Source organism: Paraprevotella sp. (genome assembly GCF_986071375.1).
In genome coordinates this window covers 1-43203 of the sequence record NZ_CFQRNQ010000026.1, presented here as the reverse complement: position 1 = coordinate 43203, position 43203 = coordinate 1, and the positions used below count along the sequence as shown (strand labels likewise).

Annotated in this window: 35 protein-coding genes and 2 tRNA genes; 17 read left to right on the top strand and 20 right to left on the bottom strand. The window is 49.2% G+C overall.

Annotated features, from left to right (window positions below; genetic code table 11):
• Positions 1 to 635 precede the first annotated feature (635 nt).
• Entirely contained in the window at positions 636 to 1013 is a 378-nt protein-coding gene (locus tag AC5RDV_RS12165) for a reverse transcriptase domain-containing protein (protein ID WP_482595679.1), read from the bottom strand.
• A 666-nt stretch (positions 1014 to 1679) separates the two neighbouring features.
• On the opposite strand from AC5RDV_RS12165, the gene AC5RDV_RS12160 reads away from it, so the two are divergent.
• Both AC5RDV_RS12160 and AC5RDV_RS12155 read left to right on the top strand, forming a co-directional pair.
• Complete coding sequence (locus tag AC5RDV_RS12160) at positions 1680 to 3383, top strand: glutamine--tRNA ligase/YqeY domain fusion protein (RefSeq protein ID WP_008625241.1); 1704 nt, start codon at positions 1680 to 1682, stop codon at positions 3381 to 3383.
• A 1-nt stretch (position 3384) separates the two neighbouring features.
• A complete protein-coding gene (locus AC5RDV_RS12155; protein WP_282747324.1) occupies positions 3385 to 4860 on the top strand; it encodes a tetratricopeptide repeat protein in 1476 nt (491 codons plus the stop codon).
• Positions 4861 to 4903: 43 nt separating this feature from the next.
• On the opposite strand, the gene AC5RDV_RS12150 is transcribed toward AC5RDV_RS12155, so the two are convergent.
• A complete protein-coding gene (locus tag AC5RDV_RS12150; protein ID WP_008625244.1) occupies positions 4904 to 5965 on the bottom strand; it encodes a mannose-1-phosphate guanylyltransferase in 1062 nt (353 codons plus the stop codon).
• A gap of 145 nt (positions 5966 to 6110) precedes the next feature.
• Here AC5RDV_RS12150 and thiD point away from each other — a divergent pair, with 145 nt between their 5' ends.
• The 4 genes from thiD to fldA all read left to right on the top strand — a co-directional run bounded on the left by thiD (position 6111) and on the right by fldA (position 10341).
• A complete protein-coding gene (thiD, locus tag AC5RDV_RS12145; protein WP_282747323.1) occupies positions 6111 to 6929 on the top strand; it encodes a bifunctional hydroxymethylpyrimidine kinase/phosphomethylpyrimidine kinase in 819 nt (272 codons plus the stop codon).
• Positions 6930 to 6992: 63 nt separating this feature from the next.
• Positions 6993 to 7892: an ACP S-malonyltransferase gene (fabD, locus tag AC5RDV_RS12140; RefSeq protein ID WP_130892922.1), complete on the top strand. Its 900-nt coding sequence runs from the start codon at positions 6993 to 6995 to the stop codon at positions 7890 to 7892.
• Between the two features lie 77 nt (positions 7893 to 7969).
• Positions 7970 to 9661, top strand: coding sequence for an alpha-amylase family protein (locus tag AC5RDV_RS12135; RefSeq protein WP_276788082.1), 1692 nt, complete (start codon positions 7970 to 7972; stop codon positions 9659 to 9661).
• A 173-nt stretch (positions 9662 to 9834) separates the two neighbouring features.
• Positions 9835 to 10341 (top strand): flavodoxin FldA, encoded by a 507-nt coding sequence (gene fldA / locus AC5RDV_RS12130; RefSeq protein ID WP_282747322.1) that lies wholly within the window; start codon positions 9835 to 9837, stop codon positions 10339 to 10341.
• A gap of 262 nt (positions 10342 to 10603) precedes the next feature.
• On the opposite strand, the gene AC5RDV_RS12125 is transcribed toward fldA, so the two are convergent.
• Genes AC5RDV_RS12125 through serB form a run of 3 tightly spaced genes read right to left on the bottom strand, consistent with a single transcriptional unit; the run spans position 10604 to position 13166 of the window.
• The gene (locus AC5RDV_RS12125) at positions 10604 to 11086 is read right to left on the bottom strand and encodes an alanyl-tRNA editing protein (RefSeq protein WP_282747321.1); all 483 of its coding nucleotides are present in this window, start codon (positions 11084 to 11086) and stop codon (positions 10604 to 10606) included.
• Positions 11083 to 11931 carry a hypothetical protein gene (locus AC5RDV_RS12120; RefSeq protein WP_282747320.1) on the bottom strand — a complete coding sequence of 283 codons (849 nt, stop codon included), beginning with the start codon at positions 11929 to 11931 and terminating at the stop codon, positions 11083 to 11085. Before AC5RDV_RS12120 ends, AC5RDV_RS12125 begins: the two co-directional genes overlap by 4 nt.
• Complete coding sequence (serB, locus tag AC5RDV_RS12115) at positions 11931 to 13166, bottom strand: phosphoserine phosphatase SerB (RefSeq protein ID WP_040602567.1); 1236 nt, start codon at positions 13164 to 13166, stop codon at positions 11931 to 11933. Before serB ends, AC5RDV_RS12120 begins: the two co-directional genes overlap by 1 nt.
• Positions 13167 to 13465: 299 nt before the next feature.
• Between serB and AC5RDV_RS12110 the strand changes: the two genes are divergently transcribed.
• Positions 13466 to 15082 carry an RluA family pseudouridine synthase gene (locus AC5RDV_RS12110; protein WP_428387822.1) on the top strand — a complete coding sequence of 539 codons (1617 nt, stop codon included), beginning with the start codon at positions 13466 to 13468 and terminating at the stop codon, positions 15080 to 15082.
• 25 nt (positions 15083 to 15107) lie between these two features.
• Here AC5RDV_RS12110 and AC5RDV_RS12105 read toward each other — a convergent pair whose 3' ends face one another.
• Positions 15108 to 16127, bottom strand: coding sequence for an aldo/keto reductase (locus tag AC5RDV_RS12105; protein WP_282747317.1), 1020 nt, complete (start codon positions 16125 to 16127; stop codon positions 15108 to 15110).
• A 124-nt stretch (positions 16128 to 16251) separates the two neighbouring features.
• On the opposite strand from AC5RDV_RS12105, the gene AC5RDV_RS12100 reads away from it, so the two are divergent.
• The gene (locus AC5RDV_RS12100; protein ID WP_282747316.1) at positions 16252 to 17823 is read left to right on the top strand and encodes a glycoside hydrolase family 30 protein; all 1572 of its coding nucleotides are present in this window, start codon (positions 16252 to 16254) and stop codon (positions 17821 to 17823) included.
• A gap of 506 nt (positions 17824 to 18329) precedes the next feature.
• Here the strand turns inward: AC5RDV_RS12100 and AC5RDV_RS12095 are convergent.
• A complete protein-coding gene (locus AC5RDV_RS12095) occupies positions 18330 to 19952 on the bottom strand; it encodes an oligosaccharide flippase family protein (RefSeq protein WP_282747315.1) in 1623 nt (540 codons plus the stop codon).
• On the opposite strand from AC5RDV_RS12095, the gene AC5RDV_RS12090 reads away from it, so the two are divergent.
• The 3 genes from AC5RDV_RS12090 to AC5RDV_RS12080 are packed head-to-tail and all read left to right on the top strand — an operon-like array spanning position 19951 to position 23010.
• Positions 19951 to 21054 (top strand): glycosyltransferase family protein, encoded by a 1104-nt coding sequence (locus AC5RDV_RS12090; protein ID WP_282747314.1) that lies wholly within the window; start codon positions 19951 to 19953, stop codon positions 21052 to 21054. The genes AC5RDV_RS12095 and AC5RDV_RS12090 overlap by 2 nt on opposite strands.
• A 25-nt stretch (positions 21055 to 21079) precedes the next feature.
• A complete protein-coding gene (locus tag AC5RDV_RS12085; RefSeq protein ID WP_282747312.1) occupies positions 21080 to 22018 on the top strand; it encodes a glycosyltransferase family 2 protein in 939 nt (312 codons plus the stop codon).
• Positions 22015 to 23010, top strand: a complete 996-nt coding sequence (locus AC5RDV_RS12080; protein ID WP_282747311.1) for a glycosyltransferase family 2 protein — start codon at positions 22015 to 22017, stop codon at positions 23008 to 23010. The genes AC5RDV_RS12085 and AC5RDV_RS12080 overlap by 4 nt, the downstream gene beginning before the upstream one ends.
• 271 nt (positions 23011 to 23281) lie before the next feature.
• Here AC5RDV_RS12080 and AC5RDV_RS12075 read toward each other — a convergent pair.
• The 4 genes from AC5RDV_RS12075 to AC5RDV_RS12060 all read right to left on the bottom strand — a co-directional run bounded on the left by AC5RDV_RS12075 (position 23282) and on the right by AC5RDV_RS12060 (position 25237).
• A tRNA-Glu gene (locus tag AC5RDV_RS12075) sits at positions 23282 to 23353 on the bottom strand.
• Positions 23354 to 23359: 6 nt separating this feature from the next.
• Positions 23360 to 23446, bottom strand: a tRNA-Ser gene (locus AC5RDV_RS12070).
• A gap of 135 nt (positions 23447 to 23581) precedes the next feature.
• Positions 23582 to 24550: a calcium/sodium antiporter gene (locus AC5RDV_RS12065; RefSeq protein ID WP_282747310.1), complete on the bottom strand. Its 969-nt coding sequence runs from the start codon at positions 24548 to 24550 to the stop codon at positions 23582 to 23584.
• Positions 24551 to 24562: 12 nt separating this feature from the next.
• Positions 24563 to 25237 (bottom strand): zinc metallopeptidase, encoded by a 675-nt coding sequence (locus AC5RDV_RS12060; RefSeq protein ID WP_008625280.1) that lies wholly within the window; start codon positions 25235 to 25237, stop codon positions 24563 to 24565.
• A 168-nt stretch (positions 25238 to 25405) separates the two neighbouring features.
• On the opposite strand from AC5RDV_RS12060, the gene AC5RDV_RS12055 reads away from it, so the two are divergent.
• Complete coding sequence (locus tag AC5RDV_RS12055; RefSeq protein ID WP_008625282.1) at positions 25406 to 26023, top strand: lipocalin family protein; 618 nt, start codon at positions 25406 to 25408, stop codon at positions 26021 to 26023.
• 10 nt (positions 26024 to 26033) lie between these two features.
• Complete coding sequence (locus AC5RDV_RS12050) at positions 26034 to 26234, top strand: hypothetical protein (RefSeq protein WP_008625283.1); 201 nt, start codon at positions 26034 to 26036, stop codon at positions 26232 to 26234.
• Between the two features lie 31 nt (positions 26235 to 26265).
• Here the strand turns inward: AC5RDV_RS12050 and AC5RDV_RS12045 are convergent, their stop codons facing one another.
• The gene (locus AC5RDV_RS12045; protein ID WP_008625286.1) at positions 26266 to 26640 is read right to left on the bottom strand and encodes a RidA family protein; all 375 of its coding nucleotides are present in this window, start codon (positions 26638 to 26640) and stop codon (positions 26266 to 26268) included.
• A 15-nt stretch (positions 26641 to 26655) separates the two neighbouring features.
• Positions 26656 to 27849 (bottom strand): threonine ammonia-lyase, encoded by a 1194-nt coding sequence (gene ilvA, locus AC5RDV_RS12040; protein ID WP_008625288.1) that lies wholly within the window; start codon positions 27847 to 27849, stop codon positions 26656 to 26658.
• A gap of 247 nt (positions 27850 to 28096) precedes the next feature.
• Between ilvA and AC5RDV_RS12035 the strand changes: the two genes are divergently transcribed.
• From AC5RDV_RS12035 to xylE, 3 genes are all read left to right on the top strand, one after another.
• Complete coding sequence (locus AC5RDV_RS12035) at positions 28097 to 29491, top strand: tetratricopeptide repeat protein (protein WP_040602563.1); 1395 nt, start codon at positions 28097 to 28099, stop codon at positions 29489 to 29491.
• A gap of 732 nt (positions 29492 to 30223) precedes the next feature.
• On the top strand, positions 30224 to 31003 hold the full coding sequence (locus AC5RDV_RS12030) for an NUDIX hydrolase (RefSeq protein ID WP_276788112.1): 780 nt from the start codon (positions 30224 to 30226) through the stop codon (positions 31001 to 31003).
• A 21-nt stretch (positions 31004 to 31024) separates the two neighbouring features.
• Positions 31025 to 32491 (top strand): D-xylose transporter XylE, encoded by a 1467-nt coding sequence (gene xylE, locus AC5RDV_RS12025; RefSeq protein ID WP_008625299.1) that lies wholly within the window; start codon positions 31025 to 31027, stop codon positions 32489 to 32491.
• Between the two features lie 122 nt (positions 32492 to 32613).
• On the opposite strand, the gene AC5RDV_RS12020 is transcribed toward xylE, so the two are convergent.
• The 6 genes from AC5RDV_RS12020 to AC5RDV_RS11995 all read right to left on the bottom strand — a co-directional run bounded on the left by AC5RDV_RS12020 (position 32614) and on the right by AC5RDV_RS11995 (position 40687).
• A complete protein-coding gene (locus AC5RDV_RS12020) occupies positions 32614 to 33564 on the bottom strand; it encodes a ketopantoate reductase family protein (protein WP_282747306.1) in 951 nt (316 codons plus the stop codon).
• A 10-nt stretch (positions 33565 to 33574) separates the two neighbouring features.
• Positions 33575 to 34120 (bottom strand): TlpA family protein disulfide reductase, encoded by a 546-nt coding sequence (locus AC5RDV_RS12015; RefSeq protein WP_130892934.1) that lies wholly within the window; start codon positions 34118 to 34120, stop codon positions 33575 to 33577.
• Positions 34121 to 34256: 136 nt separating this feature from the next.
• Positions 34257 to 37046: a T9SS type A sorting domain-containing protein gene (locus AC5RDV_RS12010; RefSeq protein WP_282747302.1), complete on the bottom strand. Its 2790-nt coding sequence runs from the start codon at positions 37044 to 37046 to the stop codon at positions 34257 to 34259.
• Positions 37047 to 37248: 202 nt separating this feature from the next.
• On the bottom strand, positions 37249 to 38142 hold the full coding sequence (gene dapA / locus AC5RDV_RS12005; RefSeq protein WP_276788121.1) for a 4-hydroxy-tetrahydrodipicolinate synthase: 894 nt from the start codon (positions 38140 to 38142) through the stop codon (positions 37249 to 37251).
• Between the two features lie 66 nt (positions 38143 to 38208).
• Positions 38209 to 40212, bottom strand: coding sequence for an NAD-dependent DNA ligase LigA (gene ligA / locus AC5RDV_RS12000; protein WP_282747299.1), 2004 nt, complete (start codon positions 40210 to 40212; stop codon positions 38209 to 38211).
• 154 nt (positions 40213 to 40366) lie between these two features.
• Positions 40367 to 40687, bottom strand: coding sequence for a hypothetical protein (locus AC5RDV_RS11995; protein ID WP_282747298.1), 321 nt, complete (start codon positions 40685 to 40687; stop codon positions 40367 to 40369).
• 279 nt (positions 40688 to 40966) lie between these two features.
• Here AC5RDV_RS11995 and AC5RDV_RS11990 point away from each other — a divergent pair, with 279 nt between their 5' ends.
• Positions 40967 to 42202: a BaiN/RdsA family NAD(P)/FAD-dependent oxidoreductase gene (locus AC5RDV_RS11990; protein ID WP_130892937.1), complete on the top strand. Its 1236-nt coding sequence runs from the start codon at positions 40967 to 40969 to the stop codon at positions 42200 to 42202.
• Between the two features lie 70 nt (positions 42203 to 42272).
• Here AC5RDV_RS11990 and AC5RDV_RS11985 read toward each other — a convergent pair.
• On the bottom strand, positions 42273 to 43203 hold a 931-nt coding region (locus AC5RDV_RS11985), incomplete at its 5' end, for an energy transducer TonB (protein ID WP_494222160.1).

The window sequence follows — 43203 nt, the reverse complement described above, 5'->3', positions numbered from 1 at the left end:
GACGAAAAGCCATAAACCCGGGAGGGAACGCGAACAGCACGTTTATATCCCGTATACCACGCAGCCTCTCCCAACCGAACAGAAAAGCACACCCGGCTGAAAGCGGTTTCACAACCGGCGCACAAAATGGAGACCGACGGAAAAGGCAAAAGACAAGCACGCAGGGAAAGGGCCAACACACTCGGAACCGCAGCCAGGAATTATCCGGAAGAAAAACGGGGCACATCCCGAAAGGCAACAAATATGCTGAAAATAATGTTTAACTCGTCCAATTTTTGGAGGCACTTCATTCTGACAAATGGGATAGGATAAAAGGCCACCGGTCCCAACGAGAGAAACAACACAACATAAAGCGAAAAACACAAAATGCCCCGCAACATTCATTAAAAACAGAATACGAAAGCTCAAACTGCCCTCTACTCGCCATACAAAAAGCACCGACATATACATCGGGTAGGAGGAACGGGATTAATTCCCACTACGACCTCTCACACCACCGACGTGCCGTCCGAAATACGGTGGTTCCTTAATTAACCTTTAAACCCAGATGGCAGTACATCTTAAAAGTAGGATAACCGGCTCGGAGCAAACGTTCATCCGACAAAACCTTATGTACAGTGAGATGACTTGCCAACTTAAAATAGTGGATACCAAATCAAACGTTGTTTACGATATTCGTAGCCCCAACCGTTATTACGGCTAGTGAGCCCACGTATCTTACTTTTCATCTTCTTGATACTATCGCCATGAATGTAGAATTGGCATTTGCCATTACTACGACCAAAGATATAGGAAAGGAATTTGATGTCACGTATATAAGCTACATGGGGCTTCTCCTTATTCACCTTTAAAAAAAGCTTCGTTTCAATAAAGGGAAGCAGATTATCCAATGTACGCTGCGCGGAACGACGGCTTTCACAAAAGATGACCAAGTCATCAGCATACCGAACGAACAAATGCCCGCGTTTTTCGGGTTCCTTGCCTAACTCATTAAGAATTATATTGCTTAACAAGGGACTCAATGAACCACCCTGAGGGTCCCCGACTGAACTCTACTCTTTCTTGCATCCTATAAATACACCGGAGTTCAGATATTTATGAATAAGAGATATAGCACGACCGTCTTTGATAGTACGCGACAAAATTTCTATCAATTTACTATGACAGACTGTATCAAAGAATTTCTCCAAATCCATATCGACCGTGAACACATAACTAGCAGAGACATATTCGCCACACTTTAATAGCGCATCATGAGCACTACGATGAGAACGAAAACCATAGTTGGTTGGTGAAAATTGGGGGTCATAAAGAGGTTGGAGCACTGATTCCCACTATCAGGACTCATTCGGGACTTCGCCCTATAGCGTACGCCCATGCTAAGTATACCAATAAGAGGACGTGTCATCGCGACACATCCTCTTTCCATAATCTCATATAGGTATTAGTTTTTTTTAAGGTAAAAAGATTGTTTTCAGAATAACTTTTGCAAATATCGGGTTTTCTAGCCAACTACACAAATAAAAAAGGATGTTTCTTAGCATAAAAAAGAGCATTTACTTTATTCTCTTTAAAAAACTCTTCTTATACCTTATTATTATAGGAAATACGAAAGTGATTTCCATTTTTTAATAGTATCTTTGCAAGCATTATTGATAATTACGCAAAACAGATTGGTTATGACTGAAACAACTCATGCTGAATCATCAGAAAAGAAAGGACTTAATTTCGTAGAAGAAATAGTGGTGGAAGACCTGAAGGCAGGCAAGAACAACGGACGACTGCAAACCCGCTTTCCACCGGAACCTAACGGGTATCTACATATCGGACATGCAAAAGCGATTTGTATGGACTTCGGCATCGCGGAAAAATACGGCGGTGTGTGTAACCTAAGATTGGATGACACAAACCCTATCAAGGAAGACACGGAATACGTAGAGGCCATCAAGGAAGACATACAGTGGTTGGGATTCAAATGGGGAAAAATCTATCATGCTTCAGACTATTTCCAACAACTGTGGGACTTTGCCGTCAGATTGATTAAAGAAGGCAAAGCCTACATCGACGAACAAAGCAGCGAACAGATTGCCGAACAAAAGGGGACACCGACGCAACCCGGTACGCCGAGTCCCTATCGTGACCGTCCCATAGAAGAAAATCTAGAGCTGTTTAACAAGATGAACAGCGGCGAGGCTGAAGAAGGTTCCATGGTGCTGCGTGCCAAGTTGGACATGGCCAACCCGAACATGCACTTCCGCGATCCCATCATTTACCGTATCATCAACAAAGAGCACCATCGCACGGGCAGCAAGTGGAAAGCCTACCCGATGTATGACTTCGCGCACGGGCAAAGCGATTATTTCGAAGGAGTGACCCACTCCATCTGTACGTTGGAGTTTGTCCCCCACCGTCCGCTCTATGACCACTTCATCGACGAATTGAAAGAAGGAAACGACTTGGCAGACCACCGTCCCCGTCAGATAGAATTCAACCGTCTGAACCTGACCTATACCGTCATGAGCAAACGCAAATTGCTTGCGTTAGTAAAAGAAGGTCTGGTAAACGGATGGGACGACCCACGAATGCCGACCCTCTGTGGGTTCCGCCGCCGTGGCTACTCTCCTGAAGCCATCCGCAAATTTATCGATATGATCGGCTACACCAAGTTCGATGCCCTGAACGACTTTGCCATGTTGGAAGCAGCCCTACGTGAGGACCTGAATGCGAGGGCAACCCGTGTCTCGGCCGTACTTAATCCCGTAAAGCTCGTGATTACCAACTATCCGGAAGGGCAAGTGGAAGAACTTGAAACCGTAAATAATCCAGAAAATGAAGCTGACGGAAGCCATATCATCGAGTTTAGCCGAGAACTGTGGATAGAACGCGAAGACTTCATGGAAGATGCTCCCAAGAAATACTTCCGCCTGACTCCCGGCAATGAAGTCCGTCTGAAAAGCGCTTACATCGTAAAGTGTACGGGATGCAAGAAAGACGAAAACGGAAACGTGACGGAGGTCTACTGTGAATACGACCCCATGTCAAAAAGCGGCATGCCCGGTTCGGACAGGAAAGTGAAAGGCACGCTCCATTGGGTGAGTTGCGGACATTGCCAACCGGCCGAAGTGCGCTTATACGACCGACTTTTCAGCATAGAGAACCCAGGAGCCGAAGAACGCGACTTCCGTGAGTTGTTGAACCCAGAGTCACTGAAAGTCCTGCCCCAATGTTATGTGGAAAAATATGCAGCGACCAAAAAGCCGCTTGAATATCTGCAGTTCCAACGCATCGGTTACTTCATGATGGACAAGGACAGTACTGCCGAACATTTGGTATTCAATCGTACCGTAGGCCTGAAAGACACATGGAGTAAGAAAAACAAATAACATGTCGACAGAAGACCTCTCGTATTTTCAAGAAGAAGAATTCAAAAAGAATCTGGCTCTTTACGAGCAGATGTTACAAGGCGGTCAGTCGGTTTATCTGGAAGCAGACGAACTGACTGACATCGCCGAGTATTATCTCGTGCAGAACGACACGGACAAAGCTATGGCGTGTATCCAATACGCCCTGAACATCCACCCCGGTAGCATCGACCCTTTGATTTTTCTGGCCCGGCAAAAGATGTTCAACGGTGACATCGAAGGTGCCAAAACCATACGCGACTGTATTACGGATCCCAATGACCGCGAAGTCATATTCCTTAACGCAGAATTGCTGTTACGCGAAGGAAAAGAACAGGAAGCCACCACATACCTGTCCGAAAAAGCCGAAACAGAAGAAGAAGATGCCGCTTTGTTTGCATACGACACGGCCACACTGTTTTTGGATTACGGCTATTTGGAACAAGCAGCTCAATGGGGACAACGGGCACTCGATATGGAACCGGACAACGAGAAGTTTTTGAAGTTCAAGGCAGACCACCTCATCTCTTCCAACCGTCCGAAAGAAGCCATCGAGATATTAAACAGTTTGTTGGACATCAACCCATACAACCTCAATGCATGGCACTCATTGGGCGAAGCCTATTTCGTATGCGAAGACTTTTCCAAGACCATGGAAACGGCTGATTTTGCATTGGCCATAGACGAGCACGACGCCCAAGCTCTTTTGCTGAAGGCCAACAGCCTGCTTCAACAACAGAATCTCGATGAAGCCCACCAACTTTATCTCCGATATTTCAAGGAACATCCGTCCAATGAAATTCCCTATCTTTTCGACGGGGTGTGCCTCTCCGCACTTGAACGCTACGACGAAGCTTTAAGCCAATTACTTAAAGCAGAAGAATTATCCCAAAGTTACTCTCCGGAGCAGCAACATATATATGCCAACCTTTCGGATGTGTACAGCAAGCTGTATGATACAGACAAAGCCTTTGAATATATCGACAAGATAAAAGAAATAAATCCGGATTACGACACAGACTTATACAAAGGGCATATCCTGATGCAAAATGCGAGAGAAAACGAAGCCCTCGAATGCTACAACACGTTTATCCAAAGCCACGAAGACCCCTCGGAGGCTCATTTCCTCGTCGGCTTGTCTTTAGTGGAAAACAAACTGTACGAAAAGGCAAGGGAACATTTCTTGTATATGCTGAATCGCGATGCTTCACAAGACGAGGAAAGCCAAAAAGCATACGCTTATTTGGCCTATTGCGCGCTGATGCAAAACCGTTATCAGGAATTCATTGCTTTTCTGAAAATTGCTTGTGAAAAAGCCCCCGAAGCATTGGAATACACCGTGGGACGATTCATCCCGGAAGAAGTGGAAGCCAAGGATTTCTATCAGTACGTCTTAACTCACAGCGACGTATTTACACACTTCAACCCGGATTCATCTGCCCCTGTAAAACCCATGTGAAAAGAAGCTTTTGCACCGTCTCTCCACATGGGTATATTTCCTCTCATTCGCTGAACTGCTTGATGCGTTGCTCTTCCGATAATTTGCAGATGAGCAAAGTATCGTTCTTTTCTGCCACAATGAAACCATCCAGACCTTGTATTACGACTTTTTTCTCCTGAGTGGTATGAATCATACAGTTATGCGTGTCATACACCGAAATGTTCTTTCCGATACAGGCATTACCATAAGCATCTTGCGGCGTATGCTCATGCAAAGAGCCCCACGTGCCTAAATCACTCCATCCGAAGTTGGCCGGAAGCACGAATATCTCTTCCACTTTCTCCATGATGGCATAATCCACCGATATATTCTCACATTTCGGGAAATCACGGTTGATGGCTTCCTGTTCCTGCTCGCTGCCATATATGGGCATAAGCTGCTCGAAAACCTGCGCGATAGCGGGCTGATACACACGGAAAGCATTGACAATCGTGCTGACGTTCCACACGAATATTCCGGCATTCCAGAAATAATTATTCTTTTGGATATATCGGCTTGCCGTGGCAAAATCAGGCTTTTCCTTAAAAGAATCCACCCGATAAATCTCCTTGTTACGTGCCGATGCAAAGCCCAAGTCAGCCTGAATATATCCGTATCCGGTTTCCGGACGGTTCGGCTTCATTCCCAAAGTCAAAATAGAGTCCGTCTCCGAGGTAAAGACCAAACCGGAAGTTATCACACGTTCAAATTCAGCCACATCCATGACGATATGATCGCTCGGTGTGACCACCACATTGGCTTTCGGATTCAACTTTTTGATACGCCAACTCACGTAAGCAATGCAAGGCGCCGTATTCCTTCGGCAAGGTTCCTTCAATATGTTAGATTCCGGAATTTCCGGTAACTGTTCACGTACAATATCCGCATAAGCTTCGGACGTCACCACCCAAATGTTTTCCGGAAAACAAATCCTTTTAAAACGATCAGCAGTCAATTGCAACAACGTACGTCCGCATCCCAATACATCGATAAACTGTTTCGGGCACTCCGGAGTACTCATCGGCCAAAAGCGGCTACCTATGCCACCAGCCATAATTACCAAATGATTATTACTTCTTTCCATGGTTCTATATTCACGAGAATAAGTTAAGTCACAAAATTACAACTATTTTTCTAAATCCATGCATAAATATACACGATATTTTCATCTTCTTTTTCTTTGTTTTATTTGCACGCAGCCAAACATTCGCGTACTTTTGCACATACAAATGAAATATACCACCATTTTAAGCATCGCCGGTTCCGATTGTAGCGGAGGAGCCGGCATTCAGGCAGACATCAAGACGATTTCCGCTTTGGGATGCTATGCTGCCAGCATCGTCACAGCCGTTACCGTACAAAATACATGCGGAGTGAAAAACATATATCCTGTTCCGGCTCAAATTGTCAAGGAACAAATACAGGCCATAACCGAGGATATGCAAATAGATGCCTTGAAAATAGGAATGGTGACGGACGAAAGCATCATAGCGGTCATTGCGGATTTCTTATCAGCCAACTGCTTCCCGGTCGTCTTCGATCCAGTCTTAGTCTCAAGTAGCGGCTACTCTTTGGTAGCCCCCGAAGCGTTGCATGCCATGTGTGACCGTTTAATCCCCCATTGCACTTTAATGACCCCCAACCTGCCGGAAGCCGAAATACTGTCCGGTATCCCTATCCGGGACATAGAAGATATGGCAAACGCCGGACGGCATATCCTTACTTACGGTTGTCGGTCCGTATTAATTAAAGGAGGACATTTGGACGGGGGCGATATGACGGATATTCTGGTCTGCGGCAATACTCCGGAAGACATTCACCGCTACCACTCCGCCAAAATAAACTCCGCTAATACCCACGGAACCGGATGCACGCTTTCTTCTGCTATTGCGGCTTACATCGGCCAAGGCGTCTCCTTACCGGAAGCTGTCGGTTTAGGGAAAAAATACCTCACGGATGCCCTGTTTTACGGAAAAGATGTCACCATCGGAAAAGGACACGGCCCGTTAAATCACTTTTTTAATCCCAAAAAGCTGATGATTAAGTAAGTTTTTATTAAATTTGCAACCAGATTGATGAACAAACATACATTTAGATAAGATTTAAATTATATGAAAGCATTTGTATTTCCCGGACAGGGAGCACAATTTGTAGGTATGGGCAAAGACCTGTACGACAACAATCCGTTGGCAAAAGAACTATTTGAAAAGGCAAACGATATTTTAGGATTCCGCATTACGGATATCATGTTCAGCGGCACGGACGAGGAGTTGAAACAGACAAAAGTGACGCAACCCGCCGTATTCCTCCATTCTGTCATTTCAGCTTTGTGTATGGGAGAAAACTTCACTCCGGACATGGTGGCCGGTCATTCATTAGGAGAATTTTCTGCGTTGGTAGCAGCCGGTGCCCTGAACTTTGAGGATGGTCTGAAATTGGTTTACGCCCGTGCCATGGCCATGCAAAAGGCATGCGAGGCTGCCCCTTCTACGATGGCGGCCATTGTAGGCTTGGATGATGCCACGATTGAGAACGTCTGCGCGGAAATCAATACGGAAAACAATGTAGTGGTTCCGGCCAATTATAATTGCCCCGGACAGTTGGTCATCAGCGGCAATGTGGAAGCTGTCAAGGCTGCATGTGAAAAACTGAAAGCAGCCGGTGCCAAGCGTGCACTTTTGTTGCCGGTGGGCGGTGCGTTCCACTCGCCTTTGATGCAACCGGCCAAAGACGAACTGCAAGCAGCCATAGAGGCAACTACGTTCAATACGCCTAAATGTGCCGTATACCAAAACGTAGATGCACAGGCTCATACGGATGCAGAAGAAATCAAAGCCAACTTGATTGCCCAACTCACAGCTTCTGTTCGTTGGACGCAAGAGGTGCAGAACATGATTGCAGCCGGTGCCACGGATTTCACGGAGTGCGGTCCAGGCAAAGTCCTGCAAGGCATGATCGGAAAGATTGCTAAAGGAAATGATGCCGTGACAGCACATGGTATCCAAGCATAAACCAACTTGAACAGCTATCCCCTTGCCTTGGAAAAAACGGCAAGGGGATTTTCATTAACGACTAATCCATTTGATATATGAAAAACAAGATGATTATTTATCAGGTGTTCACCCGCCTTTTCGGAAACGACAAGACGGCATGCACCCCCCACGGCAGCAAGACAGAGAACGGATGCGGGCACTTCGCTGATTTTACCCAAAAAGCATTAACGGAAATCCAAAAGCTTGGAGCAACGCATATTTGGTATACAGGGGTCATTGCACATGCCACACAAACCGACTATACCTCATACGGAATTCCGTCCGATCATCCTGCCATTGTAAAAGGAAAAGCCGGTTCCCCATACGCCATTAAAGACTATTATGACGTAGACCCGGACTTGGCCATAAAACCCGAGAAACGGATGAAGGAGTTTCAAAACCTGATATACCGTACGCATGATGCCGGTTTGAAAGTCATCATCGACTTCGTGCCCAATCATGTGGCACGCCAATATCAATCCGCCAACAGACCTGAAGGCGTGAAAGATCTCGGGGAAGAGGATGACCAAACCCTATCCTTTTCTCCTCAAAACAACTTTTATTATATTCCCGGACACCCGTTTCAACCTGGCTTCGACCTGCAAGGCAGTGCACCGTCCCCATACGAAGAATGTCCGGCCAAAGCTACAGGCAATGATAATTTTTCCCCCTCTCCGGGACGCAACGACTGGTATGAAACGATAAAGCTGAACTATGGAATAGATTATTGCAATGGAGGAGAACGGCACTTCGACCCGATACCTTCCACGTGGTTTAAGATGCGTGACATCCTGCTGTTTTGGGCCGGAAAAGGCATAGACGGCTTCCGTTGCGATATGGCAGAGATGGTTCCTGTAGAATTTTGGGCATGGGCCATTCCGCAAGTCAAGTGCCACTACCCTTCTCTTGTATTCATTGCCGAGGTATATAACCCGAACGAATACCGCAACTACATCTATAAAGGAGGATTTGACTATTTATATGACAAGGTCGGATTATACGACACGCTCCGCGGAGTCGTTTGCGGCTATGCCTCTGCGCGTCAGATTACAGGATGTTGGCAAAACGTAGACGACATCAAAGACCGCATGCTGAACTTCCTCGAAAACCACGATGAGCAACGATTGGCCTCTGATTTCTTTGCAGGAAATGCAGAAAAAGGCCGTCCGGCCCTATTGGTCAGCGCATGTATGGGGAAAAATCCCATGATGATTTACTTCGGACAAGAATTAGGCGAACGGGGTATGGACGCGGAAGGATTCAGCGGCAAAGACGGGCGTACCACGATTTTCGACTATTGGCATGTAGATACCATCAGGCGGTGGCGTAACAAAGGTAAATTTGACACCGGTAAACTCACAGCCCAGGAACTTGCCTTGCAGGCATTCTATACCCAAGTGCTTAGATTATGCAACAGAGAAAGAGCTTTGAGGGAAGGGGATTTCTATGACCTGATGTACGCCAATAACGGCTCGGACCTGTTTAATGCCGACAAATGTTATGCTTTTGTCCGGCGTAAAGACAAAGACCTGCTGATTGTCCTTGCCAACTTCGAGGATTCCGAGAAACATACAGCTGTCAACCTTCCCCACCATTTATTCGAATTTTTCCAAATCCAAGAAAAAGGAGAGGTCATAGCAACTGAACTTCTAAGTGGAGATAAAGAATGTATCACGTTCAATGCTAATCAATGCGTACTAACGGACATACCTGCATATAGTGGCAAAATCTTAAAAATCAAGCTATAGTAGCTAAAAAGTAGCCGACGGGAAGTCCAAGGTCATTATTATAGAGTAAAGCGGGAACCTGCAAAATCACCAAATCCGGCGATTGCAGGTTCCCGCTTTACGTTCTACCTTTGCAGTGACAGAAGAAAACAATATGCCATTAATAAACGATTAAACAAAACTACAACAACGAGATGAAAAAAATGACTATTTATTATGGTTCCACCACAGGAACTTGCGAAACCTTGGCCTCCAGTATCGCACAAGCACTGGGCATGAGTAACGACAACGTGCACAACGTAACAGAAATGACCAAGGAAGATCTGGAGAATAACGATGTGCTGATTCTCGGTTCGTCCACATGGGGATGCGGAGACCTGCAAGATGATTGGTACGGCGGAGTAGAGATTCTGAAGAAAGCCGACTTGACAGGTAAAAAGGTAGCCCTTTTCGCTTGCGGTGACGGAGAGTCATACGGCGACACATTCTGCGAAGCCATGACCCATATCCACGATGCCTTGGCTGATAGTGGCTGTACCTTCATTGGGAAAGTCCTGACTGCAGACTATACGTTTACTTCTTCTACAGCCGTGGACGGCGATGATTTCATCGGTCTGGCACTTGACGACGTGAACGAGAGTGACAAGAGCGAAGCCCGAATTGCAAACTGGGCTAAGCAAATTGAAGCGGAAATGGCTTAAAGCATACTTAAAAACAAGTAAAGGGCTATAAGGTTGCGACCTGGATAATCATAGATTTTAGCTATTGCAAGACTTTAAATTATCACTTAATTTTGCAACCACAAACGAAACATTCACCCATGGACGCATTATCCGAGAGAAACAGACATAAATGTATCATAATAACCACTTTTCATACAATTTCTTTATATCGTTTTGGATTTAAATTTGGGATTAGGCTCTCGTGAGAGAGCCTTTTTCTATACCTGTCCGTTTGCAGGAACTATTCCCAAACCGCATCCAACAGTTTGAACACAATCCGGAATTGTCCGTCCTTGTAGTTCGTGCTGTTGATATGGAACCGGCCAATCTGTGCCGTATGTTCCACATGGGCACCAATACAGGCGCAGACATCATAATCCCCAACCCTGACCAAGCGCAAGGTATCCTCCGCAGCATCGGGTAATTTGTCGAACGGAACGTTGTTGGGAACAGCATCACGCGATACGTAGGCGTATGTCACCGGTAAATCAGCCGCAATGACTTCATTCACTTTCCGGGCTATCTCTGCAATCTGCTCTTCCGTCGGCTCATCCGCCAAATCATAGTTAATCTTACTTTTTTTCCGCTCAATATGTGCATTCCCCGACCGTTCGCAACCGAACATCCTGACCATCGTTTGGTTCAGGATATGCTCACAAGTGTGCATCGGAGGGTATTCCAACTTGTTATGGGCATTTAAAGCCACTTCCTTTTCTGTTGTCATTCGTTTCTTTTAATATATTTGTTGAATAAGTCCATACGCAGTCCACCACATTTCACCTTCACGACATGATGTTCGTCCGTCAAGAAACAAGTAGGCGTACCTTGCGCCCCGTATTTTATTTTCATGGGGCTGTCGTCCAACTTAAAATCTGACACAAAAACAAAATCAAAAGGATATGCTTTTTTAACCTCTTGCAAGTCTTTCAATGAGCTGCATGGCCAATAGACCACAATCTGCAAATCTTCCAAAGATGTCTGCCTCCGTAAAAGTTCCAATTCCTTACGACCGCCTTCTCCCATGCACCCCAATCCACCATAAAGCAGCAACACTTGTCGCCCCTTCAGTCCGCGCCAATCAAAGACATTCCCGTCATCCCGATAGCAAGGAAACTCCCATAGGCTATCCTTTTCCTCAATCTGCCGCATACGGATATGTTCCTGAATGTTCCTTCCATAAAAAGACTCGCGCATACCCGTGCCCAACGTATCCAAGATATGTACAAGCACTTTTTTAGGAATATCCAACCGGCACATGTACAGACGCTGCAAACCACTGGGCGTAGAAGCATATTCCATAGCCAACTCCCGGTTTCTTTTTAACGTAGCATCATAAAAGGAATTAAATGCAGCCTGCAAACTATCCTGCATCTCGGGATATTTGTCCCATAATGCAGCCATCTCCTGATGACGCTGTTCGTACGCTCCCCACAGCATGCTATCCTTTCGCAGATACTCTTTCTCCCTCTCCATGTCCTGCGCAACCGAATTTCCAACCGAGAGACCCAAAAATCCCCAAAGGAACAACAAACTTTTTAACTTTATGATACCACGTTTCTCCATCAGCATTACAGTTTCCCCCGTTCTTCCAAATAAGAATCCTTGAATCCTAAGAAGTACAGCACCCCATCAAGCCCCATTGTGTTGATGGACTGCTTCGCATTCGCCACCACACGAGGCTTGGCATGGAATGCAATTCCCAACCCGGCTTCAGAAAGCATGGGCAAGTCGTTGGCTCCGTCGCCCACGGCAATCGTCTGAGCCAGATGCACATGTTCCACTTGGGCAATAAGCTTCAACAATTCGGCTTTACGGCGACCGTCTACAATTTCGCCCACATAACGTCCCGTCAGTTTACCGTCCTCTATTTCCAACTCATTGGCATACACATAGTCTATGTCATATTTGTTCTTCAGGTAATTGCCGAAATAAGTGAACCCACCCGAGAGAATGGCTATTTTGTAACCATACTGTTTCAATACAAACATCAGACGGTCGACTCCCTCCGTAATGGGCAAATGCTGAGCGATATCTTCCATGACCGACACATCCAACCCTTTCAGCAAAGCCACCCGTTGGGTGAAACTTTCCTTAAAGTCTATCTCCCCACGCATGGCCCGCTCGGTAATGGCCCTTACTTGTTCACCTACTCCGGCACGGTCGGCCAGTTCGTCGATGACTTCCGTCTCAATCAAAGTGGAATCCATATCAAAACAAATCAGGCGGCGCATGCGGCGGTACATGTTGTCCAACTGGAATGAGAAATCCATCTCCAGTTCACTGGACAACTTCAACAGTTCCGATTGCATGGCCGCACGGTCTTTCGGTGTACCCCGTACGGAAAACTCGATGCAAGCCCGTATGTTTTCCCGCTGTTCGTCCAATGGAATACGCCCGGTGAGACGCTTGATGGCATCGATGTTCAGCCCCTGTTCGGCCAACACCGAAGTGACGGCCTGTATTTGCAAAGCCGACAGTTTGCGTCCCAACAGAGTCAGGATATAACGGTTCTTGCCCTGCATGTTCACCCAATCTGCGTATTCTTCTTTCTTCACCGGATAGAAACGGATGTTCACGCCCAATTCCGAAGCCTTGAACAGCAAATCCCGCATCACATGCCCGGAGTATTCCTCTGCCGCACGAACCAACAAGCCCAAAGTCAACGTATTGTGTATGTCGGCCTGGCCGATGTCGAGTACCGTCACGTCATACCGGGCTAAAATCCCCATGATGGAGGAGGTCAGTCCGGGACGGTCTTCACCCGTTATTCTTATCAGTATCAATTCCGTATTCGAAGATTCCATAGCTTTATATCCATTTAATACCTGCAAAACTACACAAAAAAGGAGAAAACACAAAGGATACGGACGGAATGCCGGAAAGATTCTGCCCCATTCACCCATCTAAAAGGTATAAGCCACTTTATCCGGCTACAAGTTGGCATTAAAGTAAAGGAAAACTCCCCACCGCTTCAAAAATCCAATTCTGCCCCTCGCGGTTCTTTATTTTTGGTGTAACTTTGTAAACGAAAACAAGGTTCCGAAAATGACAAACAAAGCCTGATCGGGACACGAACCAAGCCACAATGAAAGAAACAGCCTCCATATTCCATCCCTTTACGCCCCAACCGGAAATATCGGACATTCCAGACATGTTTACCTGTCCGTTCCACTACGAACCGCACCCTTTATCCGTATGCGCGGCCGAAGAAGTGTGCCGCTATCTCACGCTCCGCACCGACTGGAAAACGGAACTGAACAAAGGAAAAATGTTTGGCGTATTAGTCGTGCAGAAAGACGGAAAGACAGGCTTCTTGGCGGCTTATTCCGGCATTCTTTGCGGTCGCAACGACCACGGCTTCTTCGTACCGCCCGTTTTTGATTTGTTGCAGCCGGACGGTTTTTTCAAGACAGAAGAAGCACAAATATCCCAAATAAACCACCGTATCGGAATGTTGGAACATAGCGATATGCGTGTCGCACTGCTCCAACAGGCTGCCGACAGGAAAGCAGCCGGCGAACAGGCATTGAAAGAAGCTCGCGACGCATTGAAAAAAGCCAAACGGCAAAGGGATTTGTTACGGGCATCAGACCGCAACGACTTCACGGAAGAACAGCTCACCCGTGAAAGCCAGTTCCTGAAAGCTGAATACAAACGGTTGGAAAAGCAATGGAAAGCCAAACTCGAAGAGGTTGAAACTGCCCTGAAACGGTCCGATGAAGAAATAGAGGCGCTGAAAACCGAACGGAAACACCGCTCCATCCTGCTGCAAAATTGGCTTTTCGCCCAATTCCGCATGCTGAACGCACGGGGGGAGGAGAAAGACCTGTGGCAAATTTTCCGGGAACACGGGCGGACCGTACCGCCATCGGGTGCCGGAGAGTGTGCCGCCCCCAAATTGCTGCAATATGCCTACCGTCACGGCTACCGTCCTTTGGCCATGGCCGAATTCTGGTGGGGGGCTTCGCCGGAAACGGAAATACGCAAACACGGTTACTACTATCCGGCATGCAAAAGCAAATGCGAGCCGATACTCGGCCACATGTTACAGGGGCTGGATGTGGAACCCAACGCCCATGAAAGCAGCAAGCACCTTGACCACGAACCGGAACTCGTCTACGAAGACGAATGGATGGTTGCAGTCAACAAACCGGCCGGCATGCTTTCCGTACCCGGCAAGGGCGATGCTCCTTCCGTATGGAGTTGGGCGCGTGCGCATTTTCCTGAGGCCACGGGGCCGCTCTTGGTGCACCGTCTGGACATGGACACCTCGGGAGTGCTCCTCATTGCCAAAGACCCGGAAACGCACCGGCAGTTGCAACAACTGTTTGAAACGCGGCACATCAAAAAAAGGTACGTCGCTTTGCTCGACGGTACGGTAACGGACGACGAAGGCTTTATCCGTCTTCCCCTCTGCCCCAACCCGGACGACCGCCCACGGCAAATGGTGAGCACGGCACACGGCAAAGCCGCCGTCACGCGCTTCGAGGTCTTGTCGCGCAGCTGCGGCCAAACCCGCGTGGCTTTCTATCCCCTCACGGGGCGCACCCACCAGTTGCGGGTGCATGCCGCCCATCCGGAAGGATTGGACACCCCTATCGTAGGCGACAACCTGTATGGCCGTCGGGCCTCCCGCCTCTTCCTGCATGCCGAGACCGTGGCCTTCCGCCATTTCAAGACCGGACGTTGGGTCAGCATTACGGCACCTGCCCCGTTCTGACGGGAGGAAAGGCACCAACCGGTGCTCACTGCCCGCCGTCAGGCGTATGGCAAATGGCTTCAATCCGATCCAATTCCTCTTTCGAGAAATCCACTTTCCGCAAGGCCTTCAGGTTGTCTTCGAGTTGTGCCACGGAACTTGCCCCGATAATAACGGATGTAACCAGTTCGTCCTTCAAAACCCAAGCCAAGGACATTTCGGCCAACGTCTGCCTCCGCTCTGCGGCCACCCGATCCAAGGCTTTGATTTTCCCCAAGACCGCTTCTGTCAGTACCTCGCGTTTCAAGAAACGCCCTTGTGCCATGCGCGAATCTTCGGGCACGCCTTGCAGATAGCGGGACGTGAGCAAACCTTGTGCCAACGGTGAAAAAGCAATAAACCCAACCCCGTACGCCCGGGCCTGTCCCAAAATGCCCTCCTCTTCCGGAGCGCGGTCGAACAGGTTGTAACGCCCTTGATACAACAGGCAATGCACGTCGCGCGCTTCCAAATAACGGTAAGCCTCTTCGGCCTTGTCGGCCGGATATTTGGAAAGCCCCACATAAAGCGCCTTGCCTTGTCGCACGATGTCAACCAAAGCCTGCATCGTTTCTTCCAACGGAGTCTCTGGGTCGTAACGATGGGAATAGAACACGTCCACATAATCCAACCCCATACGCACGAGGCTCTGGTCGAGACTGGCCATGAGCGACTTGCGGCTTCCCCAGTTCCCGTAGGGGCCGGGCCACATGTCGTAACCGGCCTTGGTCGACACAAACAGCTCGTCGCGATAAGGCTTGAAGGATTTCTTCATGATGAATCCGAAGGTCTCTTCGGCACTGCCATACGAAGGGCCGTAATTGTTCGCCAAATCGAAATGCGTGATGCCATGGTCGAAAGCATAATGCGCCATCGCCAACGAATGGGACAAAGGATTGACGTCACCGAAATTATGCCACAACCCTAAAGAAACTTCAGGAAGGAGCACGCCGCTACGCCCGCTGCGACGGTAGCGCATACCGTTTTCATACCGGTCGGATGCCGGAGAATAAATGGGATTCAACATAAACCTTATAACTGTTTTAGAAGTGTCTGGCGCAAAAATAATGAAAAAACCATAAATCCGCCTGACTCTCCCGGTAAAACTTCCTATCTTTGTCCATTATTATCACATAATAGATTTATTTCACATGAAACACACTTTCAGCGCATGTTGTTGCGCCATCCTGATTTCAATTTCCGCACAAGCGCAAAAAGGCGCTTCCCATTTCGAAATAGATGCTCGTACGCCACTACAGACGATGGACGGTTTCGGGGCTTCGGATGCCTGGAGCATGCAACACATCGGCCTGTGGCCCGACAGCGTGCGGTTGCAAACGGCCGACTGGCTATTCAGTACCGAGAATGACAGCAAGGGGCAACCCCTCGGCATCGGGCTTTCGATATGGCGTTTCAACATCGGGGCAGGCAGCCATGACCAAGGACGCGAAAGCGGCATCGGCTCACATTGGATGCGCACGGGATGCTTCCTCCGGCCAGACGGCACGTACGACTGGACGCAGCAGCCCGGACAACGCAACTTCCTGCGCATGGCCCAAGAACGGGGCGTAAGGACTTTCATCGGATTTTTCAATTCGCCCCCAGTGTACTTTACCCAAAACGGACTGGCTACCAACACCGGGCGGGGCGGGACGCTGAACCTGAAAACGGAACATTACGGCGATTTTGCCCTATTCGCAGCCAACGTGGTGAAAGGGTTGGAACAGCATGACGGCATCAAGCTCTCCTACGTCTGCCCCGTCAATGAACCGGACGGCCACTGGAATTGGGTAGGCCCGAAACAGGAAGGCACACCGGCCACCAACCGTGAAATCGCCGGACTGGCACGGGCATTCAGCCAAGCGTTTACCCGGAAAGGGTTGGACACGAAAATCCTCATCAACGAATCGTCGGACTACCGTTGCATGTTCGCCACCCACATGACCGACTGGCAGAGAGGGTATGCCATCCAGTCGTTTTTCTGTCCGGACAGCACGGACACTTATCTGGGCGACACCCCGAACGTGCCGCGCCTCATGGCCGGACACAGTTACTGGACCAACACTCCCTTGGAAGCCCTGCGCGGCATCCGCATGCAACTGAAAGACACGTTGGACAAATACAACGTGCAATTCTGGCAAACGGAAACCTGCATCATGGGCAATGATGAAGAAATAGGCGGCGGAGGCGGTTACGACCGTACGATGAAGACAGCCCTATACGTGGCACGTATCATACATCACGACATCGTCTATGCCGGAGCGCGAAGTTGGCAGTGGTGGCGTGCCGTGGGCGGGGACTACAAGGACGGGCTCTTGCGTGAGTTCAGCAACCGCGAGGGGACGGACGGGCGCGTGGTGGACTCCAAACTGCTTTGGGCTTTAGGCAACTACAGCCGTTTTGTCCGTCCGGGCGCCACCCGTATGGGCATTACCGCCACCGACAAGACGGGACGCGCCGTGACGGAAGGCGACACAGACCGCACGGGATTGATGTGCACCGCCTACCGGAACGCAGACGGCTCGTGGGTCATGGTCGTAGTGAATTATGCCACCGAAGAGAAAAGCATGACCTTCCACGTGGATGACCGGAAAGTAAAAAGCTGGCAACCCTACCTGACGGCCGAAGGAGCGGGAAAAAACTTGCTGCCTATCGGCAAGGTAGGCAACGGAAAACAAACCGTCATCCCTGCACGCTCGATTGTAACGTTTGTAAGCCAGTAAGACGAACATTTTGTCAGTTTTTCAAGAATCGCCATCAGGCAAAATCCGGCATTTTAGACGGTAAAAGAACAATATGCCTGAATAAAAATGCACCTGAATTGCATATATGCGCTGCCAATCCGCATATATGCAATTCTTTTGGCTGAAAGCGATTTTTCATTCACAGCCAAACGGAAAAAAGTTCTCCGCAGATTGAAACGCCTATGGCTTCCACCTGCGCCAAAAACAAGAAGAAAACGGAAATAAAACATGCCGAAAACACTCCATTTTCGTCTGGCTGAAACTTTTTTGCCTACAAAAAAGAAAAACAAAAGGACAAAGAAAAACACTTTCCGCTTACAGCCATCTGAAAACACGGGCGGCAAACATGCCGTTCCGCCCCTCTTTGTAAAGTGCCAAGCGGATTTTCCTGTCCATTTGCCCGAAAGCCGATGCACGAGATTCGCGTATTCCGGCGCGACTTCCCTGCCGGCTGTATATAACGGATTCTCACACGGACAGGTTTGTCATTTTGACAGCCGCCGCCTTTTCCCGAACCGTCCGCCGATTTTTCTTTTCAATTCGGAAAACAAAGTAATCTCCTTACGAATCGCCGAAGCCGAAAGCCACACGCTGACACCTAATACGCATCCGCCTGCTGCGACCTTGAGCCATATTTCGGGCTGCATGCCCAAATACAAAGCCGCCGCCACGCAAAGAAACTGCGCCGCGATGAACGAACGTGCCGCCTTGTCAGACTTGAAGCCGTAGCGTCGCCCGTATACGGCATAAATCATCCACCAATCGAACACTCCGGCCAAAGCCAAGGCAATTCCCGTGCCCAAAATACCCGCGTACACAAAACCGACCATCACGCACACGGCCATAAAGATGTCGTAGGCCGCCTCCATGCACAAATACATGACGGCATCGCCTTTGGCCAACGAAGTATAAGCCACGGGGAGCGTCATCGATTTGAAAAACATGTGCATGGAAGCACACACCGCCATGCCTGTCATCGGTAAAAAAGAAGAGGTATACAACAACCTGACAACCAACGGCATGGATATCATGAATAAAACAAGAAAAGGCGACATGAGCAACACGCAGACTTTTATCTGCCGGTTGATGGCCAGATTCATCCGCCCAGCATCGGCATGTACCGACGACAAACGCGGAAAGTAATCGGCCTCTACTGCCGTGAACACCACCCCGGCGTAGGCAAACACCAGATTATAGCCCATGCCGTACAACCCCACGTCGGACAACGAGCCCCAATTGGTAATGAAAAGCGAAATCCCCATCCCTACCGACATGTTCACCACCATGGCCATGATATAAGGCACGCCAACGCGTACCATGCTCCATCCCTTGCGGAAATACTCCCGGCTCAGCAAGTCCACGCACCAAGGAAAAACAGGCAAGGAAAGGCACAGATGGACGACCATTATCCCGAACGTGCTGACAACCAATGCTGGTACAACTCCCGAAATTCCCCAAAAGCAATAAAAAGGAATCGTCAACAACAAAGTGGCCGCAGCCCCCAACACGGAAATCACAGCCACGCGCTTCAACCGCCGGACGGCTTTCAAGATAGAGATTTCACCCACCGTAACGGCCATAAACCCCATAACGGGAGAAAGCAAACAGAGAGAAAGGATATGGGATGCATCGCCAAAAGCCCAATAACTTATGGCAGGCGACAACAGCAGGCACAACAGCAGGCCGGCCCCCCCCGTCCATACGCTCCACGTACGCACCACTTCTACCTGCCGGAGAACTTTTTCCGGATGGTTTCCTCCGTAAAATTCCGCAATCTCCTTAATGGAACTGAACGAAATGCCCAGATTCGACGTGTTGTGCAGGAAACCGATGACGCTCTGGTACAAAGCCGAAAGTCCCACTCCGGCTGTACCGAGCAGAACGGCCGCCAATTTGTTACGCACCACGTTGACCAATATCGTAAGCACCTGTATGCCTCCCAGAAAACCCGTGTATTTTACGATGTGGTCGTAAGTCGCGTCTTCCCGGGCTTCCGTTTCTTCCGAGGCCGTCAAACCGTCTTTTATTTCTTGTGTCTCACTCATAATATAGGAGACAAAGATACGGCATTTCCATTTATTTTCCGTACCTTTGTCTAAAAATATCATGAAAGTCCTATTACTTGGCGAATATAGTAACGTGCATTGGACCTTGGCACAGGGTCTACGTGCCTTGGGGCATTCCGTCACAGTAGTGTCGGACGGTGACGGTTGGAAAAACTATCCTCGCGACATCGACTTGCATCGGAAGTCTACAGGAAAAATGGACACGATGGATTTCCTTTTCCGTGTGGCCCGGGTTCTCCCTTTCATGAGAGGATATGATGTGGTGCAACTCATCAATCCTATTTTTCTCGAACTACGCGCGGAACGCCTGTTACCCATTTACCGTTTCCTGCGCCGGCACAACCGGAAAGTATTTCTCGGGGCATTCGGCATGGACTATTACTGGGTAAAAACAGGGTTGGACCGCCAAGTATTCCGTTACTCCGACTTCAACATCGGAACGGAAATCCGAATGAACCCCGACAACGACCGGTTCATCGCCGAATGGCTGAACGGCCCCAAAGGCAAACTGAACCGTTTCATAGCCGACGATTGCAACGGCATAGTCTGCGGCCTCTATGAATACGACGCTTGTTATCGGCAGCACTTTCCGGAAAAGACGCAATTCATCCCCTTCCCCATCAACTTGTCGGAAACCACGCCACACATCCCCCATCCCGAAACGGAACGGACGCGTTTTTTCATCGGCATACAGCGCAAACGGAATGCTTACAAGGGGACAGACATCATGTACAAAGCATTGGTGGAATTAGCCGCACGTTATCCCGACCGGATAGAAATCGTGAAAGCGGAATCCGTACCGTTTGCACAATATAGCCGGATGATGGACCACAGCGACGTGTTGTTGGACCAACTTTATTCCTACACGCCGGCCATGAACGCCCTGTGCGCCATGGCCAAGGGTCTGGTTGTCGTAGGAGGGGGTGAAGAGGAGAATTATGACATACTGAGGGAAAAAGAACTGCGCCCTATCGTCAACGTACTCCCTTCTTTTGATGACGTGTACGCTAAACTGGAAAGACTTATACAGCATCCTGAGGATATCGCCCGACTGTCTGCGGAAAGCACGCAATACGTCCGTCGCCATCACGACCACCTGAAAGTAGCGGAACAATATGTCGAATTCTGGAAGAGTAGAACTTAAAACATTGAAGCCTTAAAAGCGAAGCATGAAACTCACCATCATAATTCCTGTATACAAGGTGGAAGCCTACCTTGACTTCTGCCTGAAAAGCATCGTCCGGCAAAACGTGGAAGACTATGAAGTCATCCTCGTGGACGATGGTTCGCCGGACGGAAGCGGAGCACTTTGTGACGCATGGTTACGGAAAGACAGACGGTTCCGTGTCATCCATTGCCTTGAAAACCGTGGCCTGAGTGCGGCGCGCAACAAGGGACTGGATGAGGCACAGGGAGAATATGTCACATTCATTGACTCTGACGATTATATCTCCCCGAATACACTGCAAGCCAATATGGAATTGTTGGCCTTACACCCCGAAGCGGATGTCCTGGAATATCCCGTATGCGTTTACCACGGTACGGCAAAAGCCTACCGCTACATGCCCGGAGCATGCGAAATCACGGACTACACCGGATGGGCACGCCGCAAAGGTTACATACATAGTTATGCTTGGAACAAAATTTATAAACGCTCGTTGTGGAAGTCTCTCCGCTTTCCGGAAGGCAAATGGTATGAAGATGTCTTCACCATCCCGGCCGTATTGCGCCAAGCACGATGCATCCTGCGTTCGGACAAAGGGTTATATTATTATTGCAGTCGCCAAGGTTCTATCTCCAACACTTTCTGTGACAAGGGTATCAACGACCTTCTTCAGGCCAACCTCATGTTATATCACACTTTGTCGGACAACACTGACCTAAGCGAACAGGATTTGGACGAGGCTTACTTACACTTGTGCGACCACCAAATCATGCGGATACAATTCGGAGGATACTTGTGTATCCCCGAACGCAAGATACCATTACACCGCGCCTTGTTTACCCCTCGTCCGCTGAACTACCGAATTAAAGCTATACTGAAAGCACTCAGCGGCAACCATTATTGCAGCATTGTGGCACGAACCCGTAAAGTACTAAAGCGATGAACAAACCGTCAATCAGTTTCATTATCCCTTATTACAAGGTAGAGCTTCCGCTGCTTGCCCGCGCCATAACAAGTATCTTGCGCTTGGGACAAAAGGCCGATTGGGAAGTTTGGGTCATAAACGACGGTACGCCCGGACACGAAGCGGAAGACTACCTCGGTTCACTGGACGACCCGCGTATCCATTACTATGCCCAACCCAACTCAGGATTAGGAGGGGCAAGGAATACGGGCATTGAAATGGCTCAAAAGGAATATATTCAATTTTTAGATGCGGATGATTTTCTATTCCAAAAAGCTTTTTCCAAAATCTTGGATGTTTTAGGAGAAAAACATCCGGAGCTTTTGTCATTCGAGTTTAAAAAAGTCTATCATACGGGATTATGGGATACGAATGTCCCGACTTGGCAAACAGTCTTTCAAGGAAGCGGAACTGATTTCATGCTCAAACACAATTTGCACGGTAGCGCTTGTGGCTATATATTCAAAAAGTCTGCACTCGGTGACCTGAGGTTCACATCCGGAATTTACCATGAAGACGAAGAGTTCACCCCACTCCTATTCCTAAAGGCACGGCATGTCATCATAACCAACCTGCCGGCTTATGCCTACTTTCAGCGACAATACTCGATTGTACACCATCCTGACCGAAAAATCATAAAAAAACGTTATTCCGATTTGCAGCATATCATTCTTTGCCTCACAGACAAAGGCCGACAAATGGAAGGCAATGCCGCCATAGCCTTGAACAGACGAATTGACATGTTGCGCATGTCCATGGTGTACATGCTGTTAGGCGACAGTCCAGACACGGCTTTCCTGCTCGAAACACTGGAAAACATGAAACGGGCGGGACTGTACCCCCTTACCCCACGTTTCTACTCTTTCCCTTACACCATCGTACGTTGGTGTACTTTTAAACCATTATGTGCCGTCGTCCTCAGTAAAATGTTTCGTCTTCTTCAATTGCGCCATGCAGGACATGCCTCATAGCTGACCGATTGTTTGCACAACAACAAAATAACATAAAAAGAGTTTATGAAAGAAGTATATCACAAAGTATTTGACTATCTTTGTACTGTTCTAATTATAGAACTTTAGTTTAAAGGTATTAGAAAGGTATTTGGCAAGTCCTCGTACGTGAGTATAGGGACTTGTTTTCTTTTTTATAAATCATACAACCCACACTCATATTCTTAGTTCAGCAGAATAAACAAACAGAAAAGCGGTTACATTGAAATGTAACCGCTTGATTTCCAATTTGTAGCGTCTACGGGAATCGAACCCGTGTTGCATGCGTGAGAGGCATGTGTCCTAGCCGCTAGACGAAGACGCCTTGGAGCGGAAGCTGGGGGATTCGAACCCCCGGTACGGTAACCCGCACGTCAGTTTAGCAAACTGGTGGTTTCAGCCACTCACCCAAACTTCCTTGCTTCCTTGGATTGCCCCTGCCTTTCAGCAGGTGTTTTCCTGAATTGCGATGCAAAGGTAGCTCCTTTTATTTAAACTTGCAAGCCTTTGGAGCACTTTTTTCCAATAAAACTCAAAAAGTTTTCTCTTTCCTCTATGTCTGATGAATCAGATAAGCCAAATAAACCAAATAAACTGCCACCATGACTCCACCTTCCCAACGCTCAATCGTCCGTTTTGTATAAGAGAAACACCAGAGAATCAGGATACTTAAAAGCATAAGCCCTAAATCGAAATATGAAATACTCCCCACGGGCATCGGGGATACGGTCGCACAAAAGCCCATCACAAAGAAAATATTGAAGATATTGCTTCCTACCACATTCCCTATTGCAATGGCAGAACTTCCCTTCTTGGCTGCCACAATAGAAGTGGCAAGTTCCGGAAGCGACGTCCCGGCGGCCACCAAAGTCAACCCCACTACCGTTTCGCTTACTCCCATACTGAGCGCAATCTCTGTAGCCGCATCCACAAATAAGTTTCCCCCGAACACAAGACCGGCCAATCCCAATATGACATAAAGGAATATACGACCGTAAGACATCGGAGCTATTTGCAAGGCCTGCGGCTGCTCGCCTGCACCGTCTTTGTTACGGGCGATGGAAAACGTATAGAACATGAATACGGCAAAGAACCCCAACAGCATCAATCCGTCGGTACGCGAAATCAGGTTCTCAAATTGTCCGCCGTCCAACACCACATCCAATGATACGACGATGAGGGAAGACGTAGCCAAAATAGCAAAGGGAATATCTTTGTGAATAGTAGACTTGCTGATGATAATGGGACTGGCTAAAGCCGAACACCCCACAATCATTAACACATTAAACGTATTGCTTCCCACTATATTACCGATAGAAATCTCACTGCTTCCTTTCAATGCCGACATAAAACTGGTCACAAACTCCGGCAACGACGTCCCAAAGGCCACTACCGTCAAGCCTATCACCATTTCGGTCACGTTGAACCGCCGCGCCAAACCGGTTGCACCGTCCGTCAACTTGTCGGCACCGAGCAATACAAGCGCGATGCCGACTAAAAGTAATACTACTGTTAAAAACATACCCCCGGCTTTTTAGTCCCGACGACCGAGGAAGATCATGACATAATATAATAAGGTGGCCAAAGAACCTAAAGCCGCTACGACATAAGTATACGCGGCAGAACGAAGAGCCGATACGGCAGCCCCATAATTCCGGTTATTCGTCACGCCGGCCTCACTCAACCATTTGACGGCACGACGGCTTGCATCGATTTCTACCGGCAAGGTTATAAAGCTGAACAAGGTCGTGGCAGCAAACAAAATGATTCCGAACAACATGATTTGAGGGAACACATTCAGCGTAAACATCCCGATGAGCAATACCCACATCATCCAATTGGAAGCAAAAGAAATGACCGGCACCAGACTGCTCCTCATCTTCAACGGAGCATAAGCATGGGCGTGCTGCACGGCGTGGCCGCATTCATGTGCCGCCACAGCTGCCGCTGCCACACTGCACGTGCCATATACATCTTCACTCAAATTGACCGTTTTGTTAGCCGGATTGTAGTGGTCGGTCAGCGAGCCCGACGTACTTACCACTTCCACGTCATATATCCCGTTGTCATGCAACATCTTCACAGCGATGTCACGTCCGGTCAATCCTCCGTCGATAGGAATTTTCGAATACTTTTCGAACTTGTTCTTCAAATTAGCCTGTACCAACCAACTGGCCAAGGCAATACCGATAAAAAGAATCCAATACATATTATATTTATTAAATGGTTTTATAAAGTAATAATTCAAACATCATGCCAACGCACGCAAAAATAGCGAAGAAATGTTGAATACGATAAATAAAACAAGAATAAGACCGGTCTTTTTTGAATAATTAGTATATTTGTAAGTCAGTATTCACAAATAAGCATAAAACACATGAGAAAAGGTCTGATATACCCCTTGCTTTCAATGGCGGCCGCAACAAGCCTCTTGACGGGATGTACCGGTGGGCAACAAAGCAAAGACTATATGGAGGAGAATGATTCTGTGACGGTTTATCCGCCCGACACGGCTTTCTACGGTCATTTGGGAGAAGGCACGGGGATGAGCAGCCTTGAGCTTATTACCCACGACGGCGACACATTGGCGTTAAACAAGACCAACGAAAAAACGGGGGAACCGGGACGTATATTGGGCGAAATAGCGAACTACACAGACCAATATGCCATTACGACGTGCGATGACAACCAAAGTGTAAACGTGGCCTTGAACATCAACCAACTCACACAAAGAAACTGGCAATCGGACACTGACAAACAACACGGATTCCAATTGGAAATGAACGGTAAAGCCCGGTCTTTATCTGCCGGCACATACCACTACAACCAATGGAGCCTGTACAACTGCAAATTAATTCTGTTACAGGAAAGCGAAGGCGTACACGGAACAGCAACGAGAAACGACACGTTGGATATTTTAAAACTGACACCGGACTCCTTAATACTACAAAGTAGCCGCAAGAAGATTCCCGAGAAGTTCCATCGCATATCATAAAAGAAATATTATGGCTGGCAATAAAGACAAAATGGTAAAGTGCTACGACTGTAAGCACGGCAAATACATGCAATGGATGAAAAACCCCATTATCTGTGAATGCAACTGGACCGGCGAACGCTACGTGGCCGAAGCCAAACGGCTGTGCAGCCGCTTCGAAGAAAATACAAGTCGGGAAACTCCCGAGGTCACACATTATGACCACTATTAGAAAGTTTCCCGGTTGTAATGAGCAGTCAGGCTTATTTGGCGCCCACGCATTCCACTTCCACCAACGCACCTTTAGGCAATGCCTTCACGGCAACTGCCGAACGTGCGGGAAAAGGTTCCTTAAAGAATGTGGAATATACCTCGTTCATAGCGGCAAAATCTGCCATATCTGCCAAAAAGACCGTAGTCTTGACCACGTGCGACAAGTCGATGCCGGCTTCCGCCATGATATGGGCGGCATTTGTCAATGCCTGACGGGTTTGTTCTTTGATACCGCCTTCGACAAATTCCCCGGTAGCCGGATCAATAGGTATTTGGCCGGAAGCAAAAACAAATCCATTCACTTCAATGGCCTGACTGTAAGGGCCGATGGCAGCTGGTGCCGATTTCGTGTGTAAAGCTTTCATAAAATCCTTTTTTATTTATATTAGTTTTAAACCTGCATTTTTCAATGCAAGCTGGAGTTCCTGTACATGTTCCGCATTACGAGTTTCCACCTGGACCCGCAACCAACAGGCCGTGACGTTAGACGTGTCATCATTCCGCTCGTGATACACGCTTATGATATTCGCTCCCACCGACGCGGCAATCTGGCTGACCACGAACAACTGCCCCGGCTTATCGTCCAGTTCCACGCAAAAGGTGTATATCCGCCCGCTTTTGGAAAGCCCGCGGTTAATCACGCGGCTCAATATCGTCACGTCGATATTGCCGCCGCTCACGACACAAACGGTCTTGCGCCCTTTTACGGGCACCTTGTTGAACATGGCGGCAGCCACACTGACGGCTCCGGCTCCTTCCGCAATCAGTTTATGCTGTTCTATCAATGCCAGGATTGCGGCACATATCTCATCTTCCGTCACCGTCACGACCCCGTCGAGATACTGTTTGCATGTCCGGTAAGTAAGTTCCCCCGGCTCTTTCACCGCTATCCCGTCTGCAATCGTAGACACTGCGTCCAAGCATTCTATTTTCTGGTGTTCGAGGCTCCGCAACATGCCTGGTGCCCCACAGGCCTGTACGCCATACACCTTTATCTTCGGGTTCAAAGTCTTGATGGCAAAGGCGATTCCACTGGCCAATCCTCCGCCTCCTATCGGCACAATCACTGTATCCACGTCCGGCAACTGTTCAATCAGCTCCAAACCAATCGTTCCTTGTCCGGCTATCACCTTCTCGTCGTCGAAAGGATGTATGAAGGTGTACCCGAATTCATCACGCAGTTCCAAAGCCTTGCGGTAGGCGTCATCGTACACGCCGGGTACCAAACAAATGTCGGCCCCCAACCGACGTGTAGCTTCCACCTTACTGATTGGTGCCCCCTCTGGCAAGCATATCAGAGATTTAATGCCATATTTGGCAGCCCCGAGTGCCACCCCCTGGGCGTGATTCCCGGCCGAGCAGGCAATCACGCCCTTAGCCTTCTCCTCATCGCCCAACTGAGATATCTTATAACAAGCTCCCCTCAGCTTGAAAGAGCCGGTCACCTGCAAATTTTCGGGTTTCAGGTAAATCTCACTTTCCTGATTGATTTTGGGCGCATAAATCAAATCCGTCCGGCGCACCACATTACCTAAGACGTATCTTGCCCTGTAAAAGTCATCCAAATTCAACATAGTCGTATTTTTATATGCAAAAATGCAAAAAAGAATTCAAACAACCTCCTTCATACGTGTTTTTATGTACCTTCCCGACAAGTATTCTTCCCGAAAACCCGTAATTAATCAGAAAATCCATTTTCAATCATTGTTTTTTTTCTTTCAAAGCGTTTTCCATGGCACATTTTTTTGTATTTTTGCGCAGGATTATTTTACCCGAATCAAAAGAACGGAATTTGTTGAATCAACTAAAGAAAGGATAAAAATGAAATTTACAAAAATTGCTACCGTCCTGGGAATGGCTGCCGTTTGCACACCTGCACTGGCCCAATACGAGGGGACAAGAGTATACGACCGTATCGGTCACGGGCAAGACAGTATCACGACCTTAGGAAATATCGTAGCCTACAAGGACAGCTACAAAGCTCAAGATTATGCCGGTGCATACGAACCATGGAAAGCCGTGCTCACCAAAGCCCCTTGCGCGGAAGTCAGCACGTATGCCTATGGCGCCATGATTTTGGCCAACGTATTAGTCAAAGAACCGGATTTGACCAAGAAAAAGGCTTACTTCCAAGAACTGATGGACATGTACGATACGCGCCTGAAGAACCTTGACGCACTGAACTCCTTTACCAAACCGGACAAGCGCGCCACTAAAGGCGACATTCTGGCCCGTAAGGCTTTCGACTATGCTTATTATGGCGCGGGCGTGGCCGACGGTTATTCGTTGGACAAAGCCTACACCATGTTCCGCGAGGGCATAGACCTTATTAATAAGGATGGCGCAAAAGAGGTTCCCGGTTTCGTATTGGATAAATTCTTTGAAATCTCATATCAAAGATACATGGCCGACTCCACCGCTTTCCGCGAACAGTTCCTGAAAGATTATATGGAAAGTCGCGAGGCCTGCCAAGGCATGTTGAGCTTGGCCAACGAAGCGACAGATTCCGTGGCAGCCAAAAAGATTGTGGCACAGTACGACCCGACGCTGAACCGCATCGAAACCTTGTTCGCCCAATCCAAAGCAGCCGACCGCGAACAGCTCATTGCCATCTTCGGTCCGAAAATCGAAGAGAACAAAACGAATCTGGCTTATCTGAAGTCTGCGCTTACCTTGCTTTCGGCCAACAACTGCGATGACACCGACATTTATTTCAAGGCAGCCGAATATGCCTATAATATTGAGCCGAGCTACGAATCGGCCATCGGTACGGCACAAAAGTATTACAAGGACGGAAAAGTGGCCGAATCAGTGCAATATTATGATAAAGCCCTTGAATTATGCCCTACCGACCAGACCAAAGCGGCCATTGCATTGAAGATTGCCAATGCCGTGTCTAAAACGGGAGACTCAGCCAAGGCATTTTCATATTTGGACAAAGCCGTGCAATACAATGCCAAAATTGCCGGAAAGGCTCATTTGGTACGCGCACAGATTCTGGCCTCATCCAAAAACTTCTCAGAGGCTATCTCCTATTGTACGAAAGCAGCCCAGGAAGACGTCAGCATCTCCGGATCGGCCAACCGTCTGAAAGAGAAGATTCAGGAAGTACAGCGCAAGAATGCAGAGTACGAGAAGGCCAATGCCGAATATAAGGCCCAGAAAGCAAAAATCGAGAAAGAAGAAAACTTCTGGAAAGCCGGAGGCAAACAATAATCTACGGAACATCCATCAAAAAACTCCGTAAGAAAGGATATGGCAGGCAGAGGGGGCAGCAGGACCTTTCTGCCTGCTTTCGTTTTCGCCCTTAAAGGAAACAAGTACACAGCCGGACATACACTTCGCAAGGGATACGGGACGTAAATATTTCAGACAAAAGAAGTGTATTCCGCATAGTACTGGTTTTCAACGGTTTGAGATTGGAGAAAAAATCTCCTGAGAATGAAAAATCAATCTCAGCCAAACGAAAAATCATTCGGCTGAGATTGATTTTTCGTTTGGCGCAGAAAAGGGAACCATTCTTCGTTGTAAAATAAAACGTAGCCCACTACCCTATTATTCCCCTCACCGTCTACTGCCCACCAAAGAAAACAGCCCCAAGCCTCCTTGTCTTAACTTTTTTTAAAATACAGGCTTATTGTAATTCCCTTCCCGATGGAAATACATGTTGTGTTTCTACCAGAGGAAACTCTGCCCCACGTTCCAAAAGCAAAATGACGAACGATAAAAAACTGATTTCCTGTATACAAGAAAAAAAACTCCCGAATTAAACCGTACGACAGACATACCCCGTATATTTCTCCAAAATAAGGCGAAACCCCGCACCTTATCATACTTAATATGAAAAGTATTCCCGAACAGCCCTGATTACATGTTATATAACATAAAACAGGAAGCTCCCATTCCCCTCCCGCCATACTATCTTTGTATGCAAAATACGACAATACGATGAAAAATCCCCTACGCGTCGACGAAATGATCAATCCTCACGTCTCTGTTGACTGTGTCGTATTAGGTTTTGACGGCGAACATCTTAAAGTGCTTCTCGTAAAGCAAACCGGCCACGAAGAAAACGGCTACTATAATAACATGAAATTGCCGGGCAGTCTGATTTACAATGACGAAGACTTGGACGAGGCGGCACAGCGGGTCCTCTATGAACTGACAGGGCTGAATGAGCTTCACCTCATACAGTTCAGGGCGTTCGGTTCCAAGAACCGGACCAACAACCCGAAGGACATCAAATGGTTGGAACGCTTTCACCAATTAAACCAGAAAGTGGAACGCATCGTCACCATCACCTACCTGACGATGGTAAAAATCGACAAGAAACTTACCCGTTTGTCCGACCGCTACGAAGCTTGTTGGATGGACATTGATGCGCTCTGCCCCTTGGCTTTCGACCACAACCTGATTATCGGTGAAGCACTGTGGTTCGTGCGGCAATACGTGCAGACGCAACCCGCAGCCTTGTTCGACCTTCTCCCTAAAAGATTCACAGCAGCCGAGCTCCGCAGACTTTATGAGACGATATATGACCGGAAATTCGACGTTCGCAATTTCCACAAACGGATTGCCCAAATGAAATATGTGCTTCCTCTGGAGGAATTCCAGACCGGCGTAGCCCACCGGGCCGCGCGGTACTACAAATTCGACCGTAAGCTGTACAACAAGCTGCACGGCATGGGCAAGTCGTTCAACCCGGACGAGCATAATGAAATTTATTAATTTAACATCAAACGAATCATCATGAACTTGACACAAGAAGGAGACAGACTGTATTTGTACTCCATTACCACCGTAGCCATCTTGGGTGGACTGTTGTTCGGCTACGACACGGCAGTGATTTCCGGTGCCGAAAAGGGGCTTGAAGCCTTTTTCCTCACCGCGACGGATTTCCAGTATGACAAGGTGATGCACGGCATCACCTCGTCCAGTGCATTGATCGGTTGCGTCATCGGCGGCGCCATATCCGGTTACCTGGCCTCCCGCCTGGGGCGGCGCGATTCCCTCCGTCTGGCTTCCGTCATGTTTTTCCTCTCCGCATTGGGTTCCTACTATCCGGAGTTTCTTTTCTTCGAATACGGAAAGGCCAACTGGGACTTGCTGATTGCCTTCAACCTCTATCGTGTGTTGGGCGGAATCGGTGTCGGGTTGGCTTCTGCTGTCTGTCCGATGTATATCGCCGAGATTGCCCCTTCCCACATCCGCGGCACACTGGTGTCGTGCAACCAGTTTGCCATTATCTTCGGCATGCTCGTAGTCTATTTCGTCAACTATATGATTATGGGCGACCATCAGAATCCTGTCATCCTGAAAGACACCGTAAGCGGTGTGATGTCTGTCAGCCCCGAATCCGACATGTGGAGCGTGTACGAGGGTTGGCGTTACATGTTCGGATCCGAAGCTTTCCCGGCTGCCTTGTTCGGCCTGTTGCTGTTCTGCGTCCCCAAGACTCCCCGCTATTTAGTGATGTGCGGTGAAGACGACCGTGCGTTTGCCATTTTGGAGAAAATCAATGGCCGCAATGTGGCCGGAAAGGTACTGGAAGAAATCAAACAGACGTCCAAGGAAAAGACTGAAAAGCTGTTCACTTACGGCGTGGCAGTCATCGTCATCGGCATTCTGCTCTCCGTCTTCCAACAAGCCATCGGCATCAATGCGGTGCTTTACTATGCCCCCCGCATATTTGAAAGTGCCGGTGCCGAAGGAGGCGGCATGATGCAGACCGTCATCATGGGTGTGGTCAACATCCTTTTCACTCTGGTAGCCATTTTCACCGTCGACCGTTTCGGACGCAAACCGTTGCTCATCATCGGTTCCATCGGTATGGCTGTCGGTGCTTTTGCCGTAGCCCTTTGCGACCAGATGGGCATCAAAGGCATCGTTCCGGTTCTGTCCGTCATCGTGTACGCTGCATTCTTCATGATGTCATGGGGGCCGATTTGTTGGGTTCTCATTGCCGAGATCTTCCCCAACACCATCCGTGGAAAAGCCGTAGCCATCGCCGTAGCGTTCCAATGGGTGTTCAACTACTTGGTGTCTTCCACCTTTCCGGCTTTGTACGATTTCAGCCCTATGTTCGCTTACAGCCTGTATGGCATCATCTGCCTGCTTGCAGCCCTGTTCGTCTGGAAGAGCGTGCCCGAAACCAAAGGCAAGACATTGGAGGACATGACGGCACTCTGGAAGAACCGCCTGAAAAAGAAAGCATGAACCTAACGGCGGCTTCTGCCGCAAGGTCCATCCCGTAATAGGAAACTCCTCCGGCCGACTACCGCAAAGCGATGTCAGCCGGAGGAGTTTCCTATTTCAGTTTCTGCTCGGGCTGTCCTCGTTCAGGAGTTCCTGAATTTCGCTACCACCCGTTCGTATGTCGGAGCCTCTATCCCCTGCTTCCGGCAGGCATCCAACATGTCGAACAACTGCCCTTGTATTTCAGACTCCCGTCCTTTCTTCAAGTCTTTCTGCAAAGAAGAAGTCGTCTGTGGGTCTAAGGCATCTATGACTCGCAGGTTAGCCGCCACAGGGTCTTCCCGGAAACGGATGCCCAGGCTCTCTCCCAACGCCTTGCTCTCTTTCGTCAGGCCGATGAACACTTCCCGTTCCTCACCTTCTCTCTGTACGGCTCCCATCGGTACGTCAAAGAAAGCCCCTGTTCCGGCCATCGCGCTGATAAATCCCCATTTGGCAAAAGTATCCCGGTCTATGTCATCCGAAAGAATCGCTTTCACTCCCGCGTCCGCCAACACGCGGCGGACTGTTTCGAGCTCTTCCGGAGAAACACCGTCCCCGGGACGTGCCCCGAACACAAGTTTGCACACCTGGCCGCTCTGTGTCACCTCGCCCGGAGCCTGGATATATCCTACGATATAAATGCAACCGTCGATGACCCGTGAACCGGGACAAGCACGGGCAATTCGCGGCCCCGAACCGTACACATTCAGGATGGGCAGCACCACGGTATGCCCATCCGAGGCACGGATGATGCAATCCGCCACGGAATCGACGGAATACCCTTTCACGCAGACCAATATCAGCTCGGCCTTCCCCCGATAAGTTTCGGTCGTAGCCACACCTATCTCTCCCGGACGTTCCTCTGCCCCGTCGTAAACATAACACGGGACAACCTGCTCTCCTTTGATTCCCGAATGGAAACGCAACCCATGCGCCAACATTTTTTCCTTGTGCTCCCCGCGAGCCACACACGTTACTTCATTCCCGGCCAAGGCCAACAGAGCTGCCAAAGAGCCGCCCACGCCTCCGGCGCCTATCACTAAACATTTCATAATCTCAAACTTACTTTTCCGTATCTTTTATTTCCGTCAATACACGTTCTATCTCGTACGTCAAGTCCTCCGACGTTGCCAAAGGAGAGTCCGTAAAAACCGCCCGGACGACCCGCGACGCATCCACGACGTAGATGCGGGGTATGGACGAATAAGCAAACAAATGGTAAACCGTGCGGTCGGTCTGTGCGGAAAAAGGTATCGTAAGTCCGTTGTCCGCCCAATACTCTCCGACAGCTACCGCGTCCTGATCCCGGCTGATGGCCATAAAAACCATACGGCCGTCCGCTCCGTACCTTTCGTACATTTGTTGTACGAGCGGAAATTCACGGCGACAATCCCCGCACTCCGTATTGAAGAACAATATGAACGAAGGTTGCCCTTGCAAACTTCCGCTCTCCACCACCCGTCCGTCATTCATCACTACGGTAAATTCCGGCAACACGTCTCCCACTTCCACCGCATCCGGCTGCATGCCGGCATCTTCCTTTTCATTGACGCAAGAAGAAACCAGGGACAGTAATCCTATAATAAAATAACGTACGTCTATTTTCATGTCACACATCCTCACAAAACCTATCGGCAAATATACTATTTTCCGAAAGAAGAAAAAAGCTTTGCATGCAGATATTGAAGAAGCCCGCCCGACAATACCGGGCGGGCTCACCTGCTCTTGATGTGTCCATTCCGTCCTACCGGACGAATTTCACACTCCTTACCGTATTTCCGTCCGTCACGCGGACGATGTAAATGCCCGGAGCCAACGGAACGGTATTTATCGTATGCGTACCGGCTCCTAACCGGGTACGCATTACCGGACTACCGGCCATCGTGCAAACCGTCATACCGACCTCACTCCCGGACGTAACAGCAATGCCTGAACGCGTCACGTCTACCGTGAATGCCGCATCGCGCACCACAGTCTCGGAAATGTCTGTTTCGCCTCCGTCCCCAGCCACCTTTTCCAATACGAACGGGAAGTCGGAAGGCATCTTGTCAGCCTGGTCGCAAACCAACGTCTCGCCGTCGGTTTCCCAATAATAAGAACCGTAACGCTCCGGTGTACGCACGAAGCATTCCAAATCTTCTCCTCCTACTAACGTATATAAATAGAAGCTACTACGCGCTTTGCTGTAAACGCGGTCGGTCAGCGCCCCTTCGTTGTTCAGATAAGCCGAATCATTGTGATTCTGTATTTTATATCGTTCCATGTCGTCCAGCCAAGTGTAATGCCAAATGAAAGCAGTAGAATCCCCTTCTCCTTCCAATGTCTCGAACTTCATCGTACGGCTGTTCAGGTATTTCCCCGTAGAACGTTCTTTCATACGATAATAACCGTCGTCCAAAGAACGGCCTTCTTTATACACCTTGACTTCAAAATCAAAATGAGCCTCGTATGTCTTTATGGAAGATGAAGTGTCTATCCAGTCCAAATGGCGGTAGATGGATGATTGTACGTTCTCAAAAGAAACGGATTCCGTATGCTCGCCGGAACTCCAAGTATAGACCCCGTCCCGATAACGGACGGAAGTTATCTTACCTTTCATTACCACATCATGCCCTTGTGTGACGATAGCCCGCAAAGTTTCCTGCTCTTCCCCGTCCACCGTTAACGTGGGTATTACCACCGAATTCTTAATCGTGAATTCCCGGCTTATCTCTACGCCGGATTCGTTGGTCAGCACGACCTTGAATGTCTGGTCGGAATTCCCTTGCCGGAATGTATAAGACCCACCGGATCCCAACAGCTTGCCCTGACTGTCATACCATCTGGTGGAAACCACATAGTTCCAATTGGCATAATCAGCCCCAAGGGTCACGTCCCTTCCGTTTACGGCACTGAACTCGCTCGTCTGGTTCATGCGCACCCCGTCGTACTCCACCCATGGAGTCAACGTGGCACGAATGCCCTCTCCATATACGGAAATGCAAAACATCTGCACACTCTTCACCCCCTGCGTATTGGTGTAAAACAAACGATAAACACCCGAAGCATCGGCCGTGATGTCGCGGCTCGCTCCTTTCATGCCGTCTTCCCATTCCCAGTTTCCCGTATCGGTTTCGCCGTCAGGTAAAACAGCCCGCAAGGTTAACGGCGTACCCTTCTTCACTTCTTTCATCTCGGCGTATGGGCGTACAGCGCCGTCTTGTACTATTTCCGGAGAAAGCACGGTGGGCTTCGTCTCCTCCGTCACCGTCTCGTCCGAATGCATCAGCGTCCCGAATCCCGTATGGTCGAAACCGCCGCTATTCGTTCCGTAGGAACCACCTCCGGCCTCTACCCCTACAATCTTGGACATCCGCGTGCAGTACTCCATCGGCATTCCCATACGGTTCTGATAGTGATTGATGAACAACTGCCATATCGGCCGCCATTGTCCACGCCCCGTACCGTTCAGTCCCCCCATCCACCAATTCTGCGTGTAAGGAATATCGGCGGGGTCTACTTGATTACTGTTGTACATAGCCACATATTCCGCCGCACCGGCCACCATGGTCCGCCCCGCCTCACCCGGAATCAAAGGGTTATATAAGTTACAAAAGGCATTGTCTCCCTGATTGTAAGCCGACTGAAGGGCGTATGACAACAAGCCCAACGCCGCCATGGCATGTCCCTGGTCGCGACCGCTCTCTTGCATCTGATTCAAGTATCCGAACGGACCACGGGCATCTTCGTGAAACCAAGGAATAAGTCCCCAACCGTAACCGCACATGCCCTGGTCTTGCTTCACAGGATGACTGTCGCCCACATAAAGCGATTCATTGCCCGGCCCTTCTTTTATCCAGTACATACCGTAATTATAAATGTCCGGCAAATCGGCGAAGATGCCCAACGACACACAGAAAAGGGCATTTCCCAATCCCCAATTACTGTGGTAGTGATACCAGTTGCCTTCGCGCACTACGGTATCGTGCCTACGTTCCAGAAAGTCTTGTGCCGTAGTGAACCACACGTCGATCATCCACTGCTTGAAGCGTTCGAAATCCTCTTTCTTCCACTTCTCGTAATCACGCATCAGCTCGGCTGCATTGAGGAATTGGTAACCGATAAAGCCAGGCACCAAGGACTGGTTTGTATTCCCTCCGATTCCCTTGGTAATCGCTACATACTGGTTCAACACATAGACAGCCCGTTCTGCCCACTGTGTCTCGCCTGTTATTTTCCAAAGCAAGGCACACTGGTAAGCCTTGGCCGCATTACGATAGGCGTTCATGTAGTTTTCGTCACCGGCAATTCCGCGCTTGATATATTCCGTCACTCCCCAAATGTCATTCACGCCCTTGTTGGCCACCCAACTGTTCTTCAACACCTCGAAAGCTTTTAGCGTCTCAGTGTCGTTTGCCGCCAGACGTTCTTTGATTTGGTCAATGTCGTTTTGGCTATGCAAAAGTCCGGGATGGACGAATGTCCCTTGGGCGTATACCCCACCACCTCCGGTGCTGAAAAGCAAAGCCACCGTAAAAAAAGATAGTTTCTTCATAAATGATAAATATTGGTTTCCGTTCTTATTTCTAATGCTTTCTGTACAGTTTACGAACGACGGCTAAGAAATCCGCAAAAGTACACATTATTTAACTATTCAGGATGCCAATCCCCCCAACGGAAAACGAAGATAACAAAAAGCCACCCGGCGGAATAAACTTTCCGGCAGGTGGCTGAATACGAATCAGTCTGGTATCTGCTTAATAACGGATATCCAACTCTTTCAAAATAGACGAGATTTTCTCCATCGTGGTCAACCGTGTAGGCACCAAAGGCAGACGAAGTTGGTTTTCAATCATTCCCATGGCATGGAGCATGGCTTTCACTCCAGCCGGATTGCCGTCCACAAACAACAATTTGAACAATTCGGCAAACTTATGATGAATGATACGGGCATGCTCGTAATCCCCGTTCAGCGTCATGCGGACCATACGGCTGAATTCAGCCGGCAGAGCATTACCTATCACGGATATCACCCCTACAGCCCCCAAAGTAATCAACGGGAATGTGATGCCGTCATCTCCGGAAATCACATCGAAATTATCCGGTTTGTTCTTGATGATGTCGTCCATCTGCGTGATGTCCCCACTGGCCTCCTTGATGGCCACTATATTCTCGAAATCTCGAGCCAGGCGCAATGTAGTCTCCGCACTCATATTGACTCCCGTGCGCCCCGGTACATTATACAATACGACCGGCACGGGCGAAGCCTCCGCTATGGCCTTGAAATGCTGGTACAACCCCTCCTGCGAAGGTTTATTATAATAAGGACAAACCGACAAGATGCCATCGATGCCGCTCCAGTCCCCTTCTCTCAGGTCCTTAACCACTGCTGCCGTGTTATTTCCACCGCATCCCATCAACAATGGGACACGGCCGGCCACACGCTCCACAAGCTTCTTTTTCAATATCTTTTTCTCGTCAGCCGAGAGGCAAGGTGTTTCGGCTGTCGTTCCCATGATACACAGGAAATCCACGCCATTCTGTATCTGATATTCCACCAGACGGGTCAGTGCCTCATAGTCCACCTCACCATCCGACTTAAAAGGGGTTATCAAAGCAATTCCCAACCCCTTGAACTTATTTTGTGCCATAGTTTAAGTAGTTCTATCTATTTCGCGACAAAAATACAAATAAAATCCCATAATGCAAACAATCTTTCACGATTCTATCTTTTTCAAGAACTCTTCTTCCGAGAGGATAGGAATATCCAATTTACCGGCTTTCTCCAGTTTGGCCGGTCCCATATTGGCTCCGGCCAACACGAAAGAGGTCTTTGAAGAAATGCTGCCCACATTCTTTCCGCCGTGCTGTTCTATCATGGCTTTATATTCGTCGCGCGAATGCAGCGAGAACACCCCGCTCACCACAATGCTCTGCCCGGACAACTTGTCGGAATGGCTACTCAATTCTTCGTCGGAAAGCTCCATCCGGACTCCTTTTTCCCGCAAACGGCGCACCAAATCGTGGTTGGCTTCATTAGCAAAATAGCGAATCACACTCTCGGCTATCACCACACCGATTCCGTTTATCTGCAACATGTCTTCCAATGATGCCGAAGATAGCGCGTCCATCGACTTGAAATGACGCGCCAAAGCCTTGGCCGCAATTTCACCGACAAAACGTATCCCCAAAGCAAATACCACGCGTTCGAAAGGAACTTCCACGGAGTCGGCTATCGAGCGGACTATCTTTTGCGCAGATTTCTCACGCGTACCGTCACCGTTGATTTGTTCCACACGGATGTCGTACAAATCGGCCACATCGCGTATCAAGCCACGGCGGTAGTAATCATCCACGGTTTCGGGCCCCAGGCTGTCTATGTTCATGGCACGGCGGCTGATGTAATGCTCTATGCGCCCTTTGATTTGCGGAGGGCAAGCCGTGTCGTTGGGACAATACCATGCGGCTTCTCCCTCGTAGCGCACCAGTTCTGCCCCACATTCCGGACAACGGGTGATGAACTCGGCCCTTGGACCCGTTTCCGCTCCACGCGCATCAATGTCCACACCGACGATTTTGGGAATGATTTCCCCTCCTTTTTCCACATACACCATGTCCCCGATGTGTAAATCCAACTGCTCCATCACGTCGGCATTGTGCAGAGTGGCACGCCGTACGACCGTACCGGCCAACTGCACCGGATCCATATTGGCCACCGGCGTCACCGTTCCGGTACGTCCGACCTGGAAGGTCACAGCATTCAGGCGCGTACGGGCACGCTCCGCCTGAAACTTGTAAGCAATGGCCCAACGGGGACTTTTGGCGGTATAGCCCAACGCACGTTGCTGCCTCTGGGAGTTGACCTTCAGCACGATGCCGTCTGTAGCCACAGGCAGGTTCTTGCGCTCCACGTCCCAATAATCTATGAAATCATAAATGCCTTGAAGGGTAGTTACTTTCTTCATCCTTCCGGAAATCTTGAATCCCCACGAGCATGCCGCCTGCAAATTTTCATAATGCCCGTCAAAAGGAACGTGTTCCCCCAAAAGGTAATATAAGTAAGCATCAAGCTTCCGCTGCGCCACCACCGCTGAGTTTTTGCTTTTCAGCGTCCCCGAAGCCGCGTTACGCGGATTGGCGAAAAGCGGTTCTTCGCGTTCTTCGCGTTCGCGGTTCAATGCCTCGAAGCTCGTCCACGGCATCAGGATTTCCCCACGGATTTCAAACTCTTCGGGGTAACCGTTCCCGTTCAGACGAAGCGGAATGCAGCGGATGGTCTTGACGTTTTCCGTTACATCGTCGCCCTGTACCCCGTCGCCCCGCGTCACGGCACGCACCAATCGCCCCTGCTCGTAAGTCAGCGAGATGGAAAGCCCGTCGTATTTCATTTCACAACAAATCTCGAACGGCTCGCCTTCCAAACCGGAACGGACCCGTTCGTAAAAGTCGGCCACCTCTTGCTTGTTGTACGTATTGGACAACGACAACATGGGATAGCGATGGGGCACCTGCACAAACTCCTGGTTCAGGTCGCTCCCCACGCGCCGCGTCGGCGAGTCCGGGTCGTCAAATTCGGGATGGGCCGCCTCGAGGTCTTGCAACTCCCGCATCATGCGGTCGAACTCTTGGTCGGAAATCTCCGGGGCGTTCAATACATAATAATTATAGTTGTGGCGGTGCAATTCACTGCGAAGCCGCTCTATCTGTTCCTTTACTTCCATTTGCATTCAATGATAAACCCTGACGGGGAGACATCGCGACCCTGTTCCCGCGAACGGCTCCCCCCGTCATTCGCATAAGCAAAGATAGTCAATTCGCAGAAAACGCCCAAAGGCGCAAAGAAAAAAGAAAAGCATCCTTTTCCGGCACAACCTGTCAAAACGTCAATCCCATACCTTCGAGAATCGTCCATTCGCTCCTCCCTTCGGCCTTGATGGCAAATAAGCGACGCACGCGCCTCCCGAAAAAATCAAAAAGACAGCCTGAAAGCTTTTTCACAAAACAAAAGCAAACGGAAATCGCCTGTCCTCCGCTTCTTTCTTCTTTCGGTGAAACCTGTAAGGTGGAACCGCCAACATTCTGTTCGTAAATTCTTGTCGGCGAAAAACAGGAAAATAGAACGAAAAAGCCGCAAAAAAGCAGTTTTAGTACGCTTCGTACAGCGAAAAATTCCATTTTCAGGCGGATTTTTTCCACGACATGCGGAGTAGCCGGAATTTATATGAGGAAAGAAATTTTTCGTTTGGCTGCAAACGATTTTTTTCTTTCCTCAAGGTAAATGAATATATACTGCATAAAACAGTAAAAACGAGACAAAAATTGCATACTTATACACTCCAACCTTTTTGGATTCTCCTAACTGCTGTCTTTTGAAAAGACCGATTTGGAGCTGAAAGTAGCAAAATGTCAGACTCATCATTTCTAATCCGGCCGATTATACTTACCTTTGTCCCTTAAAAAAGAATCGTGGAAACAATGGAGGTAGCAATCATAGGCGGAGGAGCGGCCGGCTTCTTTCTGGCCGTCAACCTGAAAACATTCGCGCCGCAAGTGCAGGTCACGGTATTCGAAAGACAGGCGGATGTATTGAAAAAAGTACTGGTTTCGGGCGGCGGACGTTGCAACCTGACCAATACTTTTGAAGGTGTGACAGACCTGAAACAGGTCTACCCCCGTGGACATAAGCTCTTGAAAGGGCTTTTCAAACAGTTCGGACATCGGGATGCCTACCGATGGTTCGAAGCGCACGGCGTGCCGCTCGTCGCGCAAGATGACCATTGTGTGTTTCCGACCGCACAGGATGCCCGTGCCGTAACCGGTTGCCTGAAAAGCCTTGCTGCGGAACTGGGGGTCACAGTGAAAACCTCCCACCGCGTGGAAACCCTCACGCCTAGCGGCGGGAAGTATGAAATTACTTTCCAGGATGTGCGCCAAGGCCGTCTGCTATTCGACTGCGTGGCCGTCACCACCGGTGGTTCACCGCGTGGCGAAAGCTTCGCTTATCTGGAACGGTTGGGGCATCGCATCGAAACGCCCGCCCCTTCTCTCTTTACGTTCAACATCGCCTCCCCGGCACTGCGCGGGCTGATGGGCTCCGTGGTGAACCCGGTATCGGTCGGCATCCCCTGCACCAAATTCAGGCACTCTGGCGCGTTGCTCGTCACCCATTGGGGCATGAGCGGGCCGGCCATCCTGAAATTGTCTTCCCATGCCGCCCGTCTTATACAAGAGAAAGCTTACCGCTTCCCCATTTTCGTCAACTGGACAAACGAGACTAACAGCGAAACCGTAACCGGCATCCTGCAAGACATGGCGCAACGCCACCCCCAAAAGAAAATCTCCGGCTTGCGCCCGTACGACTTGCCTGCGCGGTTATGGCATTACCTCATCGGTAAATCCGGCATCGCCCCCGACCGGAAGTGGAACGAACTGGGACACAAAGGGATTTGCAAGTTGGCCGACACGTTATGCAACGACCGCTACGACGTGGACGGCAGGAGCACGTTCCGCGAAGAGTTCGTCACGTGTGGAGGAGTAAGCCTCGAATCGGTACACCGACAGACGTTGGAAAGCAAGACCTGTCCCGGGCTTTACTTTGCAGGCGAGGTGCTCGACATTGATGGCGTGACGGGGGGATTCAACTTCCAAGCTGCCTGGACCACAGCCTACACTGTGGCACGGGCCATTGCCAGCCATATACCAACGGCATAAAAAGCGTCCTGCAAAGCCGGCCGTAAAAACCGCTTTGCAGGACAGAAAAATGAAAAACAGTGACCTTTACTTATTGAAGACGGAACTCCACGGGAATGGTGTAAGAAGCGTCTACCGGCTCTCCGTTTACTTTTCCGGGAGTCCATCTCGGCATTTTCTTCACGATGCGTGCCGCTTCTGCCTCCAACTGCTTCGCCAGATTCATCCGAACGGGTTTTGTCACGTCTATGACTTCCGTCGTGAACGTCCGGATATGGTCTGCATCAATCCGACCATCCGCCCTGACCATGAACTCACAATAAACCGTACCTTGCAGCAAAGCCTCTTGGCATGCCTTGGGATAACGGATATTCCGGGCGATGAAATCCCTCATGGCCGCCGCGCCACCGGGATAGCAAGGCATTGTCTCTGTACGGTAATACACGCCTTGATGCTTCATCTTGGCTCCCTCCAATTGCAGATAATAGGAAGCTGAATCTTTGGCAGCCTGAAGTTCAGACTTGTCCTTGTCGGTCATAAGGACCGCCTCCTTGAATTCCACCGCCTCGGGATTCAGACGGGAACGGTAAGAAGTAGTCACCACGACTTTTTCCATCGCCCCAGACTGTATGGCCACATTGGCCGAGCCGTTCTCCTTCTTGGCCGGAACGGATTTCTGTTTGGCCGGGATTGTTTTGGAAACCTTGGTTCCCTTTACTTCGCCTTGCACCACCGGACGCAAGCTTTCAGAAGACACGTTTTTCACTGTAGCCGACAAATCGGCCACCGTAACGGCAGAAATCCGATCCAGGCCTCCGTCTATCCGGCTTGTCATTTCAGGACGGGCAAATGCCACTGTGGCAAATGCGCCTACGGGCAGCAAATACATGTACTTCAATACCGCCCACTTGTTTGTTTTTTTGTTTGTCATCATCATGATACGTTTTTTAAGTGTACTTTGGGTCAAGCCGTTGGCAAAAGATTGCAGTCGGGAGCCGACGGCCTTTTTTATTAAATAAAGT

What these genes read in the sequence shown, in the direction of transcription:
- AC5RDV_RS12010 (WP_282747302.1), bottom strand. Translation starts at nt 37,046, where the DNA reads ATGAAGAAACTATCTTTTTTTACGGTGGCTTTGCTTTTCAGCACCGGA.
- AC5RDV_RS12135 (WP_276788082.1), top strand. Translation starts at nt 7,970, where the DNA reads ATGAAAAACAAGATGATTATTTATCAGGTGTTCACCCGCCTTTTCGGA.
- AC5RDV_RS12095 (WP_282747315.1), bottom strand. Translation starts at nt 19,952, where the DNA reads ATGATATTTTTAGACAAAGGTACGGAAAATAAATGGAAATGCCGTATC.
- ilvA (WP_008625288.1), bottom strand. Translation starts at nt 27,849, where the DNA reads ATGTTGAATTTGGATGACTTTTACAGGGCAAGATACGTCTTAGGTAAT.
- AC5RDV_RS12055 (WP_008625282.1), top strand. Translation starts at nt 25,406, where the DNA reads ATGAGAAAAGGTCTGATATACCCCTTGCTTTCAATGGCGGCCGCAACA.
- AC5RDV_RS12015 (WP_130892934.1), bottom strand. Translation starts at nt 34,120, where the DNA reads ATGAAAATAGACGTACGTTATTTTATTATAGGATTACTGTCCCTGGTT.
- AC5RDV_RS12120 (WP_282747320.1), bottom strand. Translation starts at nt 11,931, where the DNA reads ATGCTGATGGAGAAACGTGGTATCATAAAGTTAAAAAGTTTGTTGTTC.
- AC5RDV_RS12160 (WP_008625241.1), top strand. Translation starts at nt 1,680, where the DNA reads ATGACTGAAACAACTCATGCTGAATCATCAGAAAAGAAAGGACTTAAT.
- AC5RDV_RS12035 (WP_040602563.1), top strand. Translation starts at nt 28,097, where the DNA reads ATGAAATTTACAAAAATTGCTACCGTCCTGGGAATGGCTGCCGTTTGC.
- AC5RDV_RS12065 (WP_282747310.1), bottom strand. Translation starts at nt 24,550, where the DNA reads ATGTTTTTAACAGTAGTATTACTTTTAGTCGGCATCGCGCTTGTATTG.
- AC5RDV_RS12030 (WP_276788112.1), top strand. Translation starts at nt 30,224, where the DNA reads ATGAAAAATCCCCTACGCGTCGACGAAATGATCAATCCTCACGTCTCT.
- AC5RDV_RS12105 (WP_282747317.1), bottom strand. Translation starts at nt 16,127, where the DNA reads ATGTTGAATCCCATTTATTCTCCGGCATCCGACCGGTATGAAAACGGT.
- fldA (WP_282747322.1), top strand. Translation starts at nt 9,835, where the DNA reads ATGAAAAAAATGACTATTTATTATGGTTCCACCACAGGAACTTGCGAA.
- ligA (WP_282747299.1), bottom strand. Translation starts at nt 40,212, where the DNA reads ATGGAAGTAAAGGAACAGATAGAGCGGCTTCGCAGTGAATTGCACCGC.
- AC5RDV_RS12020 (WP_282747306.1), bottom strand. Translation starts at nt 33,564, where the DNA reads ATGAAATGTTTAGTGATAGGCGCCGGAGGCGTGGGCGGCTCTTTGGCA.
- AC5RDV_RS12080 (WP_282747311.1), top strand. Translation starts at nt 22,015, where the DNA reads ATGAACAAACCGTCAATCAGTTTCATTATCCCTTATTACAAGGTAGAG.
- xylE (WP_008625299.1), top strand. Translation starts at nt 31,025, where the DNA reads ATGAACTTGACACAAGAAGGAGACAGACTGTATTTGTACTCCATTACC.
- AC5RDV_RS12155 (WP_282747324.1), top strand. Translation starts at nt 3,385, where the DNA reads ATGTCGACAGAAGACCTCTCGTATTTTCAAGAAGAAGAATTCAAAAAG.
- dapA (WP_276788121.1), bottom strand. Translation starts at nt 38,142, where the DNA reads ATGGCACAAAATAAGTTCAAGGGGTTGGGAATTGCTTTGATAACCCCT.
- AC5RDV_RS12045 (WP_008625286.1), bottom strand. Translation starts at nt 26,640, where the DNA reads ATGAAAGCTTTACACACGAAATCGGCACCAGCTGCCATCGGCCCTTAC.
- AC5RDV_RS12060 (WP_008625280.1), bottom strand. Translation starts at nt 25,237, where the DNA reads ATGTATTGGATTCTTTTTATCGGTATTGCCTTGGCCAGTTGGTTGGTA.
- AC5RDV_RS12125 (WP_282747321.1), bottom strand. Translation starts at nt 11,086, where the DNA reads ATGACAACAGAAAAGGAAGTGGCTTTAAATGCCCATAACAAGTTGGAA.
- AC5RDV_RS11990 (WP_130892937.1), top strand. Translation starts at nt 40,967, where the DNA reads ATGGAGGTAGCAATCATAGGCGGAGGAGCGGCCGGCTTCTTTCTGGCC.
- fabD (WP_130892922.1), top strand. Translation starts at nt 6,993, where the DNA reads ATGAAAGCATTTGTATTTCCCGGACAGGGAGCACAATTTGTAGGTATG.
- AC5RDV_RS12085 (WP_282747312.1), top strand. Translation starts at nt 21,080, where the DNA reads ATGAAACTCACCATCATAATTCCTGTATACAAGGTGGAAGCCTACCTT.
- AC5RDV_RS12100 (WP_282747316.1), top strand. Translation starts at nt 16,252, where the DNA reads ATGAAACACACTTTCAGCGCATGTTGTTGCGCCATCCTGATTTCAATT.
- thiD (WP_282747323.1), top strand. Translation starts at nt 6,111, where the DNA reads ATGAAATATACCACCATTTTAAGCATCGCCGGTTCCGATTGTAGCGGA.
- AC5RDV_RS12150 (WP_008625244.1), bottom strand. Translation starts at nt 5,965, where the DNA reads ATGGAAAGAAGTAATAATCATTTGGTAATTATGGCTGGTGGCATAGGT.
- serB (WP_040602567.1), bottom strand. Translation starts at nt 13,166, where the DNA reads ATGGAATCTTCGAATACGGAATTGATACTGATAAGAATAACGGGTGAA.
- AC5RDV_RS12050 (WP_008625283.1), top strand. Translation starts at nt 26,034, where the DNA reads ATGGCTGGCAATAAAGACAAAATGGTAAAGTGCTACGACTGTAAGCAC.
- AC5RDV_RS12090 (WP_282747314.1), top strand. Translation starts at nt 19,951, where the DNA reads ATGAAAGTCCTATTACTTGGCGAATATAGTAACGTGCATTGGACCTTG.